Source organism: Flavobacterium suncheonense GH29-5 = DSM 17707, from assembly GCF_000430025.1.
Taxonomy (GTDB): Bacteria; Bacteroidota; Bacteroidia; order Flavobacteriales; family Flavobacteriaceae; genus Flavobacterium; species Flavobacterium suncheonense.
On sequence record NZ_AUCZ01000007.1, the window covers coordinates 230,687 to 280,186 of the forward strand.

The 49,500-nt window shown below is 43.0% G+C and carries 51 protein-coding genes; 29 read left to right on the forward strand and 22 right to left on the reverse strand.

Annotation, left to right across the window (positions count from 1 at the left end; translation table 11 throughout):
• Positions 1-15: 15 nt before the first annotated feature.
• From G498_RS0105020 to G498_RS0105030, 3 genes are all read right to left on the reverse strand, one after another.
• Positions 16-1,422, reverse strand: a complete 1,407-nt coding sequence (locus G498_RS0105020; protein ID WP_026980156.1) for an OmpA family protein — start codon at positions 1,420-1,422, stop codon at positions 16-18.
• 114 nt (positions 1,423-1,536) lie between these two features.
• Complete coding sequence (kbl, locus tag G498_RS0105025) at positions 1,537-2,727, reverse strand: glycine C-acetyltransferase (protein ID WP_026980157.1); 1,191 nt, start codon at positions 2,725-2,727, stop codon at positions 1,537-1,539.
• Between the two features lie 106 nt (positions 2,728-2,833).
• Positions 2,834-5,986, reverse strand: a complete 3,153-nt coding sequence (locus G498_RS0105030; protein WP_026980158.1) for a UvrD-helicase domain-containing protein — start codon at positions 5,984-5,986, stop codon at positions 2,834-2,836.
• 120 nt (positions 5,987-6,106) lie between these two features.
• Here G498_RS0105030 and G498_RS0105035 point away from each other — a divergent pair, with 120 nt between their 5' ends.
• Positions 6,107-6,712 (forward strand): superoxide dismutase, encoded by a 606-nt coding sequence (locus tag G498_RS0105035; protein ID WP_026980159.1) that lies wholly within the window; start codon positions 6,107-6,109, stop codon positions 6,710-6,712.
• A gap of 238 nt (positions 6,713-6,950) precedes the next feature.
• Here the strand turns inward: G498_RS0105035 and G498_RS0105040 are convergent, their stop codons facing one another.
• From G498_RS0105040 to purN, 5 genes are all read right to left on the reverse strand, one after another.
• Positions 6,951-8,849, reverse strand: a complete 1,899-nt coding sequence (locus tag G498_RS0105040) for an amidophosphoribosyltransferase (protein WP_026980160.1) — start codon at positions 8,847-8,849, stop codon at positions 6,951-6,953.
• Positions 8,850-8,910: 61 nt separating this feature from the next.
• Positions 8,911-9,840, reverse strand: coding sequence for a PfkB family carbohydrate kinase (locus tag G498_RS0105045; protein WP_026980161.1), 930 nt, complete (start codon positions 9,838-9,840; stop codon positions 8,911-8,913).
• Positions 9,841-9,897: 57 nt separating this feature from the next.
• Positions 9,898-10,434, reverse strand: a complete 537-nt coding sequence (locus G498_RS0105050) for an START domain-containing protein (protein WP_026980162.1) — start codon at positions 10,432-10,434, stop codon at positions 9,898-9,900.
• A gap of 102 nt (positions 10,435-10,536) precedes the next feature.
• Positions 10,537-11,016 carry a ribonuclease HI gene (gene rnhA, locus G498_RS0105055; RefSeq protein WP_026980163.1) on the reverse strand — a complete coding sequence of 160 codons (480 nt, stop codon included), beginning with the start codon at positions 11,014-11,016 and terminating at the stop codon, positions 10,537-10,539.
• 49 nt (positions 11,017-11,065) lie between these two features.
• Complete coding sequence (purN, locus tag G498_RS0105060) at positions 11,066-11,629, reverse strand: phosphoribosylglycinamide formyltransferase (protein WP_026980164.1); 564 nt, start codon at positions 11,627-11,629, stop codon at positions 11,066-11,068.
• A 202-nt stretch (positions 11,630-11,831) separates the two neighbouring features.
• On the opposite strand from purN, the gene G498_RS0105065 reads away from it, so the two are divergent.
• The 5 genes from G498_RS0105065 to pyk all read left to right on the forward strand — a co-directional run bounded on the left by G498_RS0105065 (position 11,832) and on the right by pyk (position 16,297).
• Positions 11,832-12,068 (forward strand): acyl carrier protein, encoded by a 237-nt coding sequence (locus G498_RS0105065; protein ID WP_026980165.1) that lies wholly within the window; start codon positions 11,832-11,834, stop codon positions 12,066-12,068.
• 195 nt (positions 12,069-12,263) lie between these two features.
• Positions 12,264-13,517 carry a beta-ketoacyl-ACP synthase II gene (gene fabF / locus G498_RS0105070; protein WP_026980166.1) on the forward strand — a complete coding sequence of 418 codons (1,254 nt, stop codon included), beginning with the start codon at positions 12,264-12,266 and terminating at the stop codon, positions 13,515-13,517.
• A gap of 15 nt (positions 13,518-13,532) precedes the next feature.
• Positions 13,533-14,282, forward strand: coding sequence for a ribonuclease III (rnc, locus tag G498_RS0105075; protein ID WP_026980167.1), 750 nt, complete (start codon positions 13,533-13,535; stop codon positions 14,280-14,282).
• Between the two features lie 94 nt (positions 14,283-14,376).
• On the forward strand, positions 14,377-14,862 hold the full coding sequence (locus G498_RS0105080) for an IPExxxVDY family protein (protein WP_026980168.1): 486 nt from the start codon (positions 14,377-14,379) through the stop codon (positions 14,860-14,862).
• A 4-nt stretch (positions 14,863-14,866) separates the two neighbouring features.
• Positions 14,867-16,297, forward strand: coding sequence for a pyruvate kinase (pyk, locus tag G498_RS0105085; protein WP_026980169.1), 1,431 nt, complete (start codon positions 14,867-14,869; stop codon positions 16,295-16,297).
• A 59-nt stretch (positions 16,298-16,356) separates the two neighbouring features.
• On the opposite strand, the gene dinB is transcribed toward pyk, so the two are convergent.
• Positions 16,357-17,439, reverse strand: coding sequence for a DNA polymerase IV (gene dinB / locus G498_RS0105090; RefSeq protein ID WP_026980170.1), 1,083 nt, complete (start codon positions 17,437-17,439; stop codon positions 16,357-16,359).
• Positions 17,440-17,448: 9 nt separating this feature from the next.
• The gene (locus G498_RS0105095; protein ID WP_026980171.1) at positions 17,449-19,467 is read right to left on the reverse strand and encodes a site-specific recombinase; all 2,019 of its coding nucleotides are present in this window, start codon (positions 19,465-19,467) and stop codon (positions 17,449-17,451) included.
• Between the two features lie 94 nt (positions 19,468-19,561).
• Between G498_RS0105095 and G498_RS0105100 the strand changes: the two genes are divergently transcribed.
• Positions 19,562-20,035, forward strand: a complete 474-nt coding sequence (locus G498_RS0105100) for a CYTH domain-containing protein (protein WP_026980172.1) — start codon at positions 19,562-19,564, stop codon at positions 20,033-20,035.
• On the opposite strand, the gene G498_RS0105105 is transcribed toward G498_RS0105100, so the two are convergent.
• The 5 genes from G498_RS0105105 to G498_RS0105125 form a co-directional block, all read right to left on the reverse strand.
• A complete protein-coding gene (locus tag G498_RS0105105; protein WP_026980173.1) occupies positions 20,032-20,487 on the reverse strand; it encodes a septal ring lytic transglycosylase RlpA family protein in 456 nt (151 codons plus the stop codon). The two genes, G498_RS0105100 and G498_RS0105105, sit on opposite strands and share 4 nt — an antisense overlap.
• A 78-nt stretch (positions 20,488-20,565) precedes the next feature.
• Positions 20,566-20,988, reverse strand: a complete 423-nt coding sequence (locus G498_RS0105110; protein ID WP_026980174.1) for a hypothetical protein — start codon at positions 20,986-20,988, stop codon at positions 20,566-20,568.
• Positions 20,989-21,099: 111 nt separating this feature from the next.
• On the reverse strand, positions 21,100-21,759 hold the full coding sequence (locus G498_RS0105115; RefSeq protein ID WP_026980175.1) for a hypothetical protein: 660 nt from the start codon (positions 21,757-21,759) through the stop codon (positions 21,100-21,102).
• Between the two features lie 83 nt (positions 21,760-21,842).
• Positions 21,843-22,202: a YraN family protein gene (locus tag G498_RS0105120; protein WP_026980176.1), complete on the reverse strand. Its 360-nt coding sequence runs from the start codon at positions 22,200-22,202 to the stop codon at positions 21,843-21,845.
• 1 nt (position 22,203) lies between these two features.
• Complete coding sequence (locus G498_RS0105125) at positions 22,204-23,100, reverse strand: S66 peptidase family protein (protein ID WP_026980177.1); 897 nt, start codon at positions 23,098-23,100, stop codon at positions 22,204-22,206.
• A gap of 201 nt (positions 23,101-23,301) precedes the next feature.
• Here G498_RS0105125 and G498_RS15355 point away from each other — a divergent pair, with 201 nt between their 5' ends.
• From G498_RS15355 to G498_RS0105150, 5 genes are all read left to right on the forward strand, one after another.
• Positions 23,302-23,838, forward strand: a complete 537-nt coding sequence (locus G498_RS15355) for a hypothetical protein (protein ID WP_051269731.1) — start codon at positions 23,302-23,304, stop codon at positions 23,836-23,838.
• A gap of 118 nt (positions 23,839-23,956) precedes the next feature.
• Positions 23,957-26,017, forward strand: coding sequence for a methionine--tRNA ligase (gene metG, locus G498_RS0105135; RefSeq protein WP_026980178.1), 2,061 nt, complete (start codon positions 23,957-23,959; stop codon positions 26,015-26,017).
• Between the two features lie 54 nt (positions 26,018-26,071).
• Positions 26,072-26,761 carry an HAD family hydrolase gene (locus tag G498_RS0105140; protein WP_026980179.1) on the forward strand — a complete coding sequence of 230 codons (690 nt, stop codon included), beginning with the start codon at positions 26,072-26,074 and terminating at the stop codon, positions 26,759-26,761.
• On the forward strand, positions 26,758-27,387 hold the full coding sequence (locus G498_RS0105145; protein WP_026980180.1) for a chloramphenicol acetyltransferase: 630 nt from the start codon (positions 26,758-26,760) through the stop codon (positions 27,385-27,387). The genes G498_RS0105140 and G498_RS0105145 overlap by 4 nt, the downstream gene beginning before the upstream one ends.
• Positions 27,388-28,290 (forward strand): histone deacetylase family protein, encoded by a 903-nt coding sequence (locus tag G498_RS0105150; protein WP_026980181.1) that lies wholly within the window; start codon positions 27,388-27,390, stop codon positions 28,288-28,290. It abuts the gene before it with no gap.
• A gap of 47 nt (positions 28,291-28,337) precedes the next feature.
• On the opposite strand, the gene G498_RS0105155 is transcribed toward G498_RS0105150, so the two are convergent.
• Positions 28,338-28,799 carry an HRDC domain-containing protein gene (locus G498_RS0105155; RefSeq protein ID WP_026980182.1) on the reverse strand — a complete coding sequence of 154 codons (462 nt, stop codon included), beginning with the start codon at positions 28,797-28,799 and terminating at the stop codon, positions 28,338-28,340.
• Positions 28,800-28,804: 5 nt separating this feature from the next.
• Positions 28,805-29,128: a single-stranded DNA-binding protein gene (locus tag G498_RS0105160; protein ID WP_026980183.1), complete on the reverse strand. Its 324-nt coding sequence runs from the start codon at positions 29,126-29,128 to the stop codon at positions 28,805-28,807.
• A 300-nt stretch (positions 29,129-29,428) separates the two neighbouring features.
• Between G498_RS0105160 and G498_RS0105165 the strand changes: the two genes are divergently transcribed.
• From G498_RS0105165 to G498_RS0105185, 5 genes are read left to right on the forward strand one after another with little or no spacing between them, the layout of a single operon-like run.
• Positions 29,429-29,989: a YfiT family bacillithiol transferase gene (locus tag G498_RS0105165; RefSeq protein WP_026980184.1), complete on the forward strand. Its 561-nt coding sequence runs from the start codon at positions 29,429-29,431 to the stop codon at positions 29,987-29,989.
• On the forward strand, positions 29,986-30,333 hold the full coding sequence (locus tag G498_RS0105170) for a hypothetical protein (protein WP_026980185.1): 348 nt from the start codon (positions 29,986-29,988) through the stop codon (positions 30,331-30,333). Before G498_RS0105165 ends, G498_RS0105170 begins: the two co-directional genes overlap by 4 nt.
• Positions 30,334-30,343: 10 nt before the next feature.
• Positions 30,344-30,946: a hypothetical protein gene (locus tag G498_RS0105175; protein WP_026980186.1), complete on the forward strand. Its 603-nt coding sequence runs from the start codon at positions 30,344-30,346 to the stop codon at positions 30,944-30,946.
• Positions 30,921-31,757 (forward strand): SDR family oxidoreductase, encoded by an 837-nt coding sequence (locus G498_RS0105180; RefSeq protein WP_240470436.1) that lies wholly within the window; start codon positions 30,921-30,923, stop codon positions 31,755-31,757. The genes G498_RS0105175 and G498_RS0105180 overlap by 26 nt, the downstream gene beginning before the upstream one ends.
• Positions 31,758-31,816: 59 nt before the next feature.
• On the forward strand, positions 31,817-32,677 hold the full coding sequence (locus tag G498_RS0105185) for a DMT family transporter (RefSeq protein WP_051269738.1): 861 nt from the start codon (positions 31,817-31,819) through the stop codon (positions 32,675-32,677).
• Between the two features lie 53 nt (positions 32,678-32,730).
• On the opposite strand, the gene G498_RS0105190 is transcribed toward G498_RS0105185, so the two are convergent.
• On the reverse strand, positions 32,731-34,788 hold the full coding sequence (locus tag G498_RS0105190; RefSeq protein ID WP_026980189.1) for a M13 family metallopeptidase: 2,058 nt from the start codon (positions 34,786-34,788) through the stop codon (positions 32,731-32,733).
• Between the two features lie 207 nt (positions 34,789-34,995).
• On the opposite strand from G498_RS0105190, the gene G498_RS0105195 reads away from it, so the two are divergent.
• From G498_RS0105195 to G498_RS15710, 4 genes are all read left to right on the forward strand, one after another.
• Positions 34,996-35,673, forward strand: a complete 678-nt coding sequence (locus G498_RS0105195; protein ID WP_026980190.1) for an SCO family protein — start codon at positions 34,996-34,998, stop codon at positions 35,671-35,673.
• 96 nt (positions 35,674-35,769) lie between these two features.
• A complete protein-coding gene (locus G498_RS0105200) occupies positions 35,770-36,006 on the forward strand; it encodes a FeoA family protein (RefSeq protein ID WP_026980191.1) in 237 nt (78 codons plus the stop codon).
• Positions 36,007-36,009: 3 nt separating this feature from the next.
• The gene (gene feoB, locus G498_RS0105205) at positions 36,010-38,112 is read left to right on the forward strand and encodes a ferrous iron transport protein B (protein ID WP_026980192.1); all 2,103 of its coding nucleotides are present in this window, start codon (positions 36,010-36,012) and stop codon (positions 38,110-38,112) included.
• 1 nt (position 38,113) lies between these two features.
• Positions 38,114-38,245 carry a FeoB-associated Cys-rich membrane protein gene (locus G498_RS15710; RefSeq protein ID WP_394330614.1) on the forward strand — a complete coding sequence of 44 codons (132 nt, stop codon included), beginning with the start codon at positions 38,114-38,116 and terminating at the stop codon, positions 38,243-38,245.
• Here G498_RS15710 and G498_RS0105215 read toward each other — a convergent pair.
• Genes G498_RS0105215 through G498_RS0105225 form a run of 3 tightly spaced genes read right to left on the reverse strand, consistent with a single transcriptional unit; the run spans position 38,242 to position 41,177 of the window.
• Positions 38,242-38,631: a hypothetical protein gene (locus G498_RS0105215; RefSeq protein WP_026980193.1), complete on the reverse strand. Its 390-nt coding sequence runs from the start codon at positions 38,629-38,631 to the stop codon at positions 38,242-38,244. The two genes, G498_RS15710 and G498_RS0105215, sit on opposite strands and share 4 nt — an antisense overlap.
• A 4-nt stretch (positions 38,632-38,635) precedes the next feature.
• A complete protein-coding gene (locus G498_RS0105220) occupies positions 38,636-40,519 on the reverse strand; it encodes an Nramp family divalent metal transporter (protein WP_026980194.1) in 1,884 nt (627 codons plus the stop codon).
• Between the two features lies 1 nt (position 40,520).
• Positions 40,521-41,177, reverse strand: a complete 657-nt coding sequence (locus G498_RS0105225) for a metal-dependent transcriptional regulator (protein ID WP_026980195.1) — start codon at positions 41,175-41,177, stop codon at positions 40,521-40,523.
• A gap of 100 nt (positions 41,178-41,277) precedes the next feature.
• On the opposite strand from G498_RS0105225, the gene G498_RS0105230 reads away from it, so the two are divergent.
• The 6 genes from G498_RS0105230 (at position 41,278) to G498_RS0105255 (ending at position 47,025) form a co-directional block, all read left to right on the forward strand.
• Positions 41,278-43,530, forward strand: a complete 2,253-nt coding sequence (locus tag G498_RS0105230) for a TonB-dependent receptor (protein ID WP_026980196.1) — start codon at positions 41,278-41,280, stop codon at positions 43,528-43,530.
• Positions 43,527-44,000 carry a thioredoxin family protein gene (locus G498_RS0105235; protein ID WP_026980197.1) on the forward strand — a complete coding sequence of 158 codons (474 nt, stop codon included), beginning with the start codon at positions 43,527-43,529 and terminating at the stop codon, positions 43,998-44,000. The genes G498_RS0105230 and G498_RS0105235 overlap by 4 nt, the downstream gene beginning before the upstream one ends.
• A 69-nt stretch (positions 44,001-44,069) precedes the next feature.
• Positions 44,070-44,480 (forward strand): BrxA/BrxB family bacilliredoxin, encoded by a 411-nt coding sequence (locus G498_RS0105240; RefSeq protein ID WP_026980198.1) that lies wholly within the window; start codon positions 44,070-44,072, stop codon positions 44,478-44,480.
• Positions 44,481-44,568: 88 nt separating this feature from the next.
• A complete protein-coding gene (locus G498_RS0105245; protein WP_026980199.1) occupies positions 44,569-45,303 on the forward strand; it encodes a lysophospholipid acyltransferase family protein in 735 nt (244 codons plus the stop codon).
• Positions 45,304-45,308: 5 nt separating this feature from the next.
• Entirely contained in the window at positions 45,309-46,307 is a 999-nt protein-coding gene (locus G498_RS0105250) for an acyl-ACP desaturase (RefSeq protein ID WP_026980200.1), read from the forward strand.
• A gap of 70 nt (positions 46,308-46,377) precedes the next feature.
• A complete protein-coding gene (locus G498_RS0105255; RefSeq protein ID WP_026980201.1) occupies positions 46,378-47,025 on the forward strand; it encodes an HD domain-containing protein in 648 nt (215 codons plus the stop codon).
• 111 nt (positions 47,026-47,136) lie between these two features.
• On the opposite strand, the gene G498_RS0105260 is transcribed toward G498_RS0105255, so the two are convergent.
• Complete coding sequence (locus G498_RS0105260) at positions 47,137-47,637, reverse strand: hypothetical protein (protein WP_026980202.1); 501 nt, start codon at positions 47,635-47,637, stop codon at positions 47,137-47,139.
• Between the two features lie 356 nt (positions 47,638-47,993).
• Between G498_RS0105260 and G498_RS0105270 the strand changes: the two genes are divergently transcribed.
• Positions 47,994-48,734 carry a hypothetical protein gene (locus G498_RS0105270; RefSeq protein WP_131387661.1) on the forward strand — a complete coding sequence of 247 codons (741 nt, stop codon included), beginning with the start codon at positions 47,994-47,996 and terminating at the stop codon, positions 48,732-48,734.
• A 14-nt stretch (positions 48,735-48,748) separates the two neighbouring features.
• Positions 48,749-49,363, forward strand: coding sequence for a DUF6705 family protein (locus G498_RS0105275; RefSeq protein WP_131387660.1), 615 nt, complete (start codon positions 48,749-48,751; stop codon positions 49,361-49,363).
• The last annotated feature ends 137 nt before the right edge of the window (positions 49,364-49,500 follow it).

Genomic DNA, 49,500 nt, shown 5'->3' on the forward strand with positions numbered 1-49,500 from the left:
TTTATTCAGCAGTGATTAGTCAGCTAATTTAACCTCAACACGTCTGTTTTGTGCTTTACCTTTTGCTGTTTTGTTTGAAGCAATTGGTTTAGACTCACCATATCCTTCAGATGTTAATCTGTCAGCAGCAACACCATTTTCAATTAAATAGTTTTTAACTGCAGCAGCTCTGTCTTTAGACAATTTCAAGTTCATTGCCTCAGCACCATCTGAATCTGTGTGACCTTCGATGTGGAATTTAGAAGAAGGGTATTCTTTTAAGATTGCCACGATAGATTGTAACACTGGATACGTTTGTTTTTGGAAAGAAGATTTACCAGAGTTGAACAAAATCGTTTTAGCGTAATCGTTCAATCTCTTAATAGCCTCTTCAGAAACTTCAGGACATCCGTTGTTAGCAACAGTTCCTTTTACTTCAGGACATTTATCATCTTTATCTGCTACACCGTCACCGTCTGTATCAGGCCAAGGACAACCGTCATTTTCTCTAGGACCTTTAACGTCAACACATTTGTCGTCTTTATCTGCTACACCGTCTCCGTCTGTATCAGGACAACCTTGCATAGCAGCAGGACCCGCTACCTCAGGACAAGCATCGTCTTTGTCTACGATTCCGTCTCCGTCTGTGTCAGGACATCCGTTGAATTCTTTTGGACCCGCTACTTCAGGACAAGAATCGTCTTTATCAGCAATTCCGTCTCCGTCTGTATCAGGACATCCGTTGAATTCTTTTAAACCTTTTTCTTCAGGACAAGCATCGTCTTTATCGTAGATACCGTCACCATCTGTATCTTTACCTCCAAATTTGAAAGTAAGACCGGCAAAGTGCTGTAAGTGAGATGCTACGTCTTGATCCGGAATTCTTGTCTCATCAAATGAGTGTTTGTAAGTAGATTGGAAAGACAAACCAACTTGATCCGTGAACCAGAAAGTTAAACCTAAACCTCCGTTAACCGTTCCCGCAGAAGCATCACCCAAGAAAGTGTAACCTCCACCAATGTGAGCAGAAGGATCTAACCATTTTGATTTTAACATATCCATGAAGCTGTATTTGATAACCCCATCGATACCAAAATACATTAAATCACCAGGATTGGTTACTGGATAATCACCTGGAACCTGAGGTCTTTCCCAAACAAATTTATCAATTTTGTTCACCGACCCTGTAATTCCAAAAGAGAAGTTATTACCAACGTGTCTTGAAACGTTAACATAAGACACTGAAGGAATAAAGTTCCAATAATCTTTCAAATTGAAATACTGAGAAAACTGGTCTTCAAATTTTGAAGCAGCACTCACTCTACCACCATCCACTGCGTTTGCACCAAATGAGATAGCCCATGGATTGTTACTATCCTGTGCTTGAGAGCTTAATCCTGCAAACATAAGAGCAGCAACAAATAATCTGTTTAGATGTTTCATACTTTTTTTATTTAATTACAATACGTTATAATTACGACAAAAATAAGAGGTTAAATATTAATTACAAAGGATTTGTTTAAAAAAATCGCATTTTCTTACTAAAAAAAACTTATTTTAAATCACCTGCAACATTTTTCCAACCTCTGTGAATGAGGAAATTGCCTTGTCCAAATGTTCTTTGGTATGAGCCGCAGACAATTGCACCCGGATACGCGCCTTATCTTTTGGCACCACCGGATAGAAGAATCCAATCACATAAATTCCTTTTTTCAGCAACTCATCCGCCATTATTTGGGACAGTTTTGCATCGTACAACATTACCGGTACAATGGCAGAATCCCCGTCAATGATGTCAAAGCCTGCTTTTTTCATGCCTCCTTTGAAATAATTGGTATTCCATTCCAGTTTGTCGCGCAACGACGTGTCTTTTTCAAGCAATTCAAATACCTTAATTGAAGCCCCAACAATAGAAGGCGCCAACGAATTCGAGAACAAATACGGTCTGGAACGCTGACGCAAAATCTCAATGATCTCTTTTTTAGCCGTGGTATATCCGCCCATGGCGCCACCTAATGCTTTTCCCAACGTTCCGGTAATAATGTCTACGCGGCCCATCACCCCTTTCGCTTCCAGAGTTCCTTTACCGGTAGCCCCGATAAAACCAGCAGCGTGGCATTCGTCTACCATGACCATCGCATCGTATTTGTCGGCTAAATCACAAATCTTGTCTAACGGCGCCACCAAACCGTCCATGGAGAAAACCCCGTCGGTTACAATTAACTTGAAACGGCGTCCTTCGGCATTTGCTTTTATCAATTGCTGTTCCAGGTCTTCCATGTTATTGTTTTCGTAGCGGTAACGCGCTGCTTTACACAAACGCACCCCGTCAATAATGGAAGCATGGTTCAAACTGTCGGAAATGATACAGTCTTCTTCACCCAACAACGGTTCGAAAACCCCGCCGTTGGCATCAAAAGCCGCGGCATATAAAATAGTATCTTCCGTACCGTAGAAATCGGCGATTTTCCTTTCTAACGTTTTATGAATATCCTGAGTACCGCAGATGAAACGCACCGAAGACATTCCGAAGCCGTGCGAATCCAACGCGTCTTTGGCCGCCTGCACCACTTCCGGATGCGACGACAATCCTAAATAATTGTTCGCACAGAAATTCAAAACAGTTTCCCCGTTTACTGTAATTTCAGCCCCTTGCGGTGAGGTGATGATACGTTCTTTTTTATACAAGCCGTTTTCTTCAATGCTTTGCAGCTCTTTCTGCAAATGGTCTTTTATTTTACCGTACATGTTAGTTATGTGTTTATGTGTTTATTCGTTTATTTGATTACTTGTTTTTTTGATTTGGATTTCATCTGATAATAACTAATTACTAATGGCAAATCCTTTAAATCGGTTACAAATGTACTACTTCTAATTTTTCTCCTATATATACTAAGGTTTTTTTCGCTACCGAAAAGCCCATTTCTTCCAACGCGTTTTCGTAGGCCGCTAATTGCTGTCCGTATTTCGCTTGATGGGCGCCGGTTTTATAATCCAGTAAATACGCGGTATTGCCTTGCACAGCAACCCGGTCCGGTTTAATGGTAGCCGTGCCGGATTTGATGATGTTTTGTTCGTTGAATACTTTTTTGTCCGCCTCAAAGAAAACCACCAGTTCCGGATGGCTGACAATGGCTTCCAGTGTATGCAGCACTTCTACTTTCTGCGATTCGGTAATCAGTCCGTTTTCGATGGCTTTTGTAACGGCTAAATCGATGTCGGAAGCCGTTTTTACAAACGATAAGATTTCGTGCATGACATTTCCGAACGCAATCGCCTTGCTCTGTTCGGTGCCCCACATTAAAGCTTCCCGTTGTGCAATTTTTATTTTCTTCGGATTGAAAACTTCCTTCACGATTTCAATGGTTGGTTGTTTCTCCATTTCTGCTTTGGCCTTGGAAAGCCGCTCCCGTTTCCCAAATTCAAACACATTGTCCTCATCCTTATACACTCCTTTAAAGTCAAGAAACTTTATAAAATAGGACGACATATTATTGGTCAGTTCGCCTTTACTGGTCAGGTTTTTACCGGAAATGACGTACAGCTGCTCTTCCGCACGGGTCAGGGCGACATACAATACGTTGATGTTGTCCAGCAGCTCTTCCTGACTTTTTTCGGTATAGATTTCCGAGGCTTTGCTGCCGTATTCCGCAACTTCTTTTTTACTGTCGACGAGCGCTTTGGGAATATCCAGCGTGTCGTCTTCCAGATCGAGCCACATTTTGCTGCGGGGCGAACGGGCGTAATCTTCTTCGGCAAACGGAAAAATCACCACTGGAAACTCCAGCCCTTTGGATTTGTGAATCGTCATGATTCGTACCGCATCGTTTCCTTCCGGTGACGGAATGCTGAACTTCGACCCGTTGTTTTCCCAATAGTCCAGAAAATCGGAAACACCGGCCTGCGTGCGCACATCGCGCTCCAGCACCAAATCCATGAAATACTGTACATACGACACCGTACTTTTTTCCTTGAGAAACGTCGACACGATAATTTCCACCGCTTCGTACAGCGATTTTTTGCGGCAGTTTTTAAACGAAATGCGGATGTCAAATTCCTCCAGCCATTTTTCCAGTTCGTCTTCAGGGAATTTTGTCATGCCGGTTTCGATAAAATCGTGTATGGGCCACTCGCTTTGTTTGTGTTTGGCAATAAAATACAGCACCGCGGCTTTAGCTTCCTTATCCTGATTGTTTTTCAGATAGCGAAGGACATTCAAAATGAGTTTTACTTCCGTGGCATTTTCAATCAGTAAGGTTTCCGAAGACAAAATCGGCACCTCGTTCTCGGTTAAATAATTCGCCAGTGCCACCCCGGAATCTCTTTTTCGGGTAAGCAGTACGATATCGCGGTACTGAAAACCCTGCGCTTTTACCTTCGCAATCGTCGCTAAGGTTGCTTTTAAGTACAATTGGGTTTTGTCGTCGGCTTCCTCGTCATTTGGTTCTTCGGATTTTTCAATTTTGGGGATAAAGGAAATATTCACATAACCGCCTTGTTTCGCATTGGTTTCCTGACGGCTTTTGTTGCGGTACAAATCCTGATAATCTTCGTTGGTGAATTCGTCGGCCAACATCGCAAAAAAGGCATTGTTGAATTCAATTACTTCGGAATAACTCCGGTAATTCCGGCCCAAACGCACCAGTTCCTTATCCGGATTGGAAAACGGATTGTCGTCTTTGCTCAAACGGATGAACTGTTCCGCCTTTCCGCCGCGCCAACGGTAAATCGACTGTTTCGGATCGCCCACAATCATGAGTGAACCTTTCGTTCCCGATAAATCTTCCGAAGCCAGCGCATTGTCTATCAGCGGAATCAGGTTGTGCCACTGCATTTCGGAGGTATCCTGAAATTCATCGATAAAAAAATGCCGGTACCGTTCCCCCAAACGCTCGTAAATAAACGGCGCGGGCTGGTTCTGGATTTCGTTGTAAATGATGGCATTGAATTCGGAAATCGACAACAAATTCTGATCTTTCTGTATCGTTTCCAGTTCCTGTGCAATTGAATTCAACAGCGACAACGGCGTGATGTTCTTCTGAAAAGCCGCGTAGAAATTCATCTTTTCGTAATGTTTGTACACTTTGGCCAGAATCGCAATAAGTTCGGGCGCAAGGCTTTCGATAACGGCTTTGTCTTTCGCAGTTTTGTTCACCTGAATGTCTTCCACTTCCAAAAACTTTTTATGGGAGCTTTTTAACTCTTTCCGTTGGATATAGCCCAAATGATTGGGAAAGGTTCCTCTGGAAAAAGAAGCCAAATCGATATGATGACTTTCAATCAGTTGCATCGCTTCATCGGCAAACGCAATCGTTTCGGCCTCCAACTGCTCAATCGCTTCTTTTAGCTTTTGTTTGAGGACTAAAAATTCGTCAATCGTTTTTTCGTGAAAATGCGCAATTTCGGTGCGGTTGTTTTCGTTGACGAGCAATTTACTGACGTCCAGCAATTCGTGCGTAACGTCCCAGCTTTTGTCGCTGTCGGTTTTGTCTAGGGAAAAATCGACCAGAATTTTCGTCAGCAGTTCGTCTTCTCCGGCTTTGGCAATGATGGCGTCGACGGCTTCCTGCAACAGCAAATCGGTTTCCAGCGACACTTCAAAGGTTACCGGCAAATTCAGATCGTGGGCAAACGCTCGGATGACTTTATGGGTGAATTTATCAATCGTGGAAATGTCAAACGCCGCATAATTGTGAATAATATTTTTGATAATCGCCTTTGATTTGTCTTTAATGGTGGCTACGGACAATTTGGTTTCCCCGGCGATGTCTTTCATGAAATCCAATGCTTTCTCACTTGGAACTTCTTTTGAAAATTCGTGCAGTGAGGAAACAATACGGGTTTTCATTTCTTCCACCGCTTTGTTGGTAAAGGTGATGGCAAGAATCTTTTTATAGGCATCGTTCGCATCGGCCAGCATCAGAATTTTTATATATTCTTTTACCAGCGTATAGGTTTTTCCGGAACCGGCGGAAGCGTCGTATAGGGTGAAGGCGTGTTTGTTCAAAGTTTAGAAATCCTTAAATTGATTTTGACAATACGAGAATAGCCCATTACTATTTTCTTTTACGAAGATAAATTTATAATTTTGAATGAATTTAATTATTAATCTTTAAATAAAAATATCATGGCATTCGAATTACCAAAATTACCATACGCGTATGATGCTTTAGAGCCTCATATTGATGCACGCACGATGGAAATCCATCATTCTAAACATCACAATGCATACGTAACCAACTTAAACGCGGCCATTGCCGGAACGGATTTGGAAGGAAAATCTATTGAAGACATCCTTACCAATTTAGACATGAACAACATGGCCGTGCGCAACAACGGTGGCGGACACTACAACCACACTTTGTTCTGGGAAATCATGTCGCCAAACGGCGGCGGGTTGCCGACAGGAGAATTGGCAGACGCTATCAATGCGGCTTTTGGTTCTTTTGACGAATTTAAAGCGCAGTTTGCCAAAGCCGGTGCTACGCGTTTCGGATCCGGATGGGCCTGGTTGTGTGTGAAAGACGGAAAATTGGAAGTATGTTCCACACCAAATCAGGATACTCCGATTATGCCGGGCGTTCCTTGTGGCGGTCAGCCGATTTTAGGCATGGATGTTTGGGAACACGCCTACTATTTAAACTACCAAAACAGAAGACCAGATTACATTGAGGCTTTCTTCAATGTGATTAACTGGGCGGAAGTTGCGAAGCGATACGCGGCAGCCAAATAAAAAAGCACTGTTTTTACAAAAAAAGAAAAGCGAACCTAAAAAGTTCGCTTTTTTATGCTGTTTACTAATGTTCCTAAAAATAAAAAGGTGGAATTTCTTCCACCCTTTTTGCCCCAAATCTACCATAAACTTAACCTACTAATGCTATGGTGATTCAAATGTATGGCGAGGTTTCTCTCTACTCAAAAAAATCAGATAAACTGCATATAAAGTCGATGAAAAACATAAATATCAGATTTTAGTACGCTCTGGCGTCTTTTCCTTCGTAAAAATTCATGAACGCACGGTTCACAACGCGGTTGCCGCCATCGGTTGGATAATTTCCGGTAAAGTACCAGTCGCCCAGGTTTTTAGGACAGGCTTTATGCAAATTCTCCACCGTTTGGAAAATAATTTTCACTTCGGCATTTACCGTTTCCTCGGTTAGCATTTCTGCAATTTTATCGGAGATTTCCTGATCGGTGAACGGTGCGTAAATTTCTTTCACATAATTCACCACTTCACTGTCGTGGAAATGTTCCTGTGCCTTCGATTTTTGGTATACTTCTTCTACGATATAATATAGGTTGCGCTCTTTCAGCAAGGCCATTGCCGCACGGAACGCGACCAAACCTTCCAGTTTCGCCATATCGATTCCGTAACAGTCCGGATAACGGATTTGCGGTGCGGAAGACACAATAACCAGTTTTTTCGGCTGCAAGCGGTCTAACATTTTGATAATGCTCTGCTTCAAGGTGGTTCCTCTTACGATACTGTCGTCGATGATTACCAAATTGTCGGTTGGCTTTACTACGCCGTACGTGACATCGTATACGTGTGCCACCATATCATCGCGGCTGCTGTCTTCGGTGATGAACGTTCTTAATTTTACGTCTTTGATGGCGATTTTTTCCGAACGCAGTTTTACCGACAAAATTTCCTGTAATTTCTCTGCCGAAAGCGAATCTTTATGGGCTAAAATATCGTTGATTTTGCGCTGGTTCAAAAAGTCGTTCGCCGCTTCCACCATACCGTAGAACGACGTTTCCGCTGTATTGGGAATATAGGAAAAAACGGTATTATCCGTATCGTTATCCACCGCTTCTAAAACGGCTGGCATGATCAATTTTCCTAAATTTTTGCGCTCCTGATAAATTTCGGCATCGCTTCCTCGGGAGAAATAAATGCGCTCGAAGGAACAGGCTTTCAGTGGCAACGCTTCACGGATTTGCTCGTCGATAACACGCCCGTCTTTTTTGATAATAATGGCATGTCCCGGCGTGATTTCCTGAATTGCTTCAAACGGCACATTAAACACCGTCTGAATCACCGGACGTTCCGAAGCCACCACCACAATCTCCTCATCCTGATAGTAAAACGCCGGACGAATTCCTGCCGGATCGCGGGTTACAAACGCATCGCCATGTCCTAACAGACCGGCCATCGCATACCCGCCGTCCCAGTTTTTGGAAGCTCTTCGTAAAATTCTGCCGATATTCAGTTTTTCGGCTATGACCGGAGACGCGTCTCTTTTGCTCAGTCCGTCGTTTTTGCATTGCTGGTACAAATCGGTCACTTCATCGTCTAAGAAATGTCCGATTTTTTCCATTACGGTTACGGTATCTGCCATTTCTTTCGGATGTTGCCCCAAGCGCACCAAATCTTCGAACAATTCTTTTACATTGGTCATGTTGAAGTTTCCGGCCACAATTAAATTGCGGTGCATCCAGTTGTTCTGACGCAAAAACGGGTGTACGCTTTCGATACTGTTTTTTCCGAAGGTTCCGTAACGGACGTGTCCTAAAAACAATTCGCCGATGTACGGAATGTTAGCCTTCTGAAGCGCCACATCGTTCTGATATTCGGGATGCTGCTCCAATTCTTCGCTAATTCGGCTGTTGATTTGCGCAAAAACATCCTGAATCGGTTGCGCCTGATTCGAACGGATTCTGCTGATATAGCGTTCTCCCGGCGCCACATCCAGTTTGATGCTCGCCAGACCGGCACCGTCCTGTCCGCGGTTGTGCTGCTTTTCCATCAGTAAGTACATTTTCTGTACGCCGTAGAAAGCCGAACCGTATTTTTCCTTGTAGAATTCTAAAGGTTTCTTTAATCTTAAAAGGGCAATGCCACACTCGTGTTTTAAAGCGTCGCTCATAATTGTTGTGTTGTTGTGTTTAAGTAAAAGAGCCCCGTTTCCGAGGCTCATGTTGTTATAGTTAGTTTTCTAACGCGATTTCAAATTGGGTCAAGGCTTTGAATTGTTTCAGACGTGCTGAGACTTCTTCCTTGCTCAAGTTTTCCATTCTTTCGGTTCCGAATTTCTCCACACAGAAGGAAGCTAAATTTGAACCGTAAATGATGGCGTTTTTCATGTTGTCGAACGAAATGTTTTCGCTTTGTGTGATGAAACCTGCGAAACCACCTGCAAACGTATCGCCGGCTCCGGTTGGGTCGAATACTTCTTCCAACGGTAAGGCCGGTGCAAAGAATACGTTTTTCTCGTTGAACAACAACGCGCCGTGTTCTCCTTTTTTGATCACTACATATTTAGGACCCATCGTATGGATTTTAGCCGCCGCTTTTACCAACGAATATTCGCCGGACAACTGACGGGCTTCTTCATCGTTAATCGTGATGACATCCACACGTTTGATAACGTCCATTAGTTCAGGCAATGCACAATCCATCCAGAAATTCATGGTGTCCAAAACCACTAATTTCGGTTTGGCTTCCATCTGATCCAAAACACTGCTTTGTACTAACGGGTGCAGGTTGCCCAACATCACCACATCAGCATTTTTAAATTCAGCCGGAACTTTCGGTTGAAAATCCGCCAATACGTTCAATTGGGTATCCAAAGTATCTCTGGAATTCAAATCGTTGTGGTAACGACCGCTCCAGAAGAAGGTTTTTCCGCCCTGAACCACTTCAAGACCGGAAAGATCTATGTTTTTATTTTTTAACAAATCGATGTGTTCCTGAGGAAAATCGTCTCCCACTACGGAAACAATCGCGGATTTCAAATTAAAATGAGAAGCCGAAAGACCGATATACGTACCTGCTCCACCTAAAATTTTATCGGTTTTTCCGAAGGGAGTTTCAATTGCATCAAAGGCTACCGTGCCTACAATCAATAATTTATTCATAAAAGCTTGCTAATTTTGAAGCTGCAAATGTACGATTTTGTTTTGGTTCTGAAAAGCCTATTTTTTGTTAAGATTTTCAACCCGCCTCCGAAGTTCTTTAAACGATTCAAACGGCCCTTTGGTAACTACCATATTCACCATGAAAGCCGGGATGCTTCCGCCGGGATTGCCGTAAATTTGCTGTACTACAAGCGTCTGATCTTCCGTGATTTTTTTCAGATACCAAAACCCTTTAAAATTGGTGAGCCGGACAATGCCTTCTTTTTCTTTGAGAACATTATTGGCCGGAACTATGGTGATGGTTTGTTCATTCCCCTTTTTTATAAGGGTCACGCGGGAAACGTGGTCCCGATCCTGCACCGGCCAGCCCAGATGATGGTTCATGTAAAAAATCCAGCTGGTATCCGAAACCTTGCGAATCAGTTCACTTTTCCGGGTCTTGAAATTCCATTTTTGCAAACTTCTGATGTCGAGAATCTGCTTGGCCACCGTATCGATATTGGCTTTAACGGTCATGATTGCCCTATATTCTTTAAAAGGCGTGGTGTCGAGTTTGGTCAGGTAAATTTTGATTCCTTCTTTGTCTAAAGCCAAATTCGTTTTCTTTTGCGTATACCCTATCTGTATTGCAAAACACAAAAGAAATATGGAGAAAAAAATTATTTGGGACTTTCTCATCCCTTAAAGATATGAAAATCAGAACAATTGATCTGCTTCTTTTTCGTAAAAAGTATCGACGGAAAGTTCTTTTTGCTGGGAAGCCATCACAGCCAGTTCGTCACAGCGCTCGTTCTGCGGATGGTTGTTGTGGCCTTTAATCCATTTGAAGTCGACCTGATGCTTGCGGTAAATTTTCAGAAAACGCAGCCACAAATCCGGGTTCTTTTTTCCTTTAAAACCCGTTTTCTCCCAGCCGAACACCCAGCCTTTGGTAACGGAATCCACCACGTATTTGGAATCGGAAACCACCAGAACTTTTGTGCCCTGATTTTTCAGTTTTTCCAACCCGACGATAACCGCCAACAACTCCATCCTATTATTAGTCGTAAGTCGGAAGCCTTCGTAGAATTCTTTTTTGTACGGCTTGCCCACCCATTCCAATATCACACCATAGCCGCCGGGACCCGGGTTTCCTTTGGCCGCACCGTCAGTGTATATGTGGACTTCGTGGTTCATTTTGGATTATTCGATGATTAGATGATTGGATTGTCAGATGATTAGCTTCCTAAATTTCCAGCAATCTCGCTATCACTTCCGGAAAATGTTTGTATTCCAATTCGTGTACTTTATTGGCGATTGCTTCCGGAGTTTTACAATCTTCTATGTTTACGGAAGCCTGAAAAATGACGGCGCCTTCGTCGTACTGTTCGTTTACATAATGGATAGAGATGCCCGTTTCTTTTTCATGGTTCTCCAGAACCGCTTTGTGGACGTTCATCCCGTACATGCCTTTCCCGCCGTATTTGGGAAGCAGCGCCGGATGTACATTGATGATTTTATTGGGATATTGCGCGATGATTGCTGCCGGAAACATTAACAGAAAACCGGCCAGAACGATTAAATCGGGTTGCAGCTGATTTATTTTCTGCAGTACCGTTCCGTCAGAAAGCTCGGTTTTACTGAAAACCACCGTTTCAACATTGTGATTCTCAGCGCGTTCCAAAACTTTGGCATGCGGATTGTTAGTGAGTACCGCGATTACGTTCCCTTGACTTTTATTTTTGAAATGTAATATGATGTTCTCGGCATTCGAACCCGAACCGGAAGCAAAAATTACTATTTTTTTCATTTATCCTGTAATTTTAAGATTACCCCGAAAACAAGCGTTTTCACACTGCAAAAAAAAGAATAATAAATGATAATAAATAGGAAATGGAAGTCTTTGTAAAATTATTTTTTTTATTTTCGTAGTCACATTTAGTAACAAAAACGTTGTTTTAAAATAAAGTTTTTTATTTTTGCCAACAAATTAAATTTAAAAATTGAAAATTATGTCAGACATTGCATCAAGAGTAAAGGCGATTATCGTAGACAAATTAGGTGTTGACGAAAACGAAGTTGTTTCAGAAGCAAGCTTCACTAACGATTTAGGAGCTGATTCCTTAGACACTGTTGAGCTAATCATGGAATTCGAAAAAGAATTCGACATTCAAATTCCAGACGACCAAGCTGAGAACATCTCTACTGTTGGTCAGGCTATCTCTTACATCGAAGAAGCTAAAAAATAATAACCGATAGACATCCCATGTGTTCGGCGAATGCATGGGTGTTATTATTTTTTGAGTGGCTTTTTTTGATTAAAAAGTGAAAATACTGATTGGGAACAATCAAAAAAATAAAACTTAATTACCCATGTTTCCTTTACAGCATCAGCAAAGTAACATGGGTATTATTTGTTTAAAGACAATTGTAAACGATATATTATGGCATTAAAGCGAGTTGTAGTAACAGGTTTAGGCGCGTTAACCCCGATTGGCAACAACATTCAGGAATACTGGGATGGATTGGTAAACGGAAAGAGCGGTGCTGCCCCAATAACATATTACGATACCGAAAAACACAAAACTAAATTCGCCTGTGAAGTAAAAAACTTCAACATTGAGGATTACATGGATCGTAAAGAAGCTCGCCGATTGGACAGATTTGCCCAATATGCCATCGCTGCGAGTGACGAAGCCATCAAAGATGCCGGAATTACTTTAGAAAATGTAGACAAATACAGAGTAGGTGTCATTTGGGGCGCCGGAATCGGAGGTTTAGAAACGTTCCAGGAAGAAGTAATCAATTATGCAAAAGGTGACGGAACACCGCGTTTCAACCCGTTCTTTATCCCTAAAATGATTGCCGATATTGCACCGGGTCATATTTCCATGCGAAATGGGTATATGGGACCGAATTACACTACTGTTTCGGCTTGTGCTTCCTCTGCGAATGCGTTAGTCGACGCTTTTAACTACATCCGTTTGGGCATGTGCGACGTGATTGTTTCCGGAGGTTCGGAAGCAGCCGTAACCATTGCCGGGATGGGCGGATTCAACTCCATGCAAGCCTTATCCACCCGAAATGACAGTCCGGAAACTGCTTCAAGACCTTTTGATGCTACCCGCGACGGTTTCGTATTGGGAGAAGGTGCAGGAGCCTTGGTTTTAGAAGAATACGAACACGCCAAAGCGCGTGGGGCAAAAATATACTGCGAAGTTGGCGGTGGCGGTTTATCTTCGGATGCTTACCACCTGACCGCTCCGCATCCGGAAGGAATTGGAGTAATTGCTGTAATGCAAAATTGCTTGCGTGATGCAGGCATGAAACCGGAAGAGGTAGATCACATCAACACCCACGGAACATCCACACCGCTTGGAGACGTTGCCGAACTGAAAGCCATCAGCGCGGTTTTTGGCGATCATGCTAAAAACATCAACATCAATTCCACGAAATCGATGACCGGTCACTTATTAGGGGCTGCCGGAGCCATTGAAGCCATTGCTTCGATTTTGGCGATGCAGTACGGTATCGTTCCGCCAACCATCAACCATTCGGTAGTGGACGAAAACATCGATCCGAGCTTAAACCTTACCCTAAACAAAGCGCAAAAAAGAGAAGTGAAAGTAGCCATGAGCAACACCTTCGGTTTTGGCGGTCACAACGCCTGCGTATTGTTTAAAAAATTGGATTTATAATCCTGTTCTTTTGTCATGAAAAGAATCATCAAAAAAATATTTCCAAATTCCCGCTCTGCAGAAGACGGGATTTTTTTTGATGAACTCCAAAAAATATTAGGCTTCCAACCGCTGGACCTTTCCCATTACCGGACGGCCTTCACCCATCGTTCCATGAACCGGACCGATGAAAAAGGCAATCCGTTAAACTACGAGCGTCTGGAATTTTTGGGAGATGCGATGCTGGGTTCGGTCATTGCTGCCCATTTGTTCAACGAAGTGCCTACCGGAGACGAAGGCTATCTTACCAAAATGCGTTCGAAAATCGTAAGCCGCGACCATCTGAACGAATTGGGAAAAGACCTAAACCTCATCAAATACGTAGAAAGCAAAGTGTCGGCGCAGCATTTCGGGGAAAACATCCACGGCAACTTGTTTGAAGCGTTTGTAGGAGCCATCTATCTGGACAAAGGATATGCCTATTGCGAAAAATTCATCCACAAAAAGGTCATCAAGCCTTATGTGGACATTCCGAAACTGGAAGGGAAAGTCATCAGCTACAAGAGTTTGGTCATCGAATGGTGTCAAAAACAAAAAAAAGCATTCCATTACGATGTTTTTGAAGACAACGGAAACGAAGGTATCAAATATTTTGGCGTGAAGCTCACCATCGATGGTAAAATTGTTGCCCGTGCCCGTGCCACTTCCAAGAAAAAAGCAGAAGAAAAAGCTTCACAACGAGCCTATTTTGCCTTTCAGGAAAAAATAGACACCAAAAACAACTAACTACACAACCTTAGGTACTAAATAATCGTTAACAACCAACACTGCTGTTTTTTTCATTGTTTTATGTAGTATATTTACATGACAAAAACAAAAAATGGCCATCATCAAATTACAGATTGACGACTTTATTTCGGCAGATTACGAACTCATCGCCATTCATTCCACGTTGGAAGATTACCGGCTGGCGTATTTCATCAACCAGAAATTGGGCGTGTCTTTTGAAAAGAGCCAAAACGATATCGGGATTCAGATTCCGGAAGGCAAAAGTCATTTTACGCGTTTCATTTTTGATGATGCCGAAAATGAACTGTTCTGGAACCTGATTCCGAACAAAACCAAAGTCATTACCAAACAAACCCAGGCGACTTCCCTCTTCGAAGAAACCGAATTGGACATTACCACCAATTTGTATCTGTTACCGGAGATGAAAAAAGTCGACTATTTGTTGAAAATTGAACAGGTGGACGATTTTTTTGATGCCGACACGCTTATCGACGAGTTGCTGGCCATCAAACAGATTACGACCGCCTATAAAATTGCACAACACAAACTGAAATCGAAAAACAATTTAATATTCTGATACAATGCCAACTAGAAAAAAGACGAAAATTGTAGCGACACTTGGCCCCGCCTGCAGTACCAAAGAAGTGATTAAAGACATGATTGATGCAGGTGTAAACGTTTTTAGAATTAACTTTTCCCATGCCGATTATACCGATGTACAGGAACGCATCGACATCATCAGAAGCCTGAACAAAGAATTTGGCTATACTACTTCAATTCTTGCCGATTTACAGGGACCAAAACTCCGTGTTGGGGTTATGAAAGAGGATGTCGTGGTCAGCAAAGGCGACAAAATTACCTTCACCACCAAAGAAGATATTTTGGGAACCTCCGAGAAAGTCTACATGAACTATAAAGGGTTTCCAAAAGACGTACAGGCCGGCGAACGCATCCTGTTAGACGACGGAAAACTGATTTTTGAAGTGGTGAAAACCGACAAGAAAACCGAAGTTCAGGCTGTCGTAATTCAGGGAGGACCGCTGAAATCCAAAAAAGGGGTTAACCTTCCCAATACCCGCGTATCGTTACCGGCCTTAACGGAAAAAGACATCCGCGATGCGCTGTTTGCCATCAAAGCACAGGTAGACTGGATTGCTTTATCGTTTGTAAGAACGCCGGAAGATTTAAAAGACTTACGCGATCTGATTGCCGCCAATTCCAATCATAAAATTCCGATTATCGCCAAAATTGAAAAACCGGAAGCCGTAGAAAACATCGACAAACTGGTGGCCTATTGCGACGGTTTAATGGTGGCCCGCGGCGATTTGGGTGTGGAAATTCCGGCTCAGGAAGTACCGTTAATTCAGAAAAAACTGGTACACCGGGCCAAAACGGCACGAATTCCGGTAATCATCGCTACCCAGATGATGGAAACCATGATTACGAGTTTAACGCCCACCCGTGCCGAAGTAAACGACGTAGCCAATTCCGTAATGGACGGTGCCGATGCCGTGATGCTTTCCGGCGAAACTTCGGTGGGTAATTATCCGGTACAGGTTATCGAAAAAATGACTCAAATCATTGAAGCGGTGGAGGATTCGCCATTAATTCAGGTACCGCAGAACCAGCCGCAGATTAAAACCAACCGCTATATTACCAAAAACATCTGCTATCACGGCGCCACTTTAGCGAACGACATCAATGCCAAAGCCATTACGACGCTTACCAACAGTGGTTATACAGCTTTCCAGGTTTCCGCCTGGCGACCGCATGCGCATGTTTTGGTGTTTACCTCCAACAAAAGAATTTTAACCCAGTTGAATTTACTTTGGGGTGTTCATGCTTTTTTTTATGACAAATTCGTAAGTACAGACGACACCATCGACGATATCAATGCGATTTGTAAAGAACGAGGCTTTGTGGAAGAAGGCGATTTACTAGTAAACTTAGCAGCCATGCCCGTTACCGCTAAAGGGATGGTGAACACGCTTCGCATCTCCGAAATCGAATAATCAAACATTTTTTAAATACCGAGAAATCCGTTGGCCAGTGCTGACGGATTTTTTTATGCTTAGAAGTCGAATTTCAGCTGCACGACAACCGATTTTTTGGTTTCCGTATTCAAATTGTGTAGTGAAATGCCCAACAAGCGCACCGATTCCTTCAGGCGTTCCTGATACAGCAATTCCTTGGCTGTTTCGGCGATTAAACTCTTGTCGGAAATAAAATACGGCAAGGTTTTGCTGCGGGTTTGCAGGGTAAAATCGGAATATTTGATTTTCAGTGTAACCGTTTTTCCGGCAATTTTACTTTTCTGCAGGCGACGTTCCAGTTCCTTGGCGATATTCTCCAGACGTTCTTCCATAAAAACTTCTGAAGACAGATTCACGCTGAAGGTACGCTCCGCCCCGACAGACTTTAATGTTCTGTTGGGTTTCACCTGACTGTAACTGATGCCTCTGGCCAGATTGTAAAACGACTGGCCGCTGTTTCCGAAATGTTCTTCGAGATATTCCAACGACTTGCTCTTTAAATCGGCACCGGTAAAAATGCCCAGCTGGTACATTTTCTCGGCCGTGACCTTCCCGACCCCATAGAATTTTTTTACGTCCAAGGCTTCCAGAAACGATTCCACCTCATCGGGATTTACCGTTTTCTGGCCGTTGGGTTTGTTGTAATCGGAAGCTATTTTCGCGACAAATTTATTGATGGAAATTCCTGCCGAAGCGGTAAGTCCTACTTCTTCAAAAATACGCCTGCGGATTTCCTGCGCAATCAGGGTGGCGCTCGGGTTGCCTTTTTTGTTTTCCGTTACATCGAGGTAGGCCTCATCTAAGGAAAGCGGCTCGACCAAATCGGTATAATCCAGAAAGATGTGGCGGATTTTTTTGGAGATTTCCTTATACCGGTCAAATCGCGGCCGGACAAAAATGATTTCCGGACAGAGCTTTTTCGCCATATAACCGCTCATGGCGCTGCGGACACCAAATTTTCTGGCCTCATAACTCGCTGCCGAAACCACGCCGCGGACTTCACTGCCGCCAACCGCCAAGGGTTTTCCTTTAAGCGAAGGATTGTCCATCTGCTCCACGGAAGCATAAAAAGCGTCCATGTCGACGTGTATGATTTTCCGATGTCCTGACTCCGAATGCATGCCTCTAAATTACTTCTCTTTAACCGGAAAGAAAAATGCGGCAGGCTGTTTTTTAAAATAGGTCCAAATCGCTTTGTTCAAAAACCGTATCTCCGAAAGCGGAATATTCCGGGAGCGCAATGCCAAGCCTAACGACAGGGAAAAACTTACGATGAAATTCACAAAACCGATTACGCCGATGCCCACAATTCCCCAGAACAGCATCGCCTGCGTAAGTTGAAAATCGGCTCCGTACAACCCTAAAGCCAGATTACCGCTTACAAAGGTGATGTGGCGGACGTCGAAATCCAGCCCTAAAAAAGCCCCAACCGAAGCAGTACTCCCCATAAACACCCCGAACCAGAAATTTGAGATTACACCGGGCCAGTTGTTTTCAATCCAATTGGCAAAGCGTTTTGTTTTATCTACGCCAAAGGTCATTTTCAGAAACGGGTGTTCCTGTATGCGGTAATACACCTGATGATGCTTGTTCCGGTTGGATACACTTCCGGAAATAATCCCGGAAAGAAACAGAAACACTCCGGCAATCGCAGCATGAAAAATAGCAGGAGAAGCTATCGGACTGATATCGGCAATCAATTTGGGCCATTTGGTTTCGGCTATATTATAATGAAAGGCTAAATCAATTAACCAGATGCCCGCTAAGGCAACCGGAAAGGCAACAAATACATTCCCCACAAAAGCAATAAACTGGGACCGGAACAAACGGGCAAACAAATGGGCAAACGAACTGTGTTTCTCGCCGTTCTTATTCGGTCTTTTCATCCCTATTTCCAAGGCCTTCGCAATTGTGGCGGCGGTCATGGCGGGCTGTTTTGTGGCCAGCGCATATCCCAACAGGAAAATCGTAATGAAGCCAAAAGCATAATTCATACTGTACAGAAACGCATGCCCGAAGTAACTGGTTTCAATTTTTCCCAACATCACTTTAAAGATACACAGAAAACCCACCACCAGTCCGGCACCCATGGCCGCCCGGAGCATCTGGAAATACTCTTTGGGTGTTTCGGTTATATAATGTTCTCCTGTTTTAGCGGTATGCTGTGTAATTTCGTAAGACAACAGTTGTGTGCTGTCATTAATCAGTTTTCCGACATTGTTCTTGTAACAATTGTACTTGATTAACTTTAAGGCCAATTGAATGAGGTTCTCTTCTTTTTCCGAGGCGGTGGTTCCGACCAAAAGCGGCATCAGCACTTTCAAGCGGTACAACTGCTGACGGATCCGCAAGAGGCTTTGGTTTACTTTTATGGAAATGCCGTATTTGGAACTGTTCGCAAAGGCCCTTTCCACATATTCCACACATTGTCGGTGCAAAACCACGAATTGGCGGTAATGCAAATCGTCACTGTTCAGGGAAGCGGTTTGTCGCACCTGTTGTTCAATCTGAAGGAATTCCTTTTCCATCGCCACAAAAGGACTGTCGAATGCGTCGTACTCCGGAACCATTTTAATCACATCGTTCTCCATCGCCCGGCCGCTCATTCGTTGGGTAAGCAAGCCCATCCCGTTTAAAAGTTCCGATAAGGGCGTGTCTTCTTTCGCAGAGGAAAATACCTCGGAAAGTTCCAAAAGGCGGAAAAGGCGGTGAAGCTCTTCTTTAGGGATATGGTTGACCCAAATCGTATCCGTATCCAGATAAAAAACCTGATTTAAAACGTATTCCAGCGTGTCTTTTTGAGGCTGAAACGGCAATATTTTTGCGGTGAGCCGTTTCTTTACCTCATAAATAAAATCGGAGTCCTTGAGAATTCCGGCATCGGAAAGCATGCGGCTGAATTTCCGGTTGGCAAAAACATTTCGGATGTACCGGATAAAAAGGCCTTTCTCAATAGGATTTTCTGCAAGAAACAACAGCAGGCTTTCCAGCGAAACCCGTTCCTCTTTTGGTTTGTGAGGCCGGAAAAAATGTACCAAATCGACGAGAAAATCAAGATCCTGAGAGGCAGCATAGTTCCCGTTACTGAAATGATTTTCGAACAGTTCGGCTATATTTTGTCTGGCTTTTACACGCTTTCCTAAATTCATGTGTTTCCTTTTGGCATTCAACTGAAGTAAAAATACGACAAGAGCCGTTATTTTTTCTTAACTTGCTCCTAAAATATGTTAATTTCTTTACCAAATGCAGGAAATAGAGCGCAAATTTCTGGTAACGTCTGAAGAATTTAAAACTCTTGCTTTTACCCAAAACCGCGTTGTTCAGGGCTATCTGAATTCACATCCGGAGCGCACTGTACGCGTTCGCATCAAAGGAAACAAAGGTTTTTTAACCGTTAAAGGAAAGGGGAACGAAGCCGGAACTACCCGTTTGGAATGGGAAAAAGAAATTCCTCTGACCGACGTCGAACTGCTTTTACCGCTTTGTGAAAAAGGCGTAATCGACAAAATCCGTTACGAGGTTAACGTTGGGAAACACGTATATGAAGTGGATGTTTTCTTGGGTGACAACGAAGGACTGATTATCGCCGAAATTGAACTTTCATCCGAAACCGAACCTTTCGAAAAACCGGAATGGCTGGGCGAAGAAGTGACCGGAGACGTGCGCTATTACAACGCCTATCTAAGCCAGCATCCGTTTCAAAACCGGAAAGATTAATCTTTAACGATTTCCAAATCCACATCTAAGAAACCTCTTCCTTTAGCGTGGGTGATTTCCGTGAAAGCTTTTTTGGTCAGATCGATTTCCCTACCACGGGTAAACGGACCTCTGTCGGTAATGGTAACAATTACGGACTTTTTATTAACAGGATTGGTTACCCTGACTTTGGTACCAAAAGGCAATTTTTTATGGGCTGCCGTTAGTTTGGAATTGTCGAAACGCTTCCCGCTGGCTGTCTTTCTGCCGTTGAATTTGTCGTGGTAATACGATGCGTGTACTCCTCTTTTGTATGGCCGGTATTTTATCGCTGATGATAAGGTATCAACAGACAACGTGTCTTGTTGCGGTTTTTTAGAGGTGAAATCGGCATGAATTTTTTCACTGGTAAAACTACTGGCGAAAAAAATAAATACGAAAAGTAACAGGATTGGAGCAATAACTTTTTTCATGTTTTATTTTTTTGGTCAACAACTGTTTCAAGAAATATGCCACAGATAAAAAATGCCCTGAATCCGGGCATTCTTTTTTTAATTAAACCAATTTGTCCAGGGAATACGGCTCAGGATAAACAACAACCCGGCCAAATACAAAAAGGCTATTTTCTTAAACTTTCCGGTATCGCTTGCCTCTTTTTTGTGTTTCGACCATCCGATGGTAATTAATGTAATGGCCAATATATTGATAAGCGGATGTTCTAAGGAGGTTAATCGGGCTTCTGCTTCCATATTGCCCAACAGACTGAAACCGATTGGCGATACAAAATACACTGCCAAACCTAAAATCAACTGCAAATGGCAAAGGATTAATGCAAACAAAGCCATCATTTTATCTTTTTTCTCGAATGCTTTTTTCGAGGAATAGCCCAAAAACGCGTTAGCTACCGCCAACACTAAGGCCAACAATGCCAAATAGGCAATTCCGGAATGTGCTTTTTGAATAATTTCGTACATAATTTCAGTTTTGATGATTAACAAATATATTGAATTAAAAATAAAACCCACCTGTTTTACCGCAGATGGGTTTTATTTTATATTGAGTCTATATTAGTTTTTTTATACTAACTAAATGTTTTTCAGATCTTTAATTACTTTAAAAGCCAAATCAACCTGTTCTTCACTTACGATGATGGTAAATTCAAAATTGGTCGAAATTACTTCGCAGATATTGATTCCTTCCCAGGCCAATCGCTGGAAAACATAATAAAACAAACCGGGAACACCTACGTTGTCTTTTGGAAGTTTAACGGTAACCGAAGCCAGTTTGTCTACTTTTTGCAACCATTTTTCATCCGCGAAATGCTTATCCATAATATGACTCACGGAATCACTCACAATGATGTTGGTTTCATTAACACCTCTGGAAGAGGTATAAAAAACGTCCGGAAGGTTACTGATTTCGGAGATAAACTCCGCCTGACGGCTCAACACCCTCGGATTAATTGTAAAGTTGTAATCCACAAGGGAGGAACGTACGGTGATTTCCCCTAAATTTTTGAGAACACGTTCTACTTTGTGGTTCAGTTTAAACTCCAGCTCTTCTGACAATCTTTTTAAAGCCATCACAATTGCCCCCTGTTTCACTTCTTTATCCATTTCCTGCTCCAGTTCCGGCTGCATAACGCGGGCTAAAGAGGTCAGATTGACAATTCCTAACGACAGGCCGTTAAGTAAAAAAGGCTTGTTTTTAATGTAGTTTTCAACAACTGAAGATATGGTTTTCATTGTAGGTAATTTGGTTTGTTTGTTGTGTTTAAAAAATTTTGGTAATTTATAATTAAAAACAATTTGTTAGAGTTATAACAGTGTTAAAAATGATAAAATGCATTTTCAAGATGCTCAACTTGTAATTTGGTTGCGTCATTTTTTACGGCAATGATGTCAAATCGTATGTTAAAATCCAGATTTTTCGTACCAACATACTCATTCACAGCTTTTACCAGCAACTTAATTTTTTTTTGATTTACAAAATTTTGGGGATCGCCGTATTCGGTATTAGAACGCGTTTTTACTTCAACTATTGCCAAAACATCGTTTTTCTTGGCTATGATGTCGATTTCCGCCTTCTGAAAAACCCAGTTACGCTCCAGAATTTCATAGCCTTCTTTCTTTAAAAAAACAACTGCGGCCTCCTCGCCTTGCTTCCCTAACTCGTTATGTGCCGCCATCTTATTTGAAGTCTAAAATGATTTTGTCCTTCGTTACTTCAAACTCGACTTCTTTGCCCAATATCAACGTACGGTTGTCTTTTTGATGTCCGGACGGAAAATAAAAACAAACCGGTATCTTGTAGTCTTTAGCTATTTCCGAAATGATGCCCACTTCATTCTGACCAAAAGGAATCTCGTTGTCGTGCATATCGGTCATGCTGCCAACTATTAATCCTTTCAGATTTTCGAAGTAACCGTTTCGTTTCAGGTTTTGCATCATTCGGTCGATATGGTACAGGTATTCATCCAAATCTTCGATAAAAAGAATTTTGCCTTTGGTATCCAACGACGATTGAGAACCCAACAAACTGTACAAAATAGACAAATTTCCTCCGACAAGCTGCCCTTTCGCCTTTCCCTGAAACTCATAGCCTTTCGATTCGATTTCATACCTGATTTTCTCACCAAAAAGAGCTTTCCTCAGGGTTTCCTTAACTTCTTCAGGCGCTTTGGGAACCGTAAACGGCATTATGGAATGTATCGAGGCTATGCCCAAGGTATTCAGATGACTGTGCAAAACCGTAACATCGCTAAAGCCCATAATCCATTTCGGATGTTTTTTGAATTTTGAAAAGTCGAGGCTGTCGATGATGCGAACGGTTCCGTAACCGCCGCGGGCGCACCATATCGCTTTGATGTTGTCATCATCTAACATTTCCTGTAAATCGGCAGTGCGCTCTTTATCGGTACCGCCCAACTGACAGCTGTCCAGCCCGATGGTCTTGCCTAATTTTGCTTCTAACCCCCATGATTTCAATAAATCGATAGCGGCTTGTGCTTCTTCGGGAAAAAATTTCCGTGCGGTACAAACGATACCCACTGTATCGCCTTTTTTAAGATAAGGTGGAATTTTCATGCGTTTTTGAGAATAACTCTCAAAACTAACCATAAATAGAATAGCTGTCAACAATATTTTAAAAAATACGATTCTCATACACCTCAAAATACAGTATAACAGTTTATCCCAATTAACTTCCTAAAGTTAACGACTTTAATTTAACTTTTACTATAATTTTTAATACGAAAGTTATTCCTATTTTTGAAAAAACATAAAAAGATGAAATTATTTCCCTTAAGTGTCATTGCTGTTTCTTTTTTGGTTTCCTGTCAGAAGGAAACTAAACCATCTGAAAAAATCAGCGCAAAAGTATCCGATAGTGTTGCTGCTGTTATAGCCTCAGAATATGAAACAACCTTACGACAGATGGCAGCACCGGCACAAAACACCCAGGCGCCAATAACTGTAAATCCTAATCCGACAACAGCCACAACAGTTCAGGCGACCAAACCGGGCATGAATCCTCCACATGGCCAACCCGGTCACCGCTGCGACATTGCTGTAGGCGCGCCCTTAAACAGTAAACCGGCCGCAACCGGCAACACTCAAGCGATGAAATTCACACCACCGACAACCACCGGACAAACCCAAAATATTACAGCGCCAAGTGGCACACCAGCCATTTTACAACCTAATGCAGAAGCCCCGAAACCGGTTCCTCAAAAAACACTCGAAGGCTGGCAAGGCAAAGCAAATCCCGCACACGGACAGGAAGGCCACCGCTGCGATGTAAAAGTTGGCGATCCGTTGCCATAAAAAGTACAAACCACCCCAAAAGGTGGTTTTTTTATCCCTAATAAACAAGTATTCTCCCGTTACCATATAAAAGGTTGCGATTTGTTATGTATTTTTGCACTCTAATTGAAAAATTACGATGATACAAAATCCTAAAAGATATACCATTACCGCTGCGTTACCCTACACCAACGGTCCGATTCACATTGGACATTTGGCCGGTGTTTATGTGCCTTCCGATATTTATGCCCGCTTTCTTCGCTTACAGGGGAAAGATGTGGCTTTTATCTGCGGAAGCGACGAACACGGGGTGGCCATTTCTATGAAAGCCAGAAAAGAAGGGATTACCCCTCAGGAAGTCATCGACAAATACGACGGCATCATTCGGAAATCGTTTGAAGATTTTGGGATTTCGTTTGACAACTATTCCCGAACCTCATCAGCCATTCATCATAAAACCGCTTCGGAATTTTTCAGAAAACTGTACGACGAAGGCAAATTCATCGAAGAAGTAACCGAACAACTGTACGACGAAAAAGCCGATCAGTTTCTGGCCGATCGTTTCGTAACCGGAACCTGTCCGAAATGCGGCAACGAAGAAGCGTACGGCGATCAGTGTGAAAAATGCGGATCGTCCTTAAATGCTACGGACTTGATCAACCCGAAATCGACCATTACCGGCACCAAACCCGTTTTAAAATCCACCAAACACTGGTTTTTACCGTTAGACCAATACGATGCGTTCTTGCGCGAATGGATTCTGGAAGGTCATAAAAACGACTGGAAACCGAATGTATACGGACAAGTAAAATCGTGGCTGGAAGACGGTTTGCGTCCGAGAGCCGTAACCCGCGATCTGGATTGGGGCATCGATGTTCCGGTGGAAGGCGCCGAAGGCAAAAAACTGTACGTGTGGTTTGATGCGCCGATCGGATACATTTCCTCCACCAAAGAATGGGCCGCCCGCGTAGGCAAGGACTGGGAACCGTACTGGAAATCCGAAGATACCAAACTGGTGCACTTTATCGGAAAAGACAACATCGTGTTCCACTGCGTGATTTTCCCGGCGATGTTAAAAGCAGAAGGCTCGTATATTTTACCGGATAACGTTCCGGCCAACGAATTCCTGAACTTAGAAGGCAACAAATTGTCCACGTCGAAAAACTGGGCGGTTTGGCTGCACGAATATTTATTGGATTTCCCTGAAAAACAAGACGTTTTGCGTTATGCTTTAACGGCAAATGCTCCGGAAACCAAAGACAACGATTTTACCTGGAAAGATTTTCAGGCGCGCAACAACAACGAGTTGGTGGCCATCTTCGGGAATTTCATCAACCGCGTGGTGGTGCTGACCAACAAATATTACAACGGTGATATTCCTGAGCCGAACGAACTGACCGAAATCGACGCGCAAACCTTAGCAGAACTGAAAGCCTATCCGGCGGTGATTGCTTCTTCTGTGGAACGCTACCGTTTCCGTGAAGCCTTAGGGGAATTAATGAACGTGGCGCGATTAGGAAACAAATATTTAGCCGACGAAGAGCCTTGGAAAATCGTAAAAGAAAATCCGGCTCGTGTACAGACACAAATGTATGTGGCGTTGCAAATTGCCGCAGCTTTAAGTGTTTTAGCCGAACCGTTTTTACCGTTCACCGCTGCCAAACTGAAAAACATCTTAAAATTGAACAACAATTTTAACTGGAACGACATCAACAACAAATCGGATTTAATTCCTGCCGGCCACCAGATTGGAGAAGCGGAACTGTTGTTCGCCAAAATAGAAGACGACGAAATTCAAAAACAAATCGACAAATTGGAAGCAACCAAAGTAGCCAACAAAGCCGAAAACGCGAAAGCCGAACCCCAAAAAAACATCATCACCTTTGACGATTTTGCCAAAGTGGATTTGCGCATCGGCACCATTATCGAGGCCGAAAAAATGCCGAAAGCCAACAAACTTTTAGTTTTGAAAGTGGATACAGGTATCGACGTGCGCACCATCGTTTCCGGAATTGCCGAGCATTTCACTCCGGAAGAAATCATCGGAAAACGCGTAACGGTTTTAGTGAATTTGGCCCCGAGAGCTTTACGCGGCGTGGAAAGCGAAGGGATGTTGCTGCTCACCAATACGGCCGACGGCAAACTGGTTTTTGTTAACCCGGATGCGGAAGGCGTAAGCAACGGCGCCATGATTAGTTAAATGCAAACACAACCCTTTTAGTACTGCTGAAAGGGTTTTTTCATACCGAAACTTATGAATGTAAAAGTAATCGCCTTCGATGCGGACGACACCTTGTTCATCAACGAACCGTATTTCGAAGAAACCGAAAAAAAATTCTGCGGCTTGATGAGCCATTACCTGTCTGCCCAGAGTTTATCGCAGGAACTGTTAAAAACGCAGGTCGACAATTTACCATTGTACGGCTACGGTATCAAAGGCTATGTGCTTTCGATGATTGAAACCGCCATTAAAGTTTCTGACGGCACCATCAGCACCAAAGGCATCCAGAAAATCACCGATTTGGGCAAAGAACTGATTCAAAAACCCATCGAATTGCTGGACGGCGTGGAGGAAACCCTGCAGTCCTTACAGGGCAAATACAAACTCGTGGTCGCCACCAAAGGCGATCTGAAAGACCAGCAGCGTAAACTGCACGATTCCGGCTTAGGCCCTTATTTCCACCATATTGAAGTTATGGCCGACAAGCAGGAAGTTAATTATGAAAAACTGCTCGCCCGTTTGGAGGTCAAACCGGAAGAATTTTTCATGATCGGCAATTCCCTGAAATCCGATGTGCTGCCGGTTTTGAATATCGGCGGATATGCCGTTCACGTGCCGTTTCACACTACCTGGGCGCACGAGCGCATCGACCATGAAATCGTGCATCCGAATTTTTATGCCACGGAAAAAATTACCGACGTTTTACCCATTCTCTTAAAATGAAGCAGAAACTCGACCTCAACACCTGGAACCGCAAAACCCATTTCGAGTTCTTCAGCAACTTTGAAGAGCCTTTCTACGGCCTGACGTTTGCGGTAGATTGCACCAAAGCCTACGAAACGGCCAAAGCCAAAAAGATTTCGTTTTTCATTTATTACCTGCACAAAACGCTGGCCGCTGTGAATGAAATTGAAAATTTCCGTTACCGGATTTTGGACGGTGAGGTGTTTCTTTACGATACAATCAATGCTTCGCCCACCATTATGCGGGAAGACAAAACCTTTGGCTTTGCCCTGACGGAGTACTTTCCCGAAATTGAGGAATTTAACGAAAAAACCATATTGGAAATCAAGCGCATACAAAACACCAAAGGGCTGTTTACCCGTGATTTTACAGGCGAATACAACCTGATTCATTTCTCCTCGATTCCGTGGGTGGATTTTACTTCGGTTTCCCATGCCCGCAGTTTTACGTTTCCCGACAGTTGCCCGAAAATTTCGTTTGGGAAAATGACGGAAACAGACGGTAAAAAATCCATGCCGATGTCGGTACACGTGCATCACGGGCTGGTGGACGGTTACCATGTTGGGCTGTTTGCGGAAACGTTTCAAAAACTAATGGATTTGTAAATGTTCCCGATTGCCTATCACCCGATTTACAAGCATCCGCTTCCGGAAGGCCACCGCTTTCCGATGCTCAAATATGAACTGTTGCCCCAACAGCTTTTACACGAAGGAATCGTAACCGAAAATGCCTTTTTCGAACCGGGTTTACCGGACCTGCAACACATTTTAGCCGTTCACAAAAAAGAATACGTCGATGATTTGCTCAATCTTACGCTGGATGCACGGGCTGTTCGAAAAATCGGTTTCCCACTTTCCGCCGAATTGGTGGAACGCGAGTTGCGATTGGCACAAGGCACAATCTCAGGCGCTGAAAAAGCACTGCAGACCGGAATTGCTTTCAACATAGCCGGAGGTACCCATCACGCCTATTCGAATCGCGGTGAAGCCTTTTGTTTACTGAACGACCAAGCCATCGCCGCACAATATTTATTGGACCAAAAATTTGCCAAAAAAGTTTTAATAGTCGATTTGGATGTGCACCAAGGTAACGGAACCGCGGAAATATTCCAGCACAACGAAAAAGTTTTTACGTTTTCGATGCACGGGAAATCCAATTATCCCTTTAAAAAAGAAAAATCCGATTTGGATATTGAACTGCACGACAACACCGACGATTCAAAATTTTTAGCACTGCTGCACAACACATTACCGTACCTGATTGAGACTCAAAAACCGGATTTTGTCTTTTACCTCAGTGGTGTGGATATTCTGGCAACAGACAAATTGGGAAAACTTGGCTGTTCGCTGAAAGGGTGCAAAGAGCGGGATACTTTTGTACTCGCAACCTGTCACCAACACGGCATTCCGGTTCAGGTGAGCATGGGAGGCGGTTATTCTCTGGATATTAAAACCATTATTGAGGCACACGCCAACACTTATCGTGTGGCCGCAGACCTGTATCATTAAAAACAAAAAAGTAAACCACCGACTACCCAGCCGGTGGTTTTACAAACCTAAACAGCGTTCAGCAAAGCAATAATGTCTTCCCCAAACCTCTGTGCTTTCTTTTCCCCAAACCCTTTAATGTTCTTTAAAGCTTCCATTGTGGTGGGTTGGTGAAAGGCGATATTAATCAGTTCCGAATTATGGCAGACCATGTATTTGGGCACCTTCAATTCGTTGGCTTTATCGGTGCGCCAGTCTTTTAGGCATTCTAATATGTATTGGGCACCCGGTGTCAAATCGGATTCTTCTACTTCCTTGATTTTTTCTTTGACAATTTTTACTCCTGAAGGCCGGGTTTCGCAGACTTCATAATGAAGGAGTATCGACCAGTAGGGCGCATCTAAGCCGGATTCCACTAAATATTCGGAAGATTTGATGTATACGATTTCCTGGAGAAAATCATTCAGCTTTTTTTGATCCGACTGGAAAAAGTCCGGATTCGTTCGTAAGGTAAAAACCTGGATGTTCATCGGGCTTATTTTCCTAACAACAAAATTTCGTTGGCAACGACTTCCGTTATATAGCGTTTGTTCCCGTCTTTATCGTCGTAACTTCTGTGTGTAAGTTTTCCTTCTATGGCAATTTCTTTTCCTTTTTCGACATATTTCTCGATGATTTCCGCTACATTTCCCCAGGCGGATACGCGATGCCACTCCGTCTGTTCTATTTTTTCTCCTTTGTCGTTGTAATAGTAATCATTAGTGGCCACTGTAAAATTGGCTACTTTGCGATCTCCGCTTACGGTTTTAACTTCCGGATCTTGTCCCACATTCCCGATTAATTGTACTTTGTTTTTCATGGCGTTTAAATTTAAAATGTTATTGTTAAAAAATTTGCCGAAGAACCATACTTGTTTTCGACAGCACAAAGATTGAACAACCTGCAAATTGTATTCGGTTGCTAAGCATTTACTTTCGTTTGTAACCGTTTGTTGTCGTTTGTTTTCAGGAAATTTCTTATATTTGAAGTTGAATTGTACAAAAGTTGATTCCTCCTTAGCCCTGATTGCAGTGGAAATCCCGCTTGCGGATTGCAACGGAAAGCAGGAAAACGGAATCCCGATAAGAACCGAGCCATTCGCTCCAAAAAAATAAAAGCCATGCAAAACACTTTTGATTTAGAAGCCCTACAATTTCCCATCGGACGGTTTTCCTGTCCAACCGATATTCGACGGGAAGATTTGGAACACTGGAAAACTTCGCTGCGTGAATTTCCGGCACAATTAAACGCCGTTTTACAACCACTTACGCCTGCGCAACTGAATTGGCACTACCGCCCGGAAGGCTGGACCATCAAACAGGTCGTGCATCATTTGGCCGACAGCCATATCAATGCTTTTACACGACTCAAACTCACCCTCACCGAAGATGCTCCTGTTATCCGTCCCTATGAGGAAGCGCTTTGGGCACAACTTCCCGACGGAGTAAAAGACGACCTTACCGCCTCCCTGAAAATTATTGAAGGCATTCACGAGCGTTGGTTTTACTTGTTGAACCATTTAACGGAAACCGAGTGGGATAAAATGTATTTCCATCCGCAGCACCAAAGGCTGGTTGGGCTGAAAGAAATGCTGGGGCTGTACGATTGGCACGGCAGGCATCATTTGGCGCACATCAGACAGGCTATTTTTCACGAAGGCAATTTCAATGTACAGCCATGAAAGTCTGTTTGGAATGCAACGACAGTATTGTAGGACGGGAAGACAAAAAATTTTGCGGAGACGGCTGCAGAAATTCTTACAATAACAGACAAAATAAGGATGCCACGAATCTTATGCGCAATATTAATAACAAGTTAAGAAAAAATTACCGTATTTTGTGTGAACTGAATCAGGAAGGAAAATCCAAAATTGGCAAAAACAAATTAATAGCCAAAGGGTTTGATTTTGAGTTTTTCACTTCTGTATACATTACCCGAAACGGGAATACCTATCACTTTCTTTACGATCAGGGATACAGAAGTCTTGAAAACGACTGGTTCATGTTAGTCAAAAAAGAAACTTAACGAAACTAAAATGATACGATTTTATCCCAACGAGGAATTTAGAGAAATTCAGGTAGCCGGAAATCGCAAAAGAAGATATGCCATATCGAACATGGGACGCCTGATGAGTTTTAGAGAAGACATGAAAGACGGAATCCTTATAAAAGGAGGTATTGCAGACGGATACCGGATTTTACGATTGGACAATTGGACTAACGGGGTCAAAACCACTCAATACTACATGTTATACAAACTGGTTGCCGAATTTTTTGTCCCTAAAACTGCAGAGAATCAGGAATATGTAATCCATCTGGATTTTAGCAGAGACAACGACAAAGCGTCCAATCTGAAATGGGTTACTTACGAAGAAAAAATGGAGCATTACAGCAAAAGCCCGCATGTAATTGCCGGACGTAAGAAAACAGTTGCCCACAATATCAAGGCCGATGGCAGAAAACTTACGGAAACCACGGTCATTCGTCTGAAAAGAATCCTTTTAGATCCGAACCGAAAAACCAGAATCCGAATCCTGGCCAAACAATTCGGCGTGAGTGAAATGCAGCTCTACCGTATCAAATCGGGGGAAAACTGGGGCCATATTAAGGTCAATGTCCCTCAGAAGAAAGAAGAATAACATGCCGACTGTTTCCATTTTAGGTTGTGGCTGGCTGGGGCTGCCTCTGGCCGAACGGTTACTTGCAAAAGGTTATGCCGTAAACGGTTCCACTACTACGGCTGAAAAACTGACGGTTTTAACCGAAAAAAAGATAAACGCCTTTCAGATTGCGCTTACGGAACAGGAGGTTACGGGAAACCTTCAGGATTTTTTGGCTAATGCGGAGGTTTTGGTTATCGCTATACCGCCGAAATTACGCGCTGCAACTTCCGCTCCTTTTGCTGGAAAACTGGAAATCTTGCTGCCGTATCTTGAACAATCACCGGTTAAAAAAGTGCTTTTTATTAGTTCTACCGCCGTATATCCTGACGAAGTTTCCTACAACAAGGTAACGGAAAGTTATATTCCCAACCCGGATACCGAAAGCGGCAAACAGCTGTTACAGGCCGAAAAGCTTCTACAGAACAACCCCAACTTTCAGACGACTGTTTTGCGTTTCGGCGGACTCATCGGCGAAGACCGTCATCCGGTAACCCATTTGGCCGGAAAAGAAAATATAGCGAATCCTGAGGCTCCGGTTAACCTTATTCATCAGGAAGACTGCATCGGCATCATCCTAAGAATACTTGAAACGGAAAGCTGGGGCGAGCAACTCAACGCAGTGGCTCCTTATCATCCGGCACGGGAAGCCTACTATTGCAAAAAAGCTGCCGAAATGCAGTTGCCTTTGCCTACATTTGCCCACGGAAAACTTTCTGTCGGAAAAATAATTTCTTCCGAAAAAATACAGGACGTTTTACACTATTCGTTTCGCAAAACCGATTTTTAACCGTGCTGAAAAAACTCCATCACACCACCCAAAACAAACTGCAGGCCATCGGATTGCCCATGCTGGCGTTGCTTTGGGTAAGTTTTTTCTGGGGCACCACCTGGCTCGCGTCCAAAGAAGGTGTAAAACACATGCCGGCGTTACAATTGGCAGCCATACGGCAGTTTTTGGGCGCGTCTGTTTACCTGCTTTATTTTCTGTATAAAAAAACACCGTGGCCGAAAGGAAGACAGTGGAAGACTATTGCCATTCTCAGTATCCTCAATTTTGTACTGAGCAACGGTTTGAGTACCTGGGGCGTAAAATACATTTCCAGCGGATTAGGCGCTATTATCGGAGCTGTTTTCCCGCTGTGGATTGTAATCATTAGCTTGTTTCGGGGCGAAAAACTTTCCAGATGGTCGATTGTCGGGATGGTAATCAGTTTCGGAGGCGTCTGTTTGGTTTTTTACGATTATCTGGCCGATTTCTTAAAACCGGATTTTCAGTTCGGGATTTTTCTGTCCGTTTTGGCGACCTTAACCTGGGCTTTTGGAAGTTTGTACACCAAGAAAAAAGCCGCAAGTTTTAATCCGTATTTTAGTTTGGGGCTTCAGATGCTGATTTCGAGTCTTTTGCTGTTTGCCTACACCGGAGCAACAGGAACTTCTATTCCTTTGACGGAAATCCCGGCAGCTTCCTGGTGGTCCATTGCATATTTGGTGGTGATTGGATCGGTTTTGACCTTCATCGCTTTTATTTATGCCTTACAGCATTTGCCGGCGGAGGTAAGCAGTGTGTACGCCTATGTCAATCCGATTGTAGCGGTGGTACTGGGTGCCCTTATTTTTGGGGAACCTTTAACGATGATGATTGGCATTGGCGGCGCCGTAACAATTTTCGGATTGTATCTGGTAAACCGTTCAATGCGGAAGAAATAAAAAAATCCCAAGCATTCACTCGGGATTTTTTTTTCAAATTTTTATAGCTCAGCCTACCAGATTTTCACACGGTTATCCGGTTTCACGTACAATTTCTGTCCTTCTTTGATGTCGAAAGCCTGATAAAACGCCTCCACGTTTTGTAACGGCACATAGGCGCGGTACATCCCCGGAGAGTGCGGATCGGTTTTCACCTGATTTTTAATCGCTTCGTCTCGCATTTTGGAACGCCAAATGGTAGCCCAGGAAATGAAGAAACGCTGTTCCGGAGTATAGCCGTCAATTAAGCCCGGATTGCCGTTTTTCTTCAACGCGATTTGCAAACCGTCGTAGGCTGCGTTAACACCTCCTAAATCACCGATGTTTTCTCCCAAGGTAAACTTACCGTCTACGAAAGTTCCCGGAAGCGGTTCCAACGCACTGTACTGTGCTGCCAAAGCGCCTCCCAAACCGGTGAATTGTTTTAAATCGTCGTCGGTCCACCAGTTCACTAAGTTACCGTCTGCGTTGTAACGGGAACCCGAATCATCAAATCCGTGAGAGATTTCGTGACCGATTACCGCTCCGATACCGCCGTAATTCACCGCATCATCCGCTTTATAATCGTAGAACGGCGGTTGTAAAATTGCTGCCGGGAACACGATTTCGTTATACGAAGGATTGTAATACGCGTTTACGGTTTGTGGCGACATGCCCCATTTGGTTTTGTCTACCGGTTTGTGTAAATCCGCCAGGTTTTCAACATATCCCCAACGGGCCACATTTTTCATGTTTTCATAGTAAGTACCGCCTTCTTCTTTCGATTTGATGACCAGTTTGGAATAATCTTTCCATTTATCCGGATATCCTATTTTCACGGTCGATTTTCGCAATTTCTCGATGGCGCCTTTGCGTGTTGCCGGTGTCATCCACGGCAAGTTGTTGATGCGGTTTTCAAAAGCAAGGAATACGTTTTCAATCATCGCTTTGGCTTTCGCTTTGGCTTCTGCCGGGAATTTTTTCTCAACGTATAATTTCCCTAAGGCCTCTCCAACGGTTCCGTTTACCACCTGTAAGGCTCTTTCCTCACGTGGACGTTGTTTTAACGCTCCGGTTAGGGTTTTGCTGTAGAACTCCCAGTTGGCCGTTTCAATATCCGTAGTTAACACACCGGTCGATTTGTTGATTAACGTCCAGCGCATATAGGCTTTCCAATCTTCTATTTTGTTTGCTTTGAAAAGGTCTTCCAAAGCCGTCATGTATCTGGGTTGCGAAACAATCAGCGAGTCGATTTTTCCAATGCCTACACCTTCCAGATATCCGTTCCAGTTAACTGATGGTGTTAATTTCTGCAAATCGGCTACGGTCATTGGGTTGTAGGTTTTTCTTCGGTCGCGGCGTTCTACACGGTCCAGACGCGGACGGGCCATTTCAGTTTCCAGTGCTAAAACTTTCTCAGCCTGAATTTTGGCTTCGGCCGGTTTAATACCTAAAAACTGAAGCATTCTTGCTACGTGCAGTACATATTTTTCGCGTTTTTCTTTCGAATCTTTATCGTCGGAAACGTAGTAATCGCGGTCCGGTAATCCCAGACTTCCCAAACCGATGTACACCACATTGCGGTTGCTGTTTTTGGCATCCGGACCTACACCGGCACCGTAAAAACCTAAACCTCCCTGCGGTTCCATTTCGATTAGCAATTTATTGACATCCGCAAGGGTTTTGATGGCGTTGATTTTGGCCAGATAGGGTTTTAAAGGCGTAATTCCCAGTTTGTTTCGGGAAAGGGTATCCATATACGTTTTGTATACGTTCACGGCTTTTGCCTGATCGGATTTCGGGTCTAAATTTTTATTGGCCGCGGCTTCTTTTAGGATGGCCAGGGCATCCCTGTCTGTATTCTGACGCAATTCGTCAAAACTTCCCCAACGGGTTCGGTCGGCCGGAATTTCGGTTTTATCAAACCAGGCTCCGTTAACATAGCGGAAGAAATCATCGCCGGGTTTTACCGACTTGTCCATCAAATCGATGTCAATTCCCGGATTTTTGAGTTTAGCCTGTTGGGCAGCAGCTCCCAAACTCAGCAATGAAAATACCGCAAGCGAGCCGGCTGCAATCCTATTTTTTTTCATAATCTAGTTTTTTTTAGGTTTAAGGCAAAATATTTATTGCTCAATGGTTTATACTCTTTAAAATAGGTGTTGCGTTCTTATAATTTGTTACACCAATACTCAAAAATAGAAATTATCCGTTGTCTTATGCAATTTTTAACACTTGTATGGCAGTAACTTACCGGGGATTCCGTTTGGGTATTGTATCTTTGCCGAAACTAAAAAAATATGTTGTCTTTCTTTAAAAAATACATTCCGTTTTTTATTGTCCTGGGGGTTCTTTCGGCCATCATCATTACTTTGTTTTACAATGCGCTGAAACCTAAAAAGACTTTGCCGGTATATACGCCGTCCATGGTTAATCCGGAACTGGTGGATTCGACGATTCAGCATATCGCCAACAAGGCCCAGCATCATATTGCCGATTTCGCTTTTACCAACCAAAACGGAAAAACCATCACCCAAAAAGACTACGAAGGCAAAGTTTATGTGGCCGATTTTTTCTTCACCACCTGCCAGACCATCTGCCCGATGATGACCGATAACATGAGCTGGCTGCAGGCACAAATTAAAGACAATCCCGACGTCATGCTGCTTTCGCATTCGGTAACACCCGATATCGATAGCGTATCCGTCCTGAAAAAATATGCACTGGAAAAAGGTGTCATCGACAGCAAATGGAACCTGGTAACCGGCAACAAAAAAGACATTTACTACCTGGCCCGAAAATCGTATCTGGCGGTTAAAACGGGAAATCCTTCCGAAATGTACGACATGGTGCATACCGAAAACTTCGTGTTGGTAGACCGCAAACGCCGCGTGCGTGGTTTTTACGACGGCACCAAAAAAGAAGCGATGGAAAAACTGTTGGAAGACATTACTTTTTTGGTAAACGAGGAGAAATAAGCGCTGAAATCATAAATTTTTGCAAAATTGATTTTTATCATCTTTTACAATATTATTATCCTTATTTTTGTAATCTAAATTCAATCTAAATAAAGTTTGACTCTTACGTTAGCCCAATTACAACGCGGACAAAAAGCCATCATTACGGATTTTAATGTGGACGAGATTCCTTTAAAATTACTGGAAATGGGTTGCTTACCCGGAAACGAAGTGGAACTGCTGCAGGTAGCACCGCTCGGCGATCCGTTGTACATTAACGTGAATGACAGTCATGTGGCGATTCGATTGGAAACGGCAAAAGAAATCCGTATTGACCTCATAAACGAATTCTGATTTATGACGCACAATACCATAAAAGTAGCTTTAATCGGAAACCCCAACGTGGGGAAAACTTCGGTTTTTAACGAACTGACCGGACTGAACCAGCAAGTGGGAAACTATCCGGGGATTACGGTAGAAAAGAAAGTCGGATTTTCGAAATTATCCGAATACACCAAAGCCACGATTTTAGATTTACCCGGAACCTACAGCCTGAACGCCAGTTCGATGGACGAAAGCGTCGTGATTGAACTCCTGATGAACAAAAACGACAAAAATTTTCCCGATGTGGCCGTAGTGGTTTCGGAAGTGGAAAACCTGAAGCGCAACCTGCTTTTGTTCACCCAGATTAAAGATCTGGAAATCCCGACGATTTTAGTGATCAACATGTCCGACCGGATGGACGCCAAAGGAATTACTTTAGATATTCCGTTTCTGGAAGCCCAACTGAAAACCAAAATCGCGCTGGTAAGTTCCCGCAAAAAAACCGGAATTGCCGAACTGAAAAAACTCATCATCAATTACAAAGAATTACCCACTGAACCGTGTCTGAACGCTTCGAGCATCGATCCGGATTATTTTAACAGCCTGCGCCGCGCGTTTCCGAACCAGTTGCTGTATAAATTGTGGCTTGTGATTACCCAAGACGTCAATTTCTCTAACCTGCACCGCAAACACATCGAGGAAAACTCCTTTGCCAAACCCAAAGCAGAACTGAAACGCCTGCAGCAGAAAGAAACCATCAAACGCTATCAGTTTATCAACGATACGCTGAAAGTGGGGTACATTGTGGACAAAACCAAAGCCACCGATATCCGCGAAAAACTGGATCGGATTTTAACGCATAAAATATACGGTTACCTGATTTTCTTCGGAATTTTACTGCTGATTTTCCAATCGATTTTCGACTGGTCGAGCATTCCGATGGATTTTATCGACAGCAGTTTTGCCGCGTTAAGTTCCTTCGCCAAAACCCATTTGCCGGCCGGAGTGTTAACCGATTTAATAGCCGAAGGCATCATTCCGGGCTTGGGCGGGATTGTCATTTTTATTCCACAGATTGCCTTTTTGTTCCTCTTTATTTCAGTATTGGAAGAGAGCGGTTACATGAGCCGCGTGGTGTTCCTGATGGATAAAATCATGCGCCGTTTCGGCCTGAGCGGGAAAAGCGTTGTGCCGCTAATTTCAGGAACAGCTTGTGCGATTCCGGCGATTATGGCAGCTCGTAATATTGAAAACTGGAAAGAACGCCTAATCACGATTTTAGTCACGCCGTTCACCACCTGTTCCGCGCGTTTACCGGTATATGCGATTTTAATTTCACTGATTATCCCGGACAAGCGCATATTGGGCATCTTCAACCTGCAGGGTTTAACCTTAATGTTTTTGTACATGCTGGGCTTCGGTATGGCCATTGTCTCGGCATATGCTTTGAATAAAGTACTGAACATCAAATCGCGTTCTTATTTTGTGGTGGAAATGCCTAGCTACAAAGTTCCGATGTTTAAAAACGTTGGAATTAATGTGGTAGAGAAAACGAAATCGTTTGTTTTTGGTGCCGGGAAAATCATTTTGGCCTTATCGGTAATTTTGTGGTTTTTAGGTTCCCACGGACCAAACAATACCTTTCACAACGCAGAAGAAATCGTGGAGAGCCAACTTCAGAACAAAGAAATTTCGGGAGAGAAAGAGGATTTGATTGCTTCCTATAAACTGGAGCATTCCTATATCGGGATCATCGGAAAATCGATTGAACCGGTCATCAAACCTTTGGGTTACGACTGGAAAATCGGAATTGCTGTGGTGAGTTCGTTTGCCGCCCGTGAAGTTTTCGTGGGAACTTTGGCAACCATTTATAGTGTGGGCAGTCATGCCGAAGAGGAAACCACCATCAAAAACAAAATGGCAGCGGAAGTGCATCCGGTAACGGGCGTGAAGATTTTTAACTTTGCCACCGGAACTTCTTTATTGCTGTTTTACGCCTTTGCCATGCAGTGTATTTCCACCTTGGCCATTACTAAAAAGGAAACCAATTCTTGGCGCTGGCCGATGATTCAGCTCGCTTTTATGAGTGGTTTCGCCTATACCGTTTGTCTGATTGTATACCAACTCTTAAAATAAGATGATTACTTTTCAGGAAATAATCGCCTACTTGCTTTTGGGAATCGCCGTGGCTTTTCTGTGGAAGAAATTTTTCGGCAAAAAGAAAAAAGGCAAAAACTGCGGCAACGACACCGATTGCGGCTGTCATTAATATTTCAGCACAATTTTGTACTCTTCCGGCTGAATGGTAACGCCTTCTTTGGGATAAGGTGCCACACTTACGGCTTTCAGTTTTTCTTTGCTTGGAGGAAGATGCTGTTCAAACCATGCTTTTACTTCGTCGGCTGATTGTGCATTTATCGTAAACTGCGTTTGTTCGCTGAGTTTTTTGTTTTCGTAAACGGCGACTTCAATGGTTACTTCGCCCGCCCAAACGCATTGCACGCCTTCCGGACAACGGGAATCGTTTAGAACGCGTACCAAAACCACTTCTTTCCCGGATTGGGAGTCCAGTTGCTGGTTGATTTCGTTTTTGGAAGCAGAAGCACAACCCATTAACAACGCGAACAAAAACCCTAATGCTGCAATTTTTTTCATCGGTTTAATTTTTTACAATCAAAAGCGGAATCTTAATGCTGTGTCGTACGGCATCCACCGTCGTACCGAACAACAAATCCTTGAACCAGTGGTGGCCGTGCGCTCCCAAAATCAGAATGTCGAAATCGCCTTCGTTTACCAGTTTGGCAATCCCTTTCTTCGGACTTCCGAAATCCAGTTTTATGGTGACTTTATACCCTTTGGCTTCCAGGGCATTTTTGTAATCGTTTAGGTAATTTGAATCGCTGGCCGTCTCAAAATCCTGAATTTCTTCACCATATACCATCGCACCCACGGTTTCCACTACGTGAATAATGGTGTAATTTGCTTCTTTTCCGCCTAACTGCAAAGCACTTTCGATACTTTTTTCATCGGTAGTGGAAAAATCCAGTGCTATCGCGATGTTCGAATACACGATTGGTTTTTCGGCTTCTTTTACAACAATATGTTTAATATGCGGCACCAAAGTCGGAGACACCATCGTTTTTTCGATGAGTGGTTTGATGATGATGTACAAAAGCAACAACGCGGCTGCAACAGCCAACGGCACGACAAAAATCCAGAGGTAAACCGGGTTTTCGGACGTTTCGATCCAGCCTTTGATTTCGTCATAAACCAAACGGGCGTTCAGCGACACGATTACCAAAGCAATCAGCCAGGACGCGATTTTCGTATATTTTCCGATGGCAAATCCTTTCATCTTTCTGTTGTCGCTCACAAAGTGAATCAGCGGAATGATCGCAAACCCTAATTGCAAGCTTAATATTACCTGACTTAAAATTAGCAATTTTCCGGTGGCTTCTTCTCCAAAATACACGATTGTTAAAAAAGCCGGAACAATCGCTATCAATCGGGTGATGATACGACGCACCCACGGCTGAATCCGCAAATTCAGATAGCCTTCCATCACAATCTGACCTGCCAGTGTTCCGGTAATGGTCGAACTTTGTCCGGCGGCCAGAAGCGCTAAAGCGAATAGTATCGAAGCCCATTCCGTGCCTAAAAGCGGTGTGAGCAAACGATGCGCATCCTGAATTTCGGCTACTTCAAACATTCCGTTTTTGTAAAACGTCGCAGCGGCTAAAATCAGAATCGCGGCATTTACAAAAAAAGCTAAGTTCAAAGCGATTAACGAATCGAAAAAATTATACCGGATGGCTTGCTTAATCCCTTTGGCGGAACGGTCGAATTTTCGGGTTTGCACCAAAGACGAATGCAGGTACAAATTGTGCGGCATCACCGTGGCTCCGATAATTCCGATGGCGATGTACAACGCGGTACTGTCGGGAATGGACGGTACAAGTCCGGCAGCAATCTGTCCCGGATCCGGCTTGGCCAGAAACATTTCCACCAAAAACGAAATCCCGATAATCGCAATGAGCGCAATGATAAAAGCCTCCATTTTTTTGATGCCTTTGTTCAGTAAAAAAAGCAACAGAAACGTATCCAGCATCGTAATGCTCACCCCCCACAGCAGCGGAATATCAAACAACAGCTGCAGCCCGATGGCCATCCCCAAAACTTCAGCCAAATCACAGGCGGCAATGGCAATTTCGGCTAAAAAGTACAGTACAAAATTCACGGGTCTCGAATACGTATCCCGGGAAGCCTGTGCTAAATCTCTCTGACGGACAATTCCCAAACGCGCGCTCAAACTCTGCAACAGCAACGCCATGATGTTGGACATCAGTAACACCCAGATTAAGGTATAGCCGAACTGACTTCCTCCGGCTAAATCGGTCGCCCAGTTTCCCGGATCCATATAGCCGACACTTACCATGTAGGCCGGACCGAAAAAGGCCAGAATACGCTTCCAGACAGTTGTGTTTTGCGTAATTGCTACCGACTGGTGTACTTCTTCTAAGGAATTTGTTTTTTGCGCTGCCATCTTATGAAACGGTTTTGACAAACAGGTTGCCGGCTATTTTGTTGGAAATAATCATGGATTTTCCGTTAACTTCTATGGTTAAGGACATGTCGAAACTTTCTTTGGCCACCACTTTAATTTTCGAACCCAAAGCGATTTGCTGTTTGTCCAGATATTGCAAAAAACTGGAGGACGAATCTTTTACGCCTACGCAAATTCCGGTTTGTCCGATTTCAAATTCCGAAAGCAGTTGTTTTTCGACTTTTACAATGTTGCCGTTTTTATCCGGAATCGGGTCGCCGTGCGGATCTTCTGTAGGAAAACCCAAAAAAGCATCCAATTTGTTGATGAGTTTTTCGGATTTGATGTGCTCCAGCTCTTCGGCCACATCGTGTACCTCATCCCAGGCAAAATCCAGTTTTTCCACTAAAAAAACTTCCCATAAGCGGTGCTTGCGGACGATCATTTTGGCGGCCATCAGCCCTTTATCAGTCAACATTACGCCTTGGTATTTTTGATAAATGATCAGTTCTTTTTCGGCTAACTTTTTAATCATATCGGTTACCGACGAGGCCTTGCTCTCAATCAAAGCCGCAATGGCATTGGTGCTCACGCCCTGTTTCTGTGACAGTGATAGATGATAAATGGCCTTGAGATAGTTTTCTTCCGAATAGGTCATCATTAAATTTTTACGTTTCCAAAAATACAATTTTTTTTGATTGAAAATATTTTTTTAGTTTTGTCTAAATTATTATTTCGATAATAGCTAAAATAAAATTGTGAAAAAACTAATTCAGATACTGTTTCTTTTTCTGTCCCATGCCCTTTTGGCGCAAAATTCGATTAAAGGAAAAATTACTGCGGAAGGCGTGCCGCTTGAGTTTGCTTCGGTTTCCCTTTTAAAAACCACGTGGGGCACGACGGCCGACAGTCTTGGCAATTACACCCTGAACCATATCCCAAAAGGAGCATACCAGATTAGAGTATCCTATACCGGTTTTAAAAGCCAGCAACGAAAAATCACGGTAAACGATTCCACCGAAACACTTCTGGATTTCGATTTAAAAGCCGACAATGCTTTAGAAGAAGTCGTGGTTACCGGAACCTTAAAAGCCGTAAACCGATTAGAAAGCCCTGTACCGGTGGAAGTGTACAAACCTACTTTTTTCAAAAAAAACCCAACCGCTAATATTTTTGAAGCGCTGCAGAACGTAAACGGCGTTCGTCCGCAATTAAACTGCAACGTTTGCAACACCGGCGATATTCACATTAACGGCTTGGAAGGCCCGTACACTTTGGTTTTGATTGACGGCATGCCGATTGTAAGCGGTTTGTCTACGGTTTACGGTTTGTCCGGTATTCCGAATTCACTGTTAGAAAGAATTGAAGTCGTGAAAGGGCCGGCTTCTTCGCTGTACGGTAGTGAAGCAGTGGGCGGATTAATCAACATTATCACCAAAAACCCGAAAAGTGCTCCGGTAGTTGCTGCTGATGCATTTTCCACGAGTTGGGGCGAAGCGAATCTCGATTTAGGATTTAAAACCAATTTGAGCAAAGCCGTTTCCCTGTTAACCGGTGTGAATTACTTCAACTACAGCAACCCGACAGACAACAACCGCGATAATTTTACGGATGTGACCTTGCAGGACCGCATTTCCGTCTTTCAGAAGTTAAATTTCAACCGGAAGAGCAATAAATTATTTTCCATGGCCGGGCGTTTTTTCTACGAAGACCGTTGGGGCGGGGAAATGCAATGGGAGAAAAAATACCGGGGTGGCAGTGAAGTCTATGGCGAAAGTATTTATACCAAACGCTATGAATTATTAGGTTCCTATGAATTACCTGTTCCCGAAAAAATACTGTTTACCTTTTCGTATACCGACCACGACCAGAATTCGGTGTATGGGAATATTCCGTATCTGGCACAGCAAAAGATTGGTTTCAGTCAGCTGACCTGGGACAAGAAAATGAAAAACCACGATTTTCTTTTCGGAACCGCAGTCCGGTACCAGTTTTACAACGACAACACGCCGGCCACCGCAAATGCGGATAAAAGCTGGATTCCCAGTTTGTTTGCACAGGACGAAATCCGCCTGACGGAAAAACACAACCTCCTTTTGGGCTTGCGTTACGATTACAACCACCGCCACGGCAATATTTTTACGCCAAGACTGGCCCACAAATGGAAAATCAATGACAAATCGATTTTTCGTTTTAATGCCGGTACCGGATTTCGGGTAGTGAACCTTTTTACGGAAGAACATGCCGCGCTTACAGGTTCCCGCGATGTTGAAGTGCTGGAAGATCTGGAACCGGAACGTTCTTACAATGCCAACCTGAACTTTTTAAGGAAATTCTATACCGGTAACGGCGATTACGTCGGACTGGAAACCACCGCTTGGTACACCTATTTCACGAATTCCATCATTCCGGATTACGACACCGATCCGAACAAAATCATTTACAAAAACCTGGATGGACATTCGGTAACACAAGGCGTGAGTGTGAACCTCGACGCGGTATTCCAAAACGGTCTGAAAATTATTGTGGGCGCAACCTATATGGATGTGGCCAAAACGGAAAATGGCGTCAAAACCCGTCAGATGCTTACCGAAAAATTTACGGGAACCTGGGCGGTTTCGTACCGCATCAAAAAATGGTTTTTGGATATCGATTACACCGGAAATGTGTACGGCCCAATGCGCCTGCCAACGCTTGGTGCCTTAGATCCGAGAAAAGAGTACTCGCCTACGTGGAGCATCCAGAACATTCAGTTCACTTTTAACAAGGCAAAAAATATTGAATTTTACGGCGGAATCAAAAATTTATTAAATTGGACCCCAAACAAAGGGAATCCGTTTATCATTGCCCGGGCCAACGATCCTTTTGATGAAAACGTACAATATAATCCGGACGGCAGCGTTATGGTTACAGCAGACAACCCGTACGGACTGACTTTTGATCCCGGCTATGTATACGGACCGAATCAGGGCATTCGAAGCTTTTTCGGAATCCGATATACCTTGAAATGATGAAGACAAAACTTGCAATAGTACTTCTTTTCTTTTGTGCCTTCTCCGGATTCGCACAACTAAAAACCTATACCTTTCCGGAAGCGGAAAAACTTGAAAAACAAAATCCGAAACCGGTTTTCGTATTTGTGCATACTTCCTGGTGCAAGTACTGCAAAATGATGGAAAATTCGACGTTTAAAAATCCGGAAGTTGTCCAGTTGTTAAATGACAATTTCTATTTTGTGTCGCTGGATGCCGAACAGAAAGCCCCGATTACCTTTAAAAACAAAACCTTCAGATACAAACCGAAAGGTCAAAATTCCGGCGTAAACGAACTGGCCGAGGAATTGGGCACCATAGACGGCGCACTTACCTATCCGACTTTTTCGATTTTGGGAAAAGACAACACTATTTTACTGCAAATCAGCGAATATACCGATGCCAAAACGATGATTGGCCTGCTGAAAGAAGCCGCCGCGTTTCGTTAACAACATTCTAACAGAAATTCCGATTTTACTTTGTAAATTTGCAGCACATTAATCTTAGAAAGTAAAACTATGTATCCAGAAGAAATGGTAAAACCGATGCGCGCTGAACTGACAGAAGCCGGTTTTCAGGAATTATATAGCGCTGAGGCAGTGGAAACTGCTTTAGCCAAAGAAGGGACTACCTTGGTAGTGGTAAACTCCGTTTGCGGTTGTGCGGCCAGAAACGCACGTCCGGGAGCCAAAATGAGTCTGGAAGGCAGTAAAAAGCCAGATCATTTGGTAACGGTTTTTGCCGGCGTGGATAAAGAAGCGGTGGATGCTGCCCGTCAGCACATGTTCCCGTTCCCGCCGTCTTCACCGAGTATGGCTTTGTTCAAAAACGGAGAATTGGTGCACATGTTGGAGCGCCATCACATCGAAGGCCGTCCGGCAGAACTAATCGCCGATAATTTAAAAGACGCCTACAACGAATTCTGCTAAGCAATACGATTTCGGCACCGTATAAAACCGCCATTTTTATGGTGGTTTTCTATTTTATAGCCTTATATTTGCCTATTATTTGAAAAAAATGCAAAAGATTCTCTCGTATCCCTTATCTATCGTTTACTATCTGGCCTTCGGATTGTGCCTTGTGGTATTCCACCCGATTCAGTGGATTTGCTTTAACGTGTTCGGCTATCAGGCGCACAAAAAAAGTGTGGATTATCTGAATTTCTGCCTGACCAAATGCACCAATATTTTAGGAACCACCTACCATTTTGAGAATATTCACCTGGTTCCGAAAGACGTTCCGATTATTTTCGTGGCCAACCACCAAAGCATGTATGATATTGTTGGCATTATCTGGTATTTGCGAAGATTTCACCCTAAATTTGTAAGTAAGAAAGAATTGGGTAAAGGAATTCCGAGTGTATCGTACAATTTACGCCACGGCGGTTCCGTTTTAATAGACAGAAAAGACCCGAAACAAGCCCTGCCGGTTATTAAAGGTTTGGGCGAATACATAGAAAAACACAAACGTTCTGCTGTAATTTTTCCGGAAGGAACAAGAAGCAAAACCGGTGTCCCGAAGCGTTTCTCGGAAAACGGCCTGAAGATTTTATGCAAATATGCCCCTTCAGCCTACGTGGTTCCGATATCGATTAACAACTCATGGAAAATGGTCCGTTACGGCAAATTTCCGATGGGTTTAGGCAACAGATTAGAATTCACCATTCACGAACCTATAGCGATTAAAGATTTTTCATTCCCGGAATTGATGGAGAAAACGGAAAATGCAGTGGTGCAAGGAATTAAAAATTAAAGATTATGTCCATACAAAATGTGCGTCTGGAAGTGATGCAGTTTTTAGAAAAAAACATCGACAGTTTCGTAGAAAACTACCTGATTCCTGTCGAGAAAATCTGGCAACCAAGCGATTTGTTACCCGACTCCGAAAAGGAAACTTTTCTGGAAGACGTTACCGAACTGCGCGAGCTTGCCAAAGAATTACCGTATGATTTCTGGGTGGTTCTGGTAGGCGATACCATCACCGAAGAAGCTTTACCGACTTACGAATCCTGGTTAATGGACGTAGAAGGCGTTAACCAAAAAACCCCTACCGGTGATAACGGCTGGGCCAAATGGCTGCGCCACTGGACCGGTGAGGAAAACCGTCACGGCGATTTGCTGAACAAATACCTGTACCTGTCCGGACGCGTAAACATGCGCGAAGTGGAAATGACTACGCACCATTTAATCAACGATGGTTTCGATCCGGGAACCGACCGCGATCCGTATAAAAATTTCGTGTTTACCAGTTTTCAGGAATTGGCTACCTACATTTCCCACAACCGCGTGGCACAACTGGCAAAGAAATTCGGCGATCATAAACTGTCGAAAATCTGCAAACTGATTGCCGGAGACGAAATGCGTCACCACCACGCCTATTCGGAATTTGTAAACCGCATCTTCAAAGTCGATCCGAGTGAGATGATGCTGGCCTTCCAGTACATGATGAAAAAGAAAATTACCATGCCGGCACATTTAATCCGCGAATCGGGGGAAAGCATCGGAACGGCGTTTGAAAAATTTTCGGAGTCGGCTCAACGCATCGGGGTGTATACCGCTTTGGACTATGTGGACATTCTGGAAAAACTAAACGTAAAATGGGAAATCGACAAGATTACCAACCTGACCGACGAAGCCGAAAAAGCACGCGACTATCTGTTGAAATTACCGGAACGCATGACCCGAATTGCCGAGCGCATGGTGGTACCGGCCGAGGAGAAAATCTTCAAATGGGTACAACCGGCTTTGGTAAAATAATTTAGCGAAACCCTTTTCAAAATACAGAAATCCTTTCCGCAACGAAAGGATTTTTTTAACGCTGATCACAATGAGTTTAATCGACAACACTATCCGTTTTGTAAAACAACAACTGGAAAACGCGGAAGGCGGCCACGACTGGTTTCACATCGAACGCGTGTATAAAAACGCACTTTTAATTGCCCAAGAGGAAAACGACTGTGATCTGACTATCGTAAAATTAGCCGCTTTGCTTCACGACATCGCCGACAGCAAATTCCACAACGGCAACGAACAGCTGGGCCCGAAAACCGCGCGCATTTTTCTGGAAAGTCAAGGTGTGTCGGAAGAAATCATCGCGCACGTGATTGCGATTATCGAAAACATTTCGTTTAAAGGCGGGAATTTTGAAAAGCAGTTTTCCTCCAAAGAACTGGACATCGTTCAGGATGCCGATCGTCTGGATGCCCTTGGTGCGATTGGGATTGCGCGCACGTTCAACTACGGTGGCTTTAAAAACCGCCCGTTGTACAACCCTGCCATTCAGCCGAATCTGAACATGGACAAGGAAACGTATAAGCATTCCGAGTCGCCTACGATAAACCATTTCTACGAAAAACTCCTGTTGCTAAAAGACCGGATGAATACCGAAACCGGTAGGCAAATCGCCGAAAAACGCCATGCGTATATGTTGGGCTTTCTGGCGCAGTTTTATGCTGAATGGGATGGGGAGGTGTAGTGGGCAGCTAATAGCTTTTAGCTGTTAGCTTTCAGGTGTAGTCGTAGTTTTCAAGGGTAGCTTTGAAAAAAAAATGTACTGTTTTTAACCGCATTGCGCTTAGTTATTTCATTAATTATATAATTCCGAAAGCATTTTTATTTCTTCAATTTCGTCATCATTAAGTTTTATTTTCACTTTGATATTATCGAAAATTGGGTTAGGATTTTTAGTTATTGCCAAATAAATACTTTTTGATAAAATATCTTTTGTGTGCTCGTCTTTTTCTTCAAGCATTTTTTCAAATAATTTACTGGTTTCTAAAGTTGGATACATTGCTAGAGTTTTGCATATATAAATCCATTCCGGTGATGAATCGTATTCATTTTTCTTCTTTTGAATATTGACATACTTTAAAACAAAACCGTAAAAAGAATCATCAGGAAAATTTTCAACAGCTGACAAAAAGCTAGCCTGATAACCTTTTTTGTTAAAAAAAGATTTTATTAGCTTGATGTCTTCGGGTTTTTTATATTTCGCAAGCAAACTTAAAGCAACACCGTTTTTTTCATTTAAAACTAATGACCTTATAAGATTGTAATTTTGACTGTTTGCTTCTATTTGAATATACAAACAAAAAGTAGAGTAAAAACGAAAGTGAAATTGCACAAGAAGGTATAAAAGAAATTACTACAATTACTACAACTTCTATACAAACCACAACTAACGAAAAGTTTTCAATTATTTCTTTTTTTTATTCGCTTTGTAGTGGAGTTCCCTATGATTGTGGAGGTAGTATTTGTGGTTTTGGTTATTATCAAGAAACCATTTGGATACCCGAATGGGGAGATAGCGGAGGTTCTGGTTCTGGTTCTGGTTCATCAGGCTCATCAGGTAGTGAAGGTGGCGGTGGTGGTAGCAGTAATGGCGGTTCATCAAATAATGACAATGACAATGAAAACCCAAACGATGAGATTATTACAACTCCAGTGCATTGTCCAGGTGGTTGTCCTGAGATTGTTGAAGAAGCGGAAGACTTAGCAGCTAACCCTTGTAAAAAAATAAGCAAACAGCTAACTAAATTTCCTGCTATGAGGCAAGGGTTGGTTGATTTAGCTACAACTACTTCACAAGATACCGAAAACGGAATTTACGCTTTAGATGATTATGCAGGAACAGAGCCTGACGCAATAAAAACAATACCCGAAGGAACAGCCGGAGAATTAGAGATTAATGCGAATCCGCCTACTCCGTATGTGATGTTAGCCCACACGCACAACAGTCCGGCAGATTCAACCTATTCTGTATTTTCATGGGAGGATTTAACCACTATAAGCCTTTTACTATTTAAAGATCAAATCGAAGTAAACGAATTTGTTTTTTATGTAATTACTGCCGATGGCACACGTTATGCAATGACCATAAACAATAAAGAAAAGTTTATGCAATATATTTTTGATATGAAAAAAATGCCTCTTGGAACAGTTATTGATATGGATAGAATCAAAAAGAAAAGCGAAATTGAAAACGAATATTACTCCAAAGAATTTGGTAATACTCCCTTAATCAAAGAAAATTCTAATCCTGATGATGATAAACTTAATTTTTTAAAAATGATGAAAAAGGCAGATATAGGTGCGGATTTATTTGAAGTAGATGCTACTTTTACAACCTATACAAAGCTTACCTTAAATAATACTAACACTATAATACCAACACCATGTCAATAATAAAAAAAACACTAATGTTAAAACTAACTATTTTAGTTTTATGTACCTTTACTTCATGTAAAACAACCGCACAAACGGTAATTGTTAAGGATATTTCTGAAATGAAAACAGAAGACTGGTCTGTGGACGGTTCTGTTAAAAAATATTTTAAAGATATTGATAATGATTTTGCCTCTTTTCTAGGTACTTGGATAGCCCCAATGGGTAACAACCAAACTTTTGTGGTAAGTTTATATAAGGTTACAAAAAACCCAAGACGTGATACAAATGGAAATGTAGAATATTATGTAGATGATATAGAAGGTCATTACCGTTTGGTAGAAAACTATGATTTACTAAATGAACAAGTAATTTATACTAGTAATAAACATTGGGTGGGCACAACAGATGTTTATCCGGGTATTTATGTAATGAAATCAAATGATGGAATCCATAGTTATGGAACAGTGATGGATACTAGTTTTCCTGTAAGTTCACCATATTACAGGCAAGAAGGCAGACTGGGTATGAAAATTTTGAGTACTAATCCTACTACTGCACAATGGCGTATCAGCAAAGGTTCTGATGCCAAACCAGAAGATAGGGTTTTTAATATCCCAACCGATATTATTTTAACCAAAGTAAATTAAAACCACTTACAACAAGGGTTTTGTGAAATTGCAGGTGCATTTTGTATCTGCAATTTTCAATTTATAAAATAAAATTTAATCTATATTTGTAATGTTATTTACCAAAATTCTACAACTTCACAAAGCCCCGAGACGTT

What these genes read in the sequence shown, in the direction of transcription:
- rnc (WP_026980167.1), top strand. Translation starts at nt 13,533, where the DNA reads ATGAAAAGAATCATCAAAAAAATATTTCCAAATTCCCGCTCTGCAGAA.
- G498_RS0105240 (WP_026980198.1), top strand. Translation starts at nt 44,070, where the DNA reads ATGTATCCAGAAGAAATGGTAAAACCGATGCGCGCTGAACTGACAGAA.
- G498_RS0105125 (WP_026980177.1), bottom strand. Translation starts at nt 23,100, where the DNA reads ATGAAAATTCCACCTTATCTTAAAAAAGGCGATACAGTGGGTATCGTT.
- kbl (WP_026980157.1), bottom strand. Translation starts at nt 2,727, where the DNA reads ATGTACGGTAAAATAAAAGACCATTTGCAGAAAGAGCTGCAAAGCATT.
- purN (WP_026980164.1), bottom strand. Translation starts at nt 11,629, where the DNA reads ATGAAAAAAATAGTAATTTTTGCTTCCGGTTCGGGTTCGAATGCCGAG.
- G498_RS0105165 (WP_026980184.1), top strand. Translation starts at nt 29,429, where the DNA reads ATGCAAAACACTTTTGATTTAGAAGCCCTACAATTTCCCATCGGACGG.
- G498_RS0105170 (WP_026980185.1), top strand. Translation starts at nt 29,986, where the DNA reads ATGAAAGTCTGTTTGGAATGCAACGACAGTATTGTAGGACGGGAAGAC.
- G498_RS0105190 (WP_026980189.1), bottom strand. Translation starts at nt 34,788, where the DNA reads ATGAAAAAAAATAGGATTGCAGCCGGCTCGCTTGCGGTATTTTCATTG.
- G498_RS0105045 (WP_026980161.1), bottom strand. Translation starts at nt 9,840, where the DNA reads ATGAATAAATTATTGATTGTAGGCACGGTAGCCTTTGATGCAATTGAA.
- G498_RS0105185 (WP_051269738.1), top strand. Translation starts at nt 31,817, where the DNA reads ATGCTGGCGTTGCTTTGGGTAAGTTTTTTCTGGGGCACCACCTGGCTC.
- G498_RS0105160 (WP_026980183.1), bottom strand. Translation starts at nt 29,128, where the DNA reads ATGAAAAACAAAGTACAATTAATCGGGAATGTGGGACAAGATCCGGAA.
- feoB (WP_026980192.1), top strand. Translation starts at nt 36,010, where the DNA reads ATGACGCACAATACCATAAAAGTAGCTTTAATCGGAAACCCCAACGTG.
- G498_RS15355 (WP_051269731.1), top strand. Translation starts at nt 23,302, where the DNA reads ATGAAATTATTTCCCTTAAGTGTCATTGCTGTTTCTTTTTTGGTTTCC.
- G498_RS0105225 (WP_026980195.1), bottom strand. Translation starts at nt 41,177, where the DNA reads ATGACCTATTCGGAAGAAAACTATCTCAAGGCCATTTATCATCTATCA.
- G498_RS0105140 (WP_026980179.1), top strand. Translation starts at nt 26,072, where the DNA reads ATGAATGTAAAAGTAATCGCCTTCGATGCGGACGACACCTTGTTCATC.
- pyk (WP_026980169.1), top strand. Translation starts at nt 14,867, where the DNA reads ATGCCAACTAGAAAAAAGACGAAAATTGTAGCGACACTTGGCCCCGCC.
- dinB (WP_026980170.1), bottom strand. Translation starts at nt 17,439, where the DNA reads ATGCATTCGGAGTCAGGACATCGGAAAATCATACACGTCGACATGGAC.
- rnhA (WP_026980163.1), bottom strand. Translation starts at nt 11,016, where the DNA reads ATGAACCACGAAGTCCACATATACACTGACGGTGCGGCCAAAGGAAAC.
- G498_RS0105095 (WP_026980171.1), bottom strand. Translation starts at nt 19,467, where the DNA reads ATGAATTTAGGAAAGCGTGTAAAAGCCAGACAAAATATAGCCGAACTG.
- G498_RS0105195 (WP_026980190.1), top strand. Translation starts at nt 34,996, where the DNA reads ATGTTGTCTTTCTTTAAAAAATACATTCCGTTTTTTATTGTCCTGGGG.
- G498_RS0105065 (WP_026980165.1), top strand. Translation starts at nt 11,832, where the DNA reads ATGTCAGACATTGCATCAAGAGTAAAGGCGATTATCGTAGACAAATTA.
- G498_RS0105035 (WP_026980159.1), top strand. Translation starts at nt 6,107, where the DNA reads ATGGCATTCGAATTACCAAAATTACCATACGCGTATGATGCTTTAGAG.
- G498_RS0105120 (WP_026980176.1), bottom strand. Translation starts at nt 22,202, where the DNA reads ATGGCGGCACATAACGAGTTAGGGAAGCAAGGCGAGGAGGCCGCAGTT.
- G498_RS0105245 (WP_026980199.1), top strand. Translation starts at nt 44,569, where the DNA reads ATGCAAAAGATTCTCTCGTATCCCTTATCTATCGTTTACTATCTGGCC.
- G498_RS0105235 (WP_026980197.1), top strand. Translation starts at nt 43,527, where the DNA reads ATGATGAAGACAAAACTTGCAATAGTACTTCTTTTCTTTTGTGCCTTC.
- G498_RS0105275 (WP_131387660.1), top strand. Translation starts at nt 48,749, where the DNA reads ATGTTAAAACTAACTATTTTAGTTTTATGTACCTTTACTTCATGTAAA.
- G498_RS0105040 (WP_026980160.1), bottom strand. Translation starts at nt 8,849, where the DNA reads ATGAGCGACGCTTTAAAACACGAGTGTGGCATTGCCCTTTTAAGATTA.
- G498_RS0105020 (WP_026980156.1), bottom strand. Translation starts at nt 1,422, where the DNA reads ATGAAACATCTAAACAGATTATTTGTTGCTGCTCTTATGTTTGCAGGA.
- G498_RS0105105 (WP_026980173.1), bottom strand. Translation starts at nt 20,487, where the DNA reads ATGAAAAAAGTTATTGCTCCAATCCTGTTACTTTTCGTATTTATTTTT.
- G498_RS15710 (WP_394330614.1), top strand. Translation starts at nt 38,114, where the DNA reads ATGATTACTTTTCAGGAAATAATCGCCTACTTGCTTTTGGGAATCGCC.
- G498_RS0105175 (WP_026980186.1), top strand. Translation starts at nt 30,344, where the DNA reads ATGATACGATTTTATCCCAACGAGGAATTTAGAGAAATTCAGGTAGCC.
- metG (WP_026980178.1), top strand. Translation starts at nt 23,957, where the DNA reads ATGATACAAAATCCTAAAAGATATACCATTACCGCTGCGTTACCCTAC.
- G498_RS0105110 (WP_026980174.1), bottom strand. Translation starts at nt 20,988, where the DNA reads ATGTACGAAATTATTCAAAAAGCACATTCCGGAATTGCCTATTTGGCA.
- G498_RS0105155 (WP_026980182.1), bottom strand. Translation starts at nt 28,799, where the DNA reads ATGAACATCCAGGTTTTTACCTTACGAACGAATCCGGACTTTTTCCAG.
- G498_RS0105100 (WP_026980172.1), top strand. Translation starts at nt 19,562, where the DNA reads ATGCAGGAAATAGAGCGCAAATTTCTGGTAACGTCTGAAGAATTTAAA.
- G498_RS0105145 (WP_026980180.1), top strand. Translation starts at nt 26,758, where the DNA reads ATGAAGCAGAAACTCGACCTCAACACCTGGAACCGCAAAACCCATTTC.
- fabF (WP_026980166.1), top strand. Translation starts at nt 12,264, where the DNA reads ATGGCATTAAAGCGAGTTGTAGTAACAGGTTTAGGCGCGTTAACCCCG.
- G498_RS0105250 (WP_026980200.1), top strand. Translation starts at nt 45,309, where the DNA reads ATGTCCATACAAAATGTGCGTCTGGAAGTGATGCAGTTTTTAGAAAAA.
- G498_RS0105220 (WP_026980194.1), bottom strand. Translation starts at nt 40,519, where the DNA reads ATGGCAGCGCAAAAAACAAATTCCTTAGAAGAAGTACACCAGTCGGTA.
- G498_RS0105180 (WP_240470436.1), top strand. Translation starts at nt 30,921, where the DNA reads ATGTCCCTCAGAAGAAAGAAGAATAACATGCCGACTGTTTCCATTTTA.
- G498_RS0105115 (WP_026980175.1), bottom strand. Translation starts at nt 21,759, where the DNA reads ATGAAAACCATATCTTCAGTTGTTGAAAACTACATTAAAAACAAGCCT.
- G498_RS0105080 (WP_026980168.1), top strand. Translation starts at nt 14,377, where the DNA reads ATGGCCATCATCAAATTACAGATTGACGACTTTATTTCGGCAGATTAC.
- G498_RS0105215 (WP_026980193.1), bottom strand. Translation starts at nt 38,631, where the DNA reads ATGAAAAAAATTGCAGCATTAGGGTTTTTGTTCGCGTTGTTAATGGGT.
- G498_RS0105255 (WP_026980201.1), top strand. Translation starts at nt 46,378, where the DNA reads ATGAGTTTAATCGACAACACTATCCGTTTTGTAAAACAACAACTGGAA.
- G498_RS0105150 (WP_026980181.1), top strand. Translation starts at nt 27,388, where the DNA reads ATGTTCCCGATTGCCTATCACCCGATTTACAAGCATCCGCTTCCGGAA.